Origin of the sequence: Amycolatopsis pretoriensis (assembly GCF_900107925.1) — a bacterium.
GTDB classification, from domain to species: domain Bacteria; phylum Actinomycetota; class Actinomycetes; order Mycobacteriales; family Pseudonocardiaceae; genus Amycolatopsis; species Amycolatopsis pretoriensis.
In genome coordinates this window covers 1-57,671 of sequence record NZ_FNUJ01000002.1, presented here as the reverse complement: position 1 = coordinate 57,671, position 57,671 = coordinate 1, and the positions used below count along the sequence as shown (strand labels likewise).

Sequence of the window (57,671 nt, the reverse complement as noted above, 5' to 3'; positions counted from 1 at the left end):
ATCCTGGTGCCCTACCACTCGATCGAGACGCTCATCGTCGAGGCGCCGGACCAGGGCCACGAGACGACGTCGGAGGCGTTCAGCTACTACCTGTGGCTGGAGGCGTCCTACGGGCGGATCACCGGTGACTGGGCCCCGTTCAACCAGGCCTGGACGTCGATCGAGACGTACGCGATCCCGTCCGCGGCCGACCAGCCCGGCAACTCCGGCTACAACGCGAGCAAGCCGGCGACCTACGCGGCCGAGTACCCGAGCCCGAAGCAGTACCCGTCGCAGCTGCAGTCGAACGTCTCGGTCGGGGCCGACCCGATCGCGGCGGAGCTGAAGGCCGCCTACGGCTCGGCGGACGTCTACGGCATGCACTGGCTGCTCGACGTGGACAACATCTACAAGTTCGGCCACTGCGAGGACGGCACCAACACCGCGCCCGCGTTCATCAACACCTTCCAGCGCGGCTCGCAGGAGTCGGTCTGGGAAACGGTCACCCAGCCCAGCTGCGACCTGCTGAAGTTCGGCGGCAAGAACGGTTACCTCGACCTGTTCACCGGCGACTCGTCGTACGCGAAGCAGTGGAAGTACACCGACGCGCCCGACGCGGACGCCCGCGCCGTGCAGGTGGCCTTCCAGGCCGAGAAGTGGGCCGCCGCGCAGGGCAAGAGCTCGGACGTCGCCGCCGTCGTGAAGAAGGCGTCGAAGATGGGCGACTACCTGCGGTACTCGCTGTTCGACAAGTACTTCAAGAAGATCGGCAACTGCGTCGGCGCGTCCACGTGCGCGGCGGGTACCGGCAAGGACAGCGAGCACTACCTCGTCTCCTGGTACTACGCCTGGGGCGGCTCGATGGACTCGTCCAGCGCCTGGGCGTGGCGGATCGGGGACGGCGCGGCCCACCAGGGTTACCAGAACCCCCTGGCCGCGTACGCGTTGTCGGCGGATCCGGGCCTGAAGGTCACTTCGGCCACCGGTGCGCAGGACTGGGCGACCAGCCTCGGCCGCCAGATGGAGTTTCTGCAGTGGCTGCAGTCGTCCGAAGGCGGTCTCGCCGGCGGCGCGACCAACAGCTGGGAGGGCCAGTACGGCACCCCGCCGTCCGGGACGCCGACGTTCTACGGGATGTTCTACGACCAGCAGCCGGTCTGGCACGACCCGCCGAGCAACCAGTGGTTCGGCTTCCAGACGTGGGGCATGGAACGGATCGCCGAGTACTACCAGGCGACCAACGACGCCCGGGCGAAGAAGATCCTCGACAAGTGGGTCCCGTGGGCCATCGCCAACACCACGGTCGGCGCGGGCGGGAGCTTCCAGATCCCGTCCGACCTGACCTGGAGCGGCGCGCCGGACACCTGGAACGCCACCAGCCCGGGCTCGAACACCGGTCTGCACGTCGCGGTGAAGAACTTCAGCCAGGACGTCGGGGTCGCGGCCTCGCTGGCCAAGACACTGCTGTACTACGCGTCCGGGTCGAGCAACGCCCAGGCGAAGACGGTCGGGGAGCAGCTGCTCACGGCGCTGTCGGCCAACACCGACAGCAAGGGCATCGCGGTGCCGGAGACGCGGTCGGACTACAACCGCTTCGACGACACCTACAACGCCACCACCGACCAGGGGCTGTACGTGCCCAGCGGCTGGAGCGGCACGATGCCGAACGGCGACGCGATCAACCCGAGCTCGACGTTCCTGTCGATCCGCTCCTTCTACAAGAGCGACCCGCAGTGGCCGAAGGTCCAGTCCTACCTGGACGGTGGCGCCGCGCCGACGTTCACCTACCACCGGTTCTGGGCGCAGTCGGAGATCGCCACGGCGTTCGCCGCGCACGTCGCCCTGTTCGGCTGAAAGGCACTCGATGAAGCGACTGCTCGCTTTCGCGGTCGCCGCACTGGCCGGGGCCGCCGTTCTCACGGCGTCCCCGGCCACCGCGGCCCCCGCCCCGGCACTTTCACGTGAAAGTGCCGCCCTGGCCGGCACCGGGACCGGGTACTGGCACGCGTCCGGTTCCCAGCTCGTCGACTCCACCGGTGCGCCGGTCCGGATGACCGGCATCAACTGGTTCGGCGCCGAGACCGGCAACTACTCGCCGCACGGCCTGTGGAGCCGCAACTACAAGGACATGCTCGACCAGATGGCGAGCCTCGGCTACAACACGCTTCGGCTGCCGTACTCCAACCAGCTGTTCGACGCCGGCTCGAAGCCGACCAGCATCGACGCCGTCCAGAACCCGGACCTGCAAGGGCTTTCCGGGCTGCAGGTGCTCGACAAGATCATCGCGTACGCCGGCGTCATGGGCATGCGCGTCATCCTGGACCAGCACCGGCCGGACTCCGGCGCGCAGTCGCCGCTCTGGTACACCAGCGCCTACCCCGAGAGCCGGTGGCTTTCGGACTGGACGATGCTCGCCCAGCACTACAAGGGCAACTCCACGGTGATCGGCGCCGACCTGCACAACGAACCGCACTCGATCCAGGGTGGCGGGGGAGCGTGCTGGGGTTGCGGCGACACCGCGACCGACTGGCGGCTGGCCGCCGAACGCGGCGGCAACGCCGTGCTCGCGGCCAACCCCGACTGGCTGGTCATCGTCGAGGGCGTCGACTGCGTCAGCGGCACCGGCGACCCGCAGTGCGGCTGGTGGGGCGGCAACCTCTCCGGTGCGCGGCAGTTCCCGGTGCGACTGTCCAAACCGGACAAGCTCGTCTACTCGGCGCACGAGTACGCGACGTCCGTGTTCGCCCAGCCGTGGTTCTCCGACCCGTCGTTCCCGGCGAACCTGCCGGCGCTGTGGGACCACTTCTTCGGCTACCTGCAGAAGCAGAACATCGCGCCGGTGCTGCTCGGCGAGTTCGGCACCACGCTCGCCGACCCGCGCGACAAGACGTGGCTGCAGGAGCTGATGAAGTACGCCGGCACCGGCGCGACCGGGATGAGCTTCACGTACTGGTCGTGGAACCCCAACTCCGGGGACACCGGCGGCATCCTCAACGACGACTGGACGACCGTCAACCAGGCCAAGCAGGCGATCCTCCAGCCCTACCTGATCCCCCCGGTGGGCTCCGGTGGCGGGACGACCGACCCGCCGCCCGCGGTGAGCTGCGCGGTCGCCTACCACGTCGACAACACGTGGCAGGGCGGGTTCGTCGCCTCGGTGACGCTCAAGAACACCGGCACCACGCCGCTCAAGACCTGGGCGCTCGGCTGGACCGTGCCGTCCGGGGTGCAGATCACCGGCGGCTGGGGCGCGACCGTCACCCAGACCGGGCAGCAGGCGAGCGCCAAAGCGCCGTCGTGGGCACCCGACCTCGCCGGCGGCGCCTCGACGTCGATCGGCTTCCAGGCGACCGGCGCCTCGACCGGCGCTCCGAGCGGCTTCGCCGTCGGCGCGACCGCCTGCACCACCTGACCCACCCACCGAACACGAAGGAGCACACTCGATGAAGAGTGAATTCTGGTCCGCGAGGAGGAAGTCACGGCTCGCCGTGGCGTCCTCGCTGACGGCCGCGGCCGTCGTCTCGGGGCTCCTGGTGGCCGGCGGCAGCCCGGCGACCGCCGCCACGGGCTGCAAGGTCACCTACACCGTCAACCAGTGGGACACCGGGTTCACCGCGAACGTCGCGGTGACCAACCTCGGCGACGCCGTCTCGAGCTGGGACGTCCAGTGGGACTTCGCCGGCAACCAGCAGGTGCAGCAGGGCTGGAGCGCCACGTTCAGCCAGTCCGGCAAGCACGTGAGCGCGAAGAACCCGACGTGGGGCGGCAACCTCGGGGCGAACGCGACGGCGAGCTTCGGCTTCAACGGCTCGTACTCCGGCACGAACGCCGTGCCCGGGTCGTTCACGCTGAACGGCGTCGTCTGCGACGGCAGCACGGGCGGCCCGTCCACCACGCCGACGACACCCACCACGCCGACGACCCCGACGACTCCGACGAGCCCGACCGGGCCGACCACGACGCCCCAGCCCGGGACGCACGTGGACAACCCGTACGCCGGCGCCAAGGGGTACGTGAACCCGGACTGGCAGTCGGAGGTGTCCGCCGCGGCCGCGGCCAAGGGCGGCACGCTCGGCGCCCAGATGGCCAAGGTGGCCAACACCTCGACGGCGGTGTGGCTCGACCGGATCGCCGCGATCGAAGGCACGTCGAGCGCCCGCGGCCTGCGCGGCCACCTCGACGCGGCGTTGAGCCAGGCGAGCGGCGGCACGCCGGTGACGATCCAGATCGTCGTCTACGACCTGCCCAACCGCGACTGCGCGGCGCTGGCGTCCAACGGCGAGCTGACGGTCGCGCAGAACGGCCTGGCCCGGTACAAGAGCGAGTACATCGACCCGATCGCCTCGATCCTGTCCGACGCCAAGTACGCGCCGCTGCGGGTCGTCGCGATCGTCGAGCCGGACTCGCTGCCCAACCTGATCACCAACACCGCGACGGCGAAGTGCGCCGAAGCGCAGTCGAGCGGGGCCTACACCCAGGGCATCCAGTACGCGCTGAACAAGCTCCACGCGATTTCGAACGTCTACAACTACCTCGACATCGCGCACTCGGCGTGGCTGGGCTGGGACAGCAACTTCGGCCCGTTCGTCAACCTGGTCAAGCAGATGCTGCAGGGCACGACGGCCGGGGTGAACAGCCTCGACGGCTTCATCAGCGACACGGCGAACTACACGCCGCTGACCGAGCCGAACCTGCCGGACCCGAACCTGAACGTCGGCGGGCAGCAGCTCAAGTCGGCGACGTTCTACCAGTGGAACCCGTACTTCGCGGAGGTTCCGTTCGCGACGGCGATGTACAACGCCTTCGTCTCCGCGGGCCTGCCGAGCGGCATCGGCATGCTGGTCGACACCTCGCGCAACGGCTGGGGCGGCGCGGCCCGGCCGAGCGGCGCGTCGGGGTCCACTGTGGACAGCTACGTCAACTCGGGCCGGATCGACCGGCGGCTGCACCGCGGTAACTGGTGCAACCAGAGCGGAGCCGGGCTGGGCGTGCGGCCGACGGCGTCGCCGGCCGCGCACTTCGACGCCTACGTCTGGGTCAAGCCGCCGGGTGAGTCCGACGGCGCGAGCTCGCAGATCCCGAACGACGAGGGCAAGGGCTTCGACCGGATGTGCGACCCGACCTACCACGGCAGCGACCAGGCCAACGGCGGCAACCTGACCGGCGCCCTGCCGAACTCGCCGCTGTCCGGCAAGTGGTTCGAGGCCCAGTTCGAAGAGCTGGTCCAGAACGCGTACCCGCCGGTGTCCTAGTAGAACTCCCGGGCCGGGCGGTGCCGCGCAGCCGCCGTCCGGCCCGGGTCTCCACCTACAGATCTTTGCGGAAGCTCAGCCGGTCCAGTCCCGGCCCGTCGTAGTCGGGCTGGACCGGCAACCCCTCGAACTCCTTCGGCCCTGGTTCGGTGACGAACCCCATCCGGGTGTGGAACGCGTGCGAATCCTTGTTCACCGGCGACGTGATCGCCCGTACCACCGACCGCCCGTTCTCGCGGCTGTAGGCGAAGAAGCGCTCGTACAGCGCGGCGCCGAGGCCCTTGCCGCGCTCGGCGGGGTCGACGCCGACGAAGTGGATGTAGCTCTCGGCCGGCCGCGACGGCGAGAGAAAGCCGATCAGGAACGCGACGATCCGCTCGTCCGCGGTCACCAGGAAGCTGCTGCTCGAAAAGTGCTGGAACATCAGCTTCGGCAGCAGCAGCGCGCGTTGCCGGCTGCCTTCTTCACCGCCCAGGCCACCCCACCAGCGGTCGAGGACGGCGAGCACCGGCAGGTGGTCGTCCGGCGTGGGGCGGCGGACGGGGTGGCCGAGGAGCGGGGGAAGCGTGGTCATGCTCGCCACCCTGCCCACTGCCTCACGCCGGCGCGACCGGATTTCGGGACTCCGGCGCCGGTTCGCCCGAGGTCGCGAAAGTCGCATTCGGGACCTCCCACGCCCCGAATGCGACTTTCGCGACCCGGCTGCCGGGGAGTGCCGGGGTCACGGGACCACCTGGTGCACCCCGATCAGCACCTGCTGCCACACCGCGGCCGGGTCGGCGCCGCGCTCGACCGACTTGAGCGCGGGCGCGACCACCGTCTCCTGGATCTTGCCGTCGCCCGGGCCCTTGTACTGCGGCTTCCCGACCTTGCGCGCCTGGGCGACGAAGACCTGCCCGCTCAGCGCGCCGCCGAAGTAGCCGTTCATCTCGCTGAGCAGGTCGGGCGAGGTGAAGGCGTCGACCTGGCTGGGGAACGTCCCGCTCACCCGGAACGCGTGCAGCTGCTGCTCGGGTGCGGTCAGCCAGGCGGCGAGCGCCGCGGCCTCCCGCTGGTGCGCGCTCGCGGCCGGGACCGTGAGGTAGGAACCGCCCCAGTTGCCGCCGCCGTCCGGGAACGCGTCGGTGATCGCCCACTTGCCCGCGTTGCCGAGCCCGGCCTGCTGCTCGATGACGCCCAGCATCCACGCGGGACAGACCTTCGTCGCGAAAGCACCGGTGCGCAGGCCGTTGTTGCCGTCTTCGGCGAAGGCGGTGAGCCCGGCCGACTGTCCCTGCTTGACCGCGGTCGTGACCTGGTCCCACGCGGCGCGCAGCGCGGTGTTCGTCTCGAGCGTCGGGCGGTCTTCGCGGTCGAGGTAGCCGACGGGCAGCTGGTTGACCATCGCGTTGAAGTTCTGCGCCGCGGAGTCGAACCAGGCCTTGCCCTTCGAGCGCTTGACGTACTTTTCGCCGGCCTTGAAGTAGCTGTCCCAAGTGGCGAACATCGTCTTCACCGAGCCGGGGTCGGTCGGCAGCCCGGCGGCCTCGAGGAGGTCCTTGCGGTAGCACATGGCCAGCGGGCCGATGTCGGTGCCGTAGCCGACGAGCTTGCCGTCCTTGCTGCGGCCGGCCTCGTACTTCCACTCCAGCCAGCGGCCGGGCTTCACGTCGGGCGGCCCGACCTCGGCGAGGTCGGCGAACTTCCCGGACTGCGCGAGGACGTCGGCGAGGTGCCCCTCCTCGACGGCCTGGACGTCCGCGAGGCCCTGTCCACTTCGGAGCTTGTCCAGCAGTTCCTGGTGGTACGGGCCGCCCTGCTCGGCCCGGACCTGGGTGACGGTGATCCCGGGGTGGGTGAACTCGTAGCCGGGGATCAGGTCGTCGTAACCGAACTCGCCGAACGTCGCGAGCGTCAGCGTGATGCGCTCGGGCGTCCCGGGGCCGCAGCCGCCGGTCAGGACGAGCAGGACCACGGTGACGGCGAAGGCCAGCCGTCTTCGGATGAATTTCATGCGCACTCCTCACTCCCTCGTGATTGGGAGCGCTCCCGGACGGAGTCTCGGTTCCGGGTGCGCCGGGTGTCAAGGTGCGCGACGGCGGGTGTCCGCGCGGACACGGAAGGGGTGCGATGAAGCGTCCGACGATCACCGACATCGCGCGGGAGGCCGGCGTCTCCAAGGGCGCGGTGTCCTACGCGCTCAACGGCCGGCCGGGGGTGTCGGAGGAAACGCGCGACCGGATCACGCGGATAGCGCGCGAACTGGGCTGGTCCCCGAGCAGCGCGGCGCGCGCCCTGTCCGGCGGCCGCTCCGGGACGATCGGCCTGGTGCTCGACGGGCCGTCGGAGGTGGTGTTCCCGGCGTTGCTGGACGGGGTGTCGCAGGAACTGCTGCTGAGGGTCGCGGTGGGGCGCGAGGCGGCGCTGGCGGTCTACCGCCGCTGGCGGGCGGAGCGAAAGGTGGACGGCGTCCTGCTGACCGGCCCGGACTGCGCGGCGGAAGTGGCGCGGATCGGCTTGCCGGCGGTGGTGCTGGGCGGACCGGGAGGGTTGCCGGAGGCACCCTCGGTCCGGGTGGACGACATGGCCGGGGCGGCGGAGGCCTTGGAGTATTTGGCGGCTTCGGGGCACCGGCACGTGGTCCGGATCGCCGGGGCGGCGGCGTTCGCGGACGCGGGGGAGAGGGAGGAAGCGTTCACGACGGTGGCCCGCCGGCTGGGCTTGGTGGGGGCGCGGACGGCGGGAAGCGAGGTGCGGGGGGCGCAGCGCGGCGGGTGGGGAGCTTCGGCCGCCGATGTGGCGAGGCTCGGTTCGGGATGCCACGGTGGCACCGGTCACGCTGCGCCTTCGCCGGACAGGGGGCGAGGCGCCGGTTCGGCACACCGTGGTGGCGTGGGTCGGACCGGAGCCGCGATCGGCGACTGGGCCGATGATCCCTGGCGGCCCGGCGCGTGGGCTGCCGGGTCTCGCGTCGGCGCCGCCGGGCACGCTGGGATGCGCTCCGTCGGTTCCGTCCCCGCCACCCCGCCGCGCACCCTTCCCTCCGAACCCTCGGCCGATGCGGTCCGCCGCGTCCTCGCCGCCGACCCCCGGCCCACTGCCCTCCTGTGCGACACCGACTCCCTCGCCGTCGCCGCGCTCGTCGCCGCCAAGGAACTCGGGCTTTCCGTCCCCCACGACCTCTCCGTCGTCTCCTGGGACGACTCCGACCTCTGCCGGCTCGTGCGGCCCGCCCTTTCCGCAGTGCGGCGTCCGTTGGCCGAGCTTGGGGGGCTCGCCGCCGCCGTGCTGCGGGACCTCATCGCCGGCGAGGACGTCGGCGACGTCTGCGCCTCGCGGCCGCGGCTCGTCACGCGTGGCAGTACCGGGCCCGTCCGCTGATTGGCCGCTGCCGTGGCGCCTCAGCTGCCTCGGCGGGTCAAGGGCGGCTGGGCCGCGGCTGGTCACCGGAGGCTGGGCCGGGTTCGTCACGCGTGGCAGCACCGGGCCCGCCCGCTGACCGGGCCCGGTACTGCGACGCCTCAGCTGCCCTGGCAGGTCACCGACGGCTGGGCCGGGTTTGTCCCCGCCGCGTTGACCACCAACCCGAACGTGGTTGACCCGTCCGGGGCCACTCGGCCGTTCCAATCCGCGTTGCGGACCGTCACCACCGACCCCGACTGGCTCAGCGTCCCGTTCCACACGCTGCCGATCGTCTGGCCCGACGGCAGCGTCCAGCCCGCCTGCCAGCCGCCGTAGGCCGTGGTGCCGTGATTCATCACCGTCACCGTTGCCTGGTAGCCGCCGCTCCACGCGTTGGTCACCTCGTACATCGCCATGCACGAGCCGTCCGGTGGCGGGGGGCTCGTCGGGGCCGTCGGCGTGGTTGTCGGGGTGCCCGGCTGGTGCACCCCGGTCACCTCTCCGTGCCCGCCGTCGAACGTCACGTCCGAGCAGCCGTAGAACGTCTCCGCGCTGTCGGAGCGCTTCCACACCGAATAGATGATGTGCCTTCCGGACTTGTTCGCCGGCAGCGCGCCGGTCCACTTGTACTGCCCGTCGACCGTGCCGACCTGGCCGGTCACCGCCGGGTGGTCGACCGTCAGGAACGGCTGGTCCTCCAGCGAATCCCAGGTGAGCGGCTTCGACGGGTCCCAGCCGTCCTTCGTCACGTACGTGTAGAACCAGCCCGGGTGCGCGGCCCACGCGTTGTACGAGAAGTCGAACGACGCCCCGGCCGTCAGGTGCGTCAGCGGCCAGTCGCCGACCTGGTCGAAGCCGGCGTAGTTCGGGTTGCCGCCCGAGCACAGCTTGCCGTCGTCGATGAACCCGCGCGTGCGGCCGGCGCCGTCGGAGCGCAGCACGGCGAACCAGTTGTACAGCGAGTTGGCGCCGCTGGTGTTGACCGCCGCCGAGCAGGCCGGGTTCTGCGGGATGATCTGGCCGGTCGAGCTGAGCCCGTCCTGCCAGCACAGGAACGTCCGGCTGCCCGGTTTCATCATGGCGCCGTGCGCTTCGGCGGTGCCCGTGTTCAGCAGGACGGCGGTCAAGCTCGCCAGCAGCACGGTCACGGCGGCGAGGATCGTACTTCGTCTCCTGGTCACGTCAGTCCCTTCGTCGGGTAGCGTGCGTCGAAGACTGGGAGCGCTCTCACGATCAGGATACGCGGCGGTGGTCACTTCGGGAACATCCCGCGGTGACCGGGCCCGGTGCCTTGGCCTACCTTGACGCAAGGCCGTCGATCACCGAGAAAGGCCGCTCACCGAGAAAGGCAGAGAGTGGACATTCCCTCATCGGTTCCCGCGTGGGTGCGCGCCGAACCCGCCCGCCTGCTCGGTTTCGCCGCCCGCGCGGCGCACCCCGGCGGCGGCTTCGCCTGGCTCGACGACGGCGGCCGCCCGGTGCTCGACCGGCCCGTCGAAACGTGGATCACCTGCCGGATGACGCACGTCTTCGCGCTGGCGCACCTGCAGGGAGCCGACACCGGGGCGCAGGTCGCGCACGGCGTCGAGGCGCTGACGGGCCTCCTGCGCGATCCGGACCACGACGGCTGGTACGCGACGACAACGTTGTCAGAGAAGCGCGCCTACGAGCACGCGTTCGTCGTCCTGGCCGCGTCGAGCGCGGTGGCCGACGGGGCCGAAGGCGCGGAACCGCTGCTGGCCGGCGCCCTCGACGTCGTCGAACGCCGGTTCTGGGAGCCGGGCCCCGGCCGGGTCGCCGACGTCTGGGACCGCGGCTGGACGCACCTGGAGGACTACCGCGGCGCCAACGCCAACATGCACTCCGTCGAGGCGTTCCTGGCCGCCGCCGACGTCACCGGCGACCGGGTCTGGGCCACCCGCGCACTGTCCATTGTGGAGCACCTGGTGCACGGCGAGGCCCGCGCCCACGGCTGGCTGCTGCCGGAGCACTACGACGCCGGCTGGCACGTGCGGCTGGACCACAACCGCGACGAGCCCGCCCACCCGTTCCGGCCCTTCGGCGCCACGATCGGTCACCTCTTCGAGTGGGCTCGGCTGGCCGTGCACCTCAAGCACGCGCTGGGGGCCGACGCGCCGGAGTGGCTGGTGCCCGACGCGGAGGCGCTGTTCGCCACGGCGGTCCGCCACGGCTGGGCCGTCGACGGGCGCCCGGGCTTCGTCTACACCACCGACTTCGCCGGGACGCCGGTCGTGCGCACCCGCCTGCACTGGGTCGTGGCCGAGGCGATCGCCGCCGCGTGGACGCTGCACCAGGAGACCGGCGAGGCGGCCTACCTCGACCGGTTCACGCAGTGGTGCGACCACGCCGAAGCGTGCTTCGTCGACCGCGAACTCGGGTCCTGGCACCACGAACTGGACCCGGAAAACCGTCCCGCGGCGGCGGTCTGGGCCGGCAAGCCGGACATCTACCACGCCTACCAGGCGACGCTCCTACCCACCCTGAAGCCCGCCGCGTCGTTCGCCGGCGCGCTGATCACCCGCGGCTAGACTGCGCCCCGAGCCCCTTCGACGAGGAGAACCATGTCGCCTTACGCCGCCGCCGGAGACCGGTACGCGGACATGCCGTACCGGCGCGCCGGGCGCAGCGGGCTGAAGCTGCCCGCCGTGTCGCTCGGCCTCTGGCACAACTTCGGAGACGACAAGCCCCTCGACGTCCAGCGCGCGGTGCTGCGCCGGGCGTTCGACCTCGGGGTGACGCACTTCGACCTGGCCAACAACTACGGCCCGCCGCCCGGCGCGGCCGAGGCGAACTTCGGCAAGCACTACGCCGCCGACTTCCGCCCATACCGCGACGAGATCCTGGTGTCGTCGAAGGCCGGCTACCTGATGTGGGACGGCCCGTACGGCGAGTGGGGCTCCCGCAAGAACCTCCTGGCCAGCCTGGACCAGAGCCTCGCGCGCACCGGCCTGGACCACTTCGACGTCTTCTACTCCCACCGCCCGGACCCCGAGACGCCGATCGAGGAGACGATGGGCGCCCTCGACACCGCGGTCCGCTCGGGCAAGGCGCTCTACGCCGGCATCTCGAACTACTCGCCGGAGCAGACGACGGCCGCGCTGGCCGCGCTGAACGAGCTCCGCACGCCGCTGCTGATCCACCAGCCGTCGTATTCGATCCTGAACCGCTGGGTCGAGGACGGTCTCCTGGACACCCTCGACGAGCACGGCGTCGGCTCGATCGCGTACTCACCGCTGAGCCAAGGTCTGCTGACTGACCGCTACCTCGACGGCGTCCCCGCCGACTCGCGCGCCGCCGGCGCCAGCCCGTTCCTGACGACCGACCGGCTCACCGAGGACACCCTGGCGACGATCCGCGCGCTGAACGACGTCGCGAAGCGGCGCGGCCAGACGCTGGCCCAGCTGGCCATCGCGTGGGTGCTGCGCCGCGGCCGCGTGACGTCCGCGCTGATCGGGGCCAGCAGCGTGGCGCAGCTCGAGAACACCGTCGCGGCGACGAAGAACCTCGAGTTCACCGACGACGAGCTGACCGAGATCGACCGGATCGTCGCGGGCTAGCAGCCGATCCGCGAGGAGCCCAGAGCCACGTCGTCGAACCACAGCGTGTCGGCGTCCCCGCCGTAGCTCTCCCAGCCGAGCCTCAGGTCGGCGAGCGCCGGGTGCCACGCCCGGGCGAGCCACTGCTGGTCGACGTCGGGGGTGGGCACGCCGTCGACGACGAGCCCGGCCACCGCGGCGGAGCCGAGCCACGTCCGCAACTGTCCGGCGGCGCCGTCTATCGCGAACTCGAAGCACGACCAGGTGCCCGTCGGCAGCGGGACGCTCTGGGCGACGCCGGCCGGGCTCTGCGCGGGCAGCGTCGCGTCGTCGGATTCGCGGTTCCACTGCAGGGCCCGGTTCTGCCCGCCGGCCCGCAGGTCGCGGCCGCCGTCCGCGGTGTCGCGCAGGGCCATGAAGGTGACGTGCCCGGCGGGCAGCGCGGTCGTGTGGCGGACCCAGAACCGGCCGTAGAGCACGCCGGAGCCGGACACGCTCGTGCCGAAGAAGGCGTGGTTGCAGTAGCCGCCTCCGCCGGCCACCTTCACCGAACGGGTGCCGGAGTGCGCGACCGCGGTGTCGACGGTGACCGTGCCGGTGCCCTGGCAGTTCGCCGCGCCGACGGTCCAGCGCCCGGCCGGGGCGCTGCCGGTCTGCTGCTCGAAGTCGTCGCAGATCGCCGCGTCCGCACAGCCGGCGGGTGGCGGTGTGGACGTCGTCGTGGTGGGCGTGGTCGGGGTCGTCGTCACCGGGGGAGCGGTGTCCCCGCAGGCGACGCCGTTGAGGGCGAAGTCCGTGGGGTCCGGGCCGGTCGAGGTGCCCTGGAGGCCGAACGAGACGCTGCCGCCGGCGGGCAGGGAAGCGTTGTAGGGCAGGCTTTCCGCGGTCACGGCGGTGCCGGACTGGCGGACGGTGGCGTTCCAGGCCGAGGTGACGGACTGGCTCCCGGCGTAGTGCCAGGTGAGCGTCCAGGACGAGAGCGCGGTGGCGCCGTTGGTCACGGTGATCTCGGCGGTGAACCCGGTCTGCCACGAGTTGACGCGGTAGCCGACCGAACAGGCCGGGGCGGCGGTGGCCGGGCCGGCGGCGACGACCGCCGTGGTGCCCGCCGCGGCGAGGCAGAGTCCGGCGAGGGCGGCGGCGAACCTGTGCATCGGGGTCTCCCGGGACGCGGACAGGGGCGCCGTGGCTCGCACCACGGCGCCCCTGGGTGGTGGCCGCGTTCGGTTGAGGCGACCTGGCATGGGAGCGCTTCCAGCCGCCGGAAAGGTAACCCCGGCGTGTCGTCGTTGTAAAGCGCGACCCGGACACGGGCCGATCCGGTGGTCCGTTTTCGGCGATCTTCGTGGTGCCCGCAGGGAACTGAACGCTCCTGAACGGCCGAAGCCGTTGGGTGGCAACGGCTCTTCGCGGTAGCGCTGCGCCCCCCGCGGGGACCGTCCGGTGCCGCCGTTCGAGTGGAATCGGGGAATCCTCGCCGAAGATCACCGCGGGGTTTGCGGCGCCGAGCGACGCCGGGTACTGTCCACCGCTACTGGGAGCGCTCTCACGACTTGTCCTTTCCCAAGGGAGTGATCGATGCGTTCCGGACCAGCACTGCTCGGCGCGGTCAGCGCGCTCGCCGTCGTCGGCGCGACAACGGCGTTCACACTCGGCACGCCGTCGCCCGCCGCCGCGGCGACGGCCTGCGAAGTCGGCTACACGGTGAACGACTGGGGAAGCGGTTTCACCGCGAACCTCACCTTGAAGAACCTCGGGACGGCGCCGCTGTCCGGGTGGCGGATCAGCTACACCTACGCCGGGAACCAGCAGCTGCAGCAGGGCTGGAACGCGACCTGGGCACAGTCCGGCCAGACGGTCACGGTCACGCCGGCGACCTGGAACGGCACGATCGCCCCGAACGCGTCGATCAGCGCCGGCGCCAACTTCGGCTACAGCGGGGCCAACGCGGCACCGGCGTCGTTCAGCGTCAACGGCGAACCGTGCGGCGGCACCCCGCCGCCGACGACCCCGACCACGCTGCCGACCACCACCACGTCGACCCCGCCGCCCGGCGGTGCTCCGCAGCTACACGTCTCGGGCAACCGGCTGGCCGACGCCGCGGGTGCCGCCGTGACGTTGCGCGGGGTCAACCGCTCCGGCGGCGAGTTCGCGTGCGTGCAGGGCAACGGCCTCTTCGACGGCCCGATGGACGCGGCCTCGGTGGCCGCCATCAAGAGCTGGCACGCCAACGTCGTGCGCGTGCCGTTCAACGAGGACTGCTGGCTGGGACTGTCCAACGTGGACCTGCGCTACGCCGGTGCCCCCTACCGGGCGGCGATCAAGTCCTATGTGGACCTTTTGCACCAGAACGGCCTGGTCGCGATCCTCGACCTGCACTGGACCCACGGCGTCTACACCGGAAACTCGTCGGCGTGCAGTGACGTCAACGCCACCTGTCAGAAGCCGATGACCGACAGCGAGCACTCGGTCGACCTGTGGACGTCGGTCGCGAACACGTTCAAGGGCGATAACGCGACGATCCTGGACCTGTTCAACGAGCCCTACCTCGACCGCGCGGTGTCCGGCTCGGCCCAGGCGTGGACGTGCTGGCGGGACGGCGGTTCGGCGTGCTCCGGCATCGGCTACCCGGTGGCCGGTATGCAGACGCTGGTGAACGCGGTCCGAGCGACCGGCGCGACGAACGTGATCATGCTCGGCGGCCTCGCCTACTCCAACGACCTCACCGGCTGGCTGCAGTACAAGCCGAGCGACCCGGCGGGCAACCTGGTCGCGTCCTGGCACTCGTACAACTTCAACACGTGCAGCTCGTCGTCGTGCTGGGACAGCCAGCTCGCGCCGGTCGCCGCGGCCGTCCCGCTGGTGGCCGGGGAAATCGGCGAGAACGACTGCGCGAGCGGGTACGTCACCGGCCTGATGGACTGGCTCGACCGGCACCAGGCGTCCTACCTCGGCTGGACGTGGAACACCTGGCCGTGCACGTCCGGCCCGGCGCTCATCACGTCCTACGACGGCACCCCGACGGCGTTCGGCGCGGGCATCCGCGCCCGCTTCCTCGCCGCCGGCTGACCGGAGAACCCCAAGTCCGTGAATGGCACATTGAGGGACGCTATGTCCCTCAATGTGCCATTCACGGCTTTCAGCCGGCGGTGCAGAGGTGACCGTTGAGGCTGATCGCCGTGGGTTTGCCGTTGGTGGTGCCCGACGTGCCGGTGAATCCGAAGCCCGTGCTCGCGCCCGGGGCGATCGCGGCGTTCCAGCCCGCGTCCACCGCCGAGACCGCCGCGCCGGTCTGCGTCACCTGCGCGTTCCAGGCCTGCGTCACGCGCTGGCCGTCGGCGAAGGACCAGGTGACCGTCCAGCCGGTCACCGGCGTGGTCCCGGTGTTGCCCACCTTGACGTCGGCCTGGAAGCCGCCCTGCCACTGGTTGGTCACCGTGTAGGCCGCGGTGCACGACGTCGAAGGCACCGGCGTGGTCGTGGTGGTCGTCGGCGGCGGGGTGGTGGTCGGGGAAGTCTGCGGCGGCTGGTCGCCGCCGGAGTCGCCCACGATCACGCCTCGCCCGTTCGTGCCCACGTACACCCGGCCGTACACCCGCGGATCGCCGCTCAGCGCCGCCCCGATGTTGCCGTACTGGTGCTGGTCGTCGTTGATCCGCGTCCACGACGTCCCGGCGTCGTCCGACCGGAAGATCCCGCGCACCCCGCCGATCTTCGCGATGGTGTATAACGCCGGATACGCCCGGCCGGAAGCGGCCTTGCCGAACCCGATGTTGTCGGCTTCGGTGACCCCGCTCAGTTTCGTGAAGGACGCTCCGGAGTCGGTGGAGTGCCATAGACCGTACGTCGAGCCGGATCCGCCGGCCAGCCAGACGTCGCCGGCCGCGCCCGGTACCGCCTTGAAGTGCACCGAGCCGCTGGGCAGCCCGGTGGCCGCGGTCGCCGTGAACGTCGCGCCGCCGTCGGTGCTCACGTAGAACCGGCCGGACGCGAACCCGTAGAACCGCTTCGGGTCCACGCGGTCGGCCTCGACCACCGCGCCGGCGGGGATGCCGGCCGACGCCGTCCACGACGAACCGAAACCGACGGAATAGCTGACGCCGGTGCCGTCCGGGCTCCACACGAACCGGCTGCCGTCGGCGGCCGCGGCCACCGTGCCGCCGCTCGCGCCGCCGCCCGGTTCGGCGCCCTGGAACCAGTTCTTGCCGCCGTCGGTGGAGAAGGCGACGCGGTTGTCGTTCGGCCGGGCGCTTCGGTCGAGCGTGCCGACGCGGACGATCGTCGCCGGGTTCAGCTCGGCGTAGTCGAGGCTGGTGGTGGTCGTGAACACCGGCTGCGTGAACATGGTCGCCGGGACGGCGTCGAGGCTGTCGTGCCGGAAGCCGCCGATGTCACCGAGCCCGGAGATCAGCGGCGCGCCCGACGGTGGGCTGATCAGGTCCAGCACGGCGGTTTCCTCGAGCCCGCCGACGACCGGCTTGAGCGTGATCTTGCCGCCGCTGTCCCACTTCGTGAGGTCGTTCGTGCCGTAGATGGTGGCGCCGGTGCCGTAGAGCAGGTGGTTCGAGTCGAACGGGTCGATCTCCACGGATTCGGTCATCCAGCCGAGCTTCGGCGACGGCACCGGGGGAGCGGGCTGGGTGCCGAACGTCAGCCACGGCACCGACGAGATGTCCTGGGTGTACCGCAGCGTCCGGTCGGGATAGCTCGAGAAGTCCCAGATCCGGGTCCAGGTGGCGCCGCCGTCGGTGCTGCGGAAGAAGATGACGTCCGGCCACCACGACACCTGCGTCGCCACCATCAGCGTGTTCGGGTGCTGCCGGTCGATCGTGAGGCCGCTGTAGCCGAAGTAGTCGTCCGCGCTGTCGGACGGGATGGGGCTGATCCGCGTCCACGTGCCGGTCTTCGTGGCGTACTTCCAGACGTCGCCCTTCGCGCCGTCGTAGGGCCCGCCGGTGTCGCTGGTCGCCAGGTAGAGGTAGCCGCCGAGGGGGTCGAGGACACCCTTGTGCGCCAGGAACCCGGTGGGCTGGCCGGCCAGCCGCGCCCACGTCGTGCCGCCGTCGGTGCTGCGGTAGACGGTGTTCGCCTTGTCCGCGACGCCGACGTAGATGGTCTGCGTGGTGCTGCCGCGGGTGCCGGTCGAGGGGTCGAACGTCACCCACGTGACGCCCTCGTTGTCGCTGGAGTAACCCGTCGTGTCGCTCGGGTCGGGTGCGTAGTTGCCCGGGTTCGGAAAGGCGGTCACCTTCGCCCACGTGACGCCGGAGTCCGTGCTGCGCCAGAGCCCGTTGCCGCTGGGCGCGCCGAGGTAGAGGACGCTGTCGCGGTTCGGGTCGATCGCGAGCCGTTCGCCCATGCCGCGGCCGGGCATGTTGCCGCCGAGCTTGAACGGCAGCGCCGAGGACTGCCAGGTGGCGCCGCGGTCGGCCGAGCGCAGGATCGCGCCGTTGTTCGGGTCCCAGCTGTTGGTGTACATCCCCGCCGCGGCGTAGACCCGGTTCGGGTCGACCGGGTCGGTGGCCAGGCTGACCACGCCGTTGTGGCCCCAGTCGGTCCAGCCGACCGAGTCCAGCAGCGGGAGCCAGCGCCCGGTCGCGGGGTTCCAGCGGTACGCGCCGCCGATGTCGGTGCGGGCGTAGGCGAGACCGGGTTCGGCCTGGTTGAAGACGATGCCGGGGACGAACCCGCCGCCGCCGATCTCCGCGTTGCGCCACGTGTAGGGCGCGGGGGCGGCCGGGGAAGCCGGCGCGCCGACGGTGACCGCGACGGCGACCGGTGTCAGGGCGGCCAGCGTGTACGCGAGCAATTGTCTCGCTGACCGGGAACGTGTGCTTCGCACGTTTGCCTCCTTGGGTCGATCGACAGGAGGCTGGGAGCGCTTTCGGAAAACGATAAACCAGGGCTCCGACCAGGTCAAACCCTTCGACGATTTCGCTCGCGCGATCCGTCCACAATGGATTTGGTGAACCGGTCGAACCGGCCGGCCGTGTCCATTGTGTACCGATTCGGGGCCGGAAAGGAGGGTGTGGCGGACGGAGCAACGTTGTGCGCCAACCGGTATCACATATGTGAACGTCGATCAGGTTTCTGAATCGTTATCAAGGACTGTCTTGCCCGGTTTTTTCCGGCGTGTGAGTGTGGTGGCCGCTGGCTGGACTGGACCTACGAAAGAGGCGACCCGGCAATGACGCAGACAGCCCCGGCGCGGCACATCAGCCGAACCACCTTGTACTTCTTCGGCGCGCTCGGCGGCATCTTGTTCGGCTACGACCTCGGCGTGATTTCCGGGGTGCTCCCGTTCATCGGGAAACTGTGGGCCCTGACCAGCTGGGACAAGGGCGTGATCACCGCCAGCCTGTCGGTCGGTGCCATCGTCGGCGCGCTGTTCTCCAGCCGCACCAACGAAGCACTCGGCCGCCGCCGCACGATCATGGTCGCCGCGGCGATCGTCATCGTCGGCACCCTCGCCGCGACGTTCTCGCCGACGTTCGCGCTGCTGGTGATCTCCCGGCTGATCATCGGTCTCGGCATCGGCCTGTCGTCGTCGACCGTGCCGACGTACCTGTCCGAGCTCGCGCCGGCCCGGCTGCGCGGCGCGATGGGCGCGCTGAACCAGATCTTCATCGTGCTCGGCATTCTGATCGCGTTCCTGGTCAGCTACTGGCTCGGCCCGGTATCGGCGTGGCGGTGGATGTTCGCCGGCGCCATCGTGCCCGCCGCGATCCTGCTCGTCGGGCTGGTGTTCCTGCCGGAAACCCCGCGCTGGCTGGTGAAGAACGGCCGTGAGGAGGAAGCCCGGCGGGTCCTGGCCAGCGCGCACGGCAACTCGGTGAACCTCGACGAAGAGATCAACACGATCAACGAGGTCATCCGGCTGGACACCGAGGAGAAGCCGCGGCTGCGCGACCTGTTCTCCGGTTTCGTGCGCCCGATGCTCGTCGTGGCCCTGCTGCTCGCGATCGGCCAGCAGTTCAGCGGCGTCAACGCGATCAACGCGTACTTCCCGACGATGCTGATCGGCCTCGGCTTCGCGACGCAGGCCGCGCTGCTGTCCGGTGTCCTGCTGGGCGTGACGAAGTTCCTGTTCACCGCGTGGGTCGTGTTCGTGGTGGACCGCTGGGGCCGCAAGCCGCTGCTGCTCATCGGCAACGTCATCATGGTGATCACGCTGGTGGCGGCCGGCCTCGTCGTGCTGAACGTCCACGACACCGGCACGCGCGGCATCCTGATGCTGGTGATGATGGTGCTGTACCTGGTGGGCTACGAGCTCGGTTGGGGCGCGGTCGTCTGGGTGATGATGTCCGAGGTGTTCCCGCTGAAGTTCCGCGCGGCGGGCATGGGCGTCAGCAGCGTCGTCCTCTGGGCCGCGACCGGCATCGTGAGCGCGGTGTTCCCGATCATCTCCGACCCGAAGTCGCTCGGCATCGGCGGTTCGATGTTCCTGTTCGCCGGCATCAACGTGGTGCTGTTCGTGCTCACGAAGTGGCTCGTACCGGAGACCAAGGGGCGTTCGCTGGAGCAGATCGAGCTCGACCTCCGGGCGCGACAGGGGGTCGCGGCCAAGAGCTGACCCGGGGGGGTCACCGCGGCGGGGCCCGACGGCGACGTCGGGCCCCGCCGCGTTATTTCGCGATAGCGATTGCTCAGGCGAGGGCCAGTCGAGAACCCGAGCACCATCGAAACCCAGGCCCCCCGCAACCCCGATCCGAAGCCAGAACACGGCCGGCAGCGCCGGGTCAAGGCATCTTTCCCGCCTTGACGCGGTGTTGCCGGCCGTAGTCACAATGGCGCTTCGGGGTGGCGGAGAAACACGGCACGCCGCCGACGTGTTCAGGGACGCAAAGGCCCCGCCGCGTTATTTCGCTTGCCCACCGGTGCTCCGGCCCGGCACTGTGCCCCGATGGAGATCCGCCCCACCGCCGAGCACGACCGCGACACGTTCATCGAAACGCTCTTCGCCGCGTTCGGGCGCTTCCCGGCCGAAGGCGACCGCGTCTGGTCGTCGCTGGAGATGGACCGCGCCCTGTTCGCCGTGACGCCGGAAGGACGGCGCGTCGGCACGGCGGCCGTCTACTCCTTCGAGCTGACGCTGCCCGGAGAAGTCGTCGTCCCGGCCGGAGGTGTGACCGCCGTCGGCGTCCTGCCCTCGCACCGGCGCCGGGGCGCGCTCACCGCGATGATGCGCCACCAGCACGCCGACGCGCGGGCGCGCGGGGAGTTCCTGTCCGTGCTGCTGGCCAGCGAGGCCGTGATCTACCGCAGGTTCGGCTACGGCCCGGCGACCACCACGCACCGGCTGACGGTGGACCGGCTCCGCGCCGCCCCGCGGCGCACCGCAGTCCCGGCGGGCTCGATCGAGGTGCTGCGGCGCGCCGAGTGCGGCGATCTCCTGGAGGAGGTCTACGACCGGTACCGCCGGGCCCGGCCCGGTGCGTTGTCCCGGCCGCCCCACTGGTGGGCCCGCGGCGCGGGACAAGCGCCGATCTCCGCGGCCCCGCGGTACGTCGCCCTGCACCGCGACGCCGACGGCCTCCCGGACGGGTACGCGACCTACTTGCTCGACGGCACGTTGACGGTCGACGAGACGATCGCCGCCGACGACGCCGTGACGACGGCGCTGGCCCGGTTCCTGCTCGACCACGACCTGAGCACCCGCGTCGTGTTCCGGCACTGCCCGCCGGACCACCCGCTGCGCTGGCAGCTGGCGGACTTCCGCGCGGCCGAGGTGAGCGACGAGACGGACTGGCTGTGGGTGCGCCTCCTGGACGTCCCGCGTGCGTTGACGGCCCGCGCCTGGCCGGCCGACGGCGACCTCGTCCTCGACGTCGACGACCCGTTCCGGGGCGAGCGGGGCCGCTACCTGCTCACGGTCCGGGACGGCAAAGGCGAGTGTGTCGCGACCGATCGGGAGCCGGACCTTTCCCTCGACGTGAGCGACCTGGGCTCGGTGTACCTCGGCGGGGTCGCACCGAGCACGCTCGCGCGGGCCGGGCACATCCGCGTCCACCATCCGGACGCCGCCGCGCTCGCCGACACGCTCTTCCGCGCCGAGCGAGCCCCGCACTGCCTGCACTGGTTCTGACGCGGGCCCGTCAGGAAGCGGCGACCGCGAGCCCGAGCTTGCCGGCCAGCCGCCCGACCCACGCCTCGACCTCGTCCGGCGAACGGTCCGGCAGGCCGAAGATCGTCTCGGTGACGCCGAGGGAATCCAGGTGCGCCAACCGGTCCGGGTCGGGACGTTCCCCGAGCGCGCAGATCCGTGGCGCGCCCGATCGCCCTTCGGCGGACCAGATCTCCTTCAGCAGAGCCACGTGCCCGTCGAGGTCGGAGTCGGTCGGGGTGGTGATCCAGCCGTCGGCGTGGCGGGCGATCCAGCGGAACGTCTTCTCCGTCGGGCCGGCGCCGAGCAGCACCGGGATGTGCGCCTGGACCGGCTTCGGCCACGCCCAGCTCGGCCCGAACGAGACGAACTCCCCGGCGTAGGAGGCCTCTTCCTCCGTCCACAGTGCACTCATCGCTTCGAGGTACTCCCGCAGCGCCGTGCGCCGGCGGTTGCCGGGGACGCCGTGGTCGGTCAGCTCGTCGACGTTCCAGCCGAAGCCCGTCCCGAGCGTGACGCGCCCGCCGGAGAGGTGGTCGAGGCTCGCGATCGTCTTGGCCAGGGTGATCGGGTCGCTCTCCACCGGCAGGGCCACCGCCGTGGACAGCCGGATCCGCGACGTCACCGCGGCCGCCGTCGCCAGCGCGACCCAGGGGTCGAGGGTGCGGCTGTAGCGGTCGTCGGGCAGGGACGCGTCGCCGGTGCGCGGGTGCGGCGACTCGCGTTTCACCGGGATGTGCGTGTGCTCGGGCACGTAGAAGGTGGCGAACCCGGCGGCCTCCGCGGCACGCGCCGCGGCCGCCGGGGTGATGCCCCGGTCGCTGGTGAACAGCACGATTCCGTAGTCCACGCGAGGAGCGTATTAGAACGTGTTTCAGTTTTCAAGGTGGGCAGTCGATGAGGTGAGCGCCGCCGCCGGGGCGAGGAGGATTCGGTGGCGGAGGTGCAGGGTGGACGCGGTGCTCCATTGTGGACGGTCGCGGCCGGTGTCCCAGATCGTGGACCCTCGGCCGGGGCGGGATGGCCAGCCGGGTGCCGGTTCCACTATCCTGGTCCGCGGGCCGAGAGGCGCTGCAACGGACCACGGGGTCCGCCACGCTCGACCCGATCCACCGCACCAAGGGCGCCTCCCGGACGAGGGAGGGCGCTGATGAGTCAAAATCCCACCAGCCGGCTGCGAGCGCTGCTGGACAGCCGCGTGGCAGTACTCGACGGCGCCTGGGGCACCATGTTGCAGGGCGCCGGGCTCACCCCGGCCGACTACCGCGGCGACCGCTTCGGCGAGCACACCCACGACGTCACCGGCGACCCCGACCTGCTGAACCTCACCCGCCCGGACGTCATCCTCGACGTCCACCGCCAGTACCTCGAGGCCGGCGCGGACATCACCACGACGAACACCTTCACCGCCACGAGCATCGGCCAGGCCGACTACGGGCTGCAGGAGTACGTCCACGAGATGAACGTCCGCGGCGCGCAGCTGGCCCGCCAGGCCGCCGACGAGGCCGGCGGCAAGTTCGTCGCCGGCTCGATCGGCCCGCTGAACGTCACGCTCAGCCTGTCGCCGAAGGTCGACGACCCGGCCTACCGCGCCGTCACGTTCGAGCAGGTCAAGGCCGCCTACGCCGAGCAGATCGCCGGGCTCGCCGAGGGTGGCGTCGACCTGCTGCTGATCGAGACGATCTTCGACACGCTCAACTGCAAGGCCGCGATCGCCGCCGCCCGCGAGGTCGCGCCCGACCTGCCGCTGTGGATCTCGGTCACCATCGTCGACCTGAGCGGCCGGACGCTCTCGGGCCAGACGGTCGAGGCGTTCTGGAGCTCGATCGAGCACGCGAAACCGCTGGTCGTCGGTGTGAACTGCTCGCTGGGCGCCGAGGAGATGCGCCCGCACGTCGAGGAGCTCGCCCGGATCGCCGACGCCTACGTCGCCTGCCACCCGAACGCCGGGCTGCCCAACGCGTTCGGCGGCTACGACCAGACGCCCGAGGAGACCGCCGGGCTGATCGGCGGGTTCGCCCGCGACGGCCTGGTCAACCTGGTCGGCGGCTGTTGCGGCACGACCCCGGAGCACATCGCGAAGATCGCCGCCGCCGCGAAGGACGTCGGCCCGCGGGAGGTGCCGGCACCGCGCACCCACACGCGGTTCAGCGGGCTCGAGCCGTTCGGCATCGGCGCCGACACCGGGTTCGTGATGATCGGCGAGCGCACCAACGTCACCGGCTCCAAGCGGTTCCGGCGGCTCATCGAGTCCGGCGACCACCAGGCCGCCGTCGACGTCGCCCTCGAGCAGGTCCGCGGCGGGGCCAACCTCCTCGACGTCAACATGGACGCCGACCTGCTCGACAGCGAGGAGGCGATGACGACCTTCCTCAACCTCATCGCCACCGAGCCCGAGGTCGCCCGGATCCCGGTGATGGTCGACAGCTCCAAGTGGACCGTGCTCGAAGCCGGCCTGCGCTGCCTGCAGGGCAAGGGCGTGGTCAACTCGATCAGCCTCAAGGAGGGCGAGGAGCCGTTCCTGGCCCAGGCCCGCACGATCCGCAACTACGGCGCCGGCGTCGTCGTGATGGCGTTCGACGAGACGGGCCAGGCCGACACCGCCGACCGCAAGGTCGACATCTGCGGCCGCGCGTACGACCTGCTGACGCAGAAGGCGGGCTTCGCGGGCGAGGACATCATCTTCGACCCGAACGTCCTCGCCGTCGCCACCGGCATCGCCGAGCACAACGGCTACGCGAAGGCGTTCATCGACGCGCTGCCCCGGATCAAGGAACGCTGTCCCGGCGTCCACATCTCCGGCGGCATCTCGAACCTGTCGTTCTCCTTCCGCGGCAACGACATCGTGCGCGAGGCGATGCACTCGGCGTTCCTGTTCCACGCCATGCAGGTCGGCCTGGACATGGGCATCGTCAACGCGGGCCAGCTCGCCGTCTACGAGGACATCCCGAAGGAGCTCCTCGAACTGGTCGAGGACGTGCTGTTCGACCGCCGCGAGGACGCCACCGACCGGCTGGTGAGCTTCGCCGAGAACGTCAAGGGCAGCGGCACCAAGCGCGTCGTGGACCTCTCGTGGCGCGAAGGCACGGTCGGCGAGCGGCTGTCCCACGCGCTGGTGCACGGGATCGTCGACTACATCGAGGACGACACCGAAGAGGCGCGGCAGCAGATGGCGCGGCCCCTCGACGTCATCGAAGGCCCGCTGATGGACGGCATGAAGATCGTCGGCGACCTCTTCGGCTCCGGCAAGATGTTCCTGCCGCAGGTCGTCAAGAGCGCCCGCGTGATGAAGCGGTCCGTCGCCTACCTGGAGCCGTTCATGGAGGCGGAGAAGGAGAAGGCGCGCCAGGAGGGCCGGCTCCCGTCGAAGGGCGGCCAGGGCAAGGTCGTGCTCGCCACGGTGAAGGGCGACGTCCACGACATCGGCAAGAACATCGTCGGGGTCGTGCTCGGCTGCAACAACTACGAGGTGATCGACCTCGGCGTGATGGTGCCCGCCGCGAAGATCCTCGACACCGCGGTCACCGAAGGTGCCGACGCGGTCGGGCTGTCCGGGCTGATCACGCCGTCGCTGGACGAGATGGTCGCGGTCGCCGCCGAGATGCAGCGGCGCGGGCTCAAGCTGCCGCTGCTGATCGGCGGCGCGACGACGTCCCGGCAGCACACCGCGGTCAAGATCGCGCCCGCCTACGACAACGCGACGGTCCACGTCCTGGACGCCTCCCGCGTCGTCGGCGTGGTGTCCGACCTGCTCGACCCGGACCGCTCGATCGCGCTCGCCGAGAAGAACCGCGCCGACCAGGAGGTGCTGCGCGAGCAGCACGCGAGCAAGCAGCGCCGCCCGATGCTCACGATCGAGCAGGCGCGGCTCAACCGCGAGCAGGTCGTGTTCGCCGACCTGCCGACGCCGTTGTTCACCGGCTCCCGCGTCGTCGAGCCCTCGATCACCGAACTGCGCGAGATGATCGACTGGCAGTTCCTGTTCCTGGCCTGGCAGCTCAAGGGCAAGTACCCGGCGATCCTGGACCAGCCGGTCGCCCGCGAGCTGTTCGACGACGCCAACAAGCTGCTCGACCAGATCATCGCCACCGGCAGCTTCACGGCGAAGGGCGCGTACGCGTTCTGGCCGGCGCACAGCGAGGGCGACGACATCCTGCTCGACGGCGAGTTCGCCCCCGTCGGGTTCCCGATGCTGCGCCAGCAGACGTCGAAGCCGGAGGACCGCGCCAACCGCTGCCTCGCCGACTACATCGCCCCGGAAGGCGACCACCTCGGCGGGTTCGCGGTCGCGATCCACGGCGCGGAAGCGCTGGCGGCGAAGTACGAGGCCCAGCAGGACGACTACCGCGCGATCATGGTCAAGGCGCTGGCCGACCGGCTCGCCGAGGCCTTCGCCGAGCACATCCACCTGCGGGCCCGGCGCGACTGGTTCGAGCCGGACGCCGAGCCGGTGCTGGCCGACCTGCACGCGGAGCGCTTCCGCGGCATCCGCCCGGCGCTGGGCTACCCGGCCAGCCCCGACCACAGCCAGAAGCGCGAGCTGTTCGAACTGCTCGAATCCGGCCGGCTGGGCATGGACCTGACCGAGTCGTTCGCGATGACGCCGGCGGCGAGCGTGTCCGGGCTGATCTTCGCCCACCCGGACGCGCGGTACTTCACCGTCGGCCGGCTCGGGCTCGACCAGATCCAGGACTACGCCCGGCGCAAGGGTGTCGAGGTCGCCGAGGTCGAGCAGTGGCTGCGGCCGAACCTGGCCTACGAGCCCGAGGCGTAGTCCTCGAGTTCGATGTCCGTGGCGAACTTGTCGGTCGCCTTGAGCATCAGGCCCAGCAGGAAGCGGGACTTGAACGTCCAGTCCCGCAGCTTGATCCGCAGCGGTGACGGCGGTGCGAGGAACGGACCCGCGCTGCCGCGCTGCGAGACCTTGGCGTAGGGCCGGAGCTGGTCTTCGTAGCGGGCGAAGGCGACGCGGTGGTCGCCGTCCGCTTTGCGGAGCTCGCCGGCGAGCACGTACGCGCCGACGACCGCGAGGCCGGTGCCGAAGCCGCCGAGGGTGTTGCCGTAGGCGGCGTCGCCGAGCAGGACGACCCGGCCGCGGGAGTAGTGGTCGATCGTGACGCGGGCGAGCGAGTCCAGGTAGAACTCGCGGGCGTCGGGCAGCTTCGCGATCAGTTCGGGCACCCGCCAGCCGGTGTCGCGGTAGGCCTCGGCCACCAGCTTGCGCTGCGTGGCGGTGTCGCCGCGGTCGTAGTCCAGCTCGGGCGAAGCGAAGACCAGGAACGCCGACGCCTTCGGCCCGCCGACCGCGGCCATCCGGCCCGGCTCGTTGTACATCACGGCGTCGCCGCCGCCGATCTGGTCGCCCAGCTCGGCGAGGGCGTAGTAGTGGCCGAGGAAGCGGACGTAGTCGTGTTCCGGGCCGAAGGCCAGCCGCCGGACGTTCGAGTGGATGCCGTCGGCGCCGACGACGAGGTCGAACCGGCGCGGCTCGGCGTGGGCGAAGGTGACGTCGACGCCGTCGGGCGTCTCGGTCAGCGCCGTGATGGTGTCGCCGAAGAGGTACTCGCAGTCCCCGGCGGTGCGCTCGTACAGGAGGTCGGCGAGGTCGCCGCGGCGGATCTCGATGTCGCCGCCGGTGAACTCGCCCGGGATCACGGCCTGGGCCCGCCCGGCGGCGTCGATGATGGTCTGGTCGGTGCCGCCGGTCTGGCGGGCCAGGACGTCGTCGAGCAGGCCCATGCGCTCCAGCACGGTCCGGTGGGTGGCGCCCTTGAAGTCGACGGACTGGCCGCCGGGGCGCACCGAAGGCGCGCGTTCGACGACGGTGACGGTGCAGCCGTAGCGGGCCAGCCACAGGGCGAGGGCGGGTCCGGCGATGCTCGCGCCGGAGATCAGGACAGTCAGCTTTTTCATGCCGCAGAGCATCGCGAGGACGGCTTACCGACCCCTGGCGAAGCGCTGACGGCGGCCGTCAGCGACTGTCGCGAATGGACCGCGCGCGGACCGTGACGGCGGAAAATTCCCGGCCGTGACCAGGGGTTTCCCGGTGGTTTTCGCACGTTGACCCCGGCCGGTCGCGCGGGCACCATTTCCCGGGGGAGAGGGGGCGGCGATGCTGGACAGCGAAACGCGACCGGCGGCCACCGCGCTCGGCGAGCTGCTGCGCAACGGGGAGCGCGCACTCGAGGCCGACGGCGACCTGCGCGCCGGCCGGGAGTGGTTCGACCGGGCGTACCGGGCCGCGGAGGCCGGGTGCGACGGGCCGGGGATGGCGCGCGCCGCGCTGGGCCTGGCCGGGCTGTGGGTGCACGAACACCGGAGCGCGCCCGCGGCGGCGTTGCTGCAGGCGCGGCTGCGCGGTGCGCGGACCGCCGTCGACCCGGGATCGTCGCTGGCCCTGCGGCTCAAAGCCCGCCTCGCGGGCGAAGCCGACTACGTGGCGGGGGAGAGCAACGAGATTCTCGCCGTGCTCGAAGAGGCCAAGCGCGCGGGCGACCCGGTCGCCTGGGCCGAGTCCGCCAGCCTCGCCCACCACTGCCTGCTCGGGCCCGACCACGGCGGCCAGCGCCGCGCGCTCGCCCAGGAGCTGATCACCGAGGGCTTCCGCACCGACCGCCGCAGCGACCTGCTGATGGGGATGCTGTGGCGCACGGTCGACCTCTTCCTCGACGGCGACCCGCACGCCCAGCGCGGGCTCGCCGACCTGCGCGGCCTGCTGGCCGAGCGCGACCACCTCGCGGTCGGGTTCGTGCTCGACGCGATCGACGTCATGCTCACCATCCGCGCCGGCCGGTTCGAAGAGGCCGAAAACCGGGCCGCGGCGTGCGCGCTGCGCGGCGAACAGGCCGGCGACGCCGACGCGATCGGCTGGTACACCGCGCAGGTCGGGGCGGTCCGCTGGTACCAGGGCCGCGTCGCCGAACTGCTGCCGATGCTGCGGGAGACCGTCCATTCGCCGACGCTGAGCGCCGTCGACAACGCGCTGATCGCCGGGCTGGCCGTCGCCGCCGCGGCCGCCGGGGACGAGCGCGAGGCCGCCGGGGCGCTGGCCCGGCTGCGCGGCCGGGACCTGGCGCTGCTGCCGCGGTCGAGCAGCTGGCTCGTGTCGATGTACGGGATCGTCGAGTCCGCGTACTTGATCGCCGACGTCGAATCGGCGCGGGCCGCGTACGCGCTGCTGACGCCGTTCGCGCGGCTGCCGATGACGGCGAGCCTCGGCGTCGCCTGCTTCGGCTCGGTGCAGCACGCGCTGGGCGTCGCGATGCTGACCGTGGGCGAGCCCGGACGCGCCGCGGAGCACTTCCGGGCGGCGGTGCGCGACAACCTCGCGCTGGCGCACTGGCCGGCCGCGGCGCTGTCACGCGCCCGGCTCGCGCAGGCGCTGGGGCCGGCCTCGGCCGAAGCCGCGCGGGAACTGGCCGCGGCGACGCGGGAGGCCGGGCAGCTCGGGATGGTGCTGCCCGGCTTCGCCACCGGGGGTGGGAACCGGCGCGTCACGTGCCGCCGCCAGGGCGGCCACTGGCTCTTCGTCCTGGACGGGCGCTCCGCGCTGGTCGAGCACAGCGTCGGCATGGGCTACCTCGCGACGCTGCTGGACAACCCGGGCCACGAGCTGACCGCCGTCGAGCTGGCGCACGGCGTGGTGGCCGAGGCGACGTCCGCGCAGCCGGTGCTCGACCGGGAGGCGACCGCGCACTACCGGCGCTGGCTCGCGAACCTCGAGGCCGAGCTCGACGAGCACGAGGCCAACCACGACGCGGGCCGGGCGGAGCAGGTCCGCACCGAACGCGACTGGCTGCTGGGCGAGCTGTCGGCGGCCGCCGGGCTGGCGGGCCGCGTCCGCGAGTTCGCGGGCGCGGAGGAGAAGGCGCGGATCGCCGTGGGCAAGGCGATCCGCCGCGCGCTGACGCGGATCGCCGCGGCGGACGCCGTGATCGGCGGCGTCCTGCGCGACGGCGTCCACACCGGCACCCGCTGCTCCTACCGCCCCACCTGAGCGCCTACTCGACCGCGCCGGCCACCACGGTCTGGTACCAGGCGTCGTACGGGTGGTTCGTCGCCGGGTAGTTCGCGAGCGGCGTCGTCGCGTCGCTCGCCGAGTCGAAGTCCCAGCCGCGGACCAGCTTGCCCGACTGGCGGGCCGAGGTGATGAACGCCGACTCCGTCGCGGGCGCCCCGTAGAACAGCGCGCCCTGCTGCAGCTCCGCGCTGTCGCCCTTCTGGAACTCGTCGAACGCGACCTGCCGGTAGCGGATCCGGTCCCCGGTGACGCTCGCGGTGTCCACGCGCAGGGTGTTCGACGGCGTCGGGCCGTCCGCGCCCGTCCACACCTTGACGCGCCGGGTGCCGTTGGTGGCCGTGTCCTTGGCGTACCGCGCGTCCGACGTCTTGGCGTTGCCGGTCCACGTGACCGTCGTGCCGGCGAGCGCGCCGTTCCACGTCCAGTTCTGGCTGCTGCTCTGGCTCTGGTGGATCTCCCGGACGTGCGTCGCGTCGGTGAAGGCGATCGTCGGCTGGACGCCGTTGTCGTACTGGTGGCTGTCCTGCCAGGTGATCTCGCCGTCGCTGCCGAGCTTCCCGGCGTGGTACCAGAGCGTGGTCGCGGTCTGGGACTGGTGGACCTCGACGAGGTCGCCATTGTCGTTGAGCGCGACCGCTGGGGTCTGGCCGCTGTCGTACTTCCCGTGCCGCAGCCAGGTGACGCGGCCGTCGGCGCCGTAGGTGCCGGTCCAGTACCAGAGCGCGCCGCCGCCGGAGTCGTGCACCTCGACGATCTGGCCGCGGCCGTTGAGCGCGACGGCCGGGTGGTAGCCGACGTCTCGCTTGTACTCGGAGCGGCTGCCGCCGTCGCCGGACAGCAGCGGCAGCACGCGTCCGCGCAGCGCGTCCACGGTCGGCGAGCCGGCCGGGTAGTCCTGCGCCCGCAGCAGCCGGCTGCCGAAGACCGACTCCAGCTCCTGGTTGACGGCGGTCAGGTTGCCCGCCGCGAAGTTCGCGTTGTCGGTCAGGTTGTCCTTCAGGTCGAGCATGACGACGATCGGCGCGGCCGACGGGTGGGCCGCGGACCAGGTGTTCACCACCGACAGCCAGTCGCGCAGGTTGTTCGACGCCGGGTTGCCGCCGCTGTGGTCGACGGCGTTGCCGGGCGAGTCGTGGCCGACCCCGTAGTCGTGGTTCGTCGCGTAGCCGTTGTCGTGGATGTCGTACTCGATGAACCGCACACCGTGGTCGAGCTGGTAGGCGATCGAGTTCTTCGCGCCGTCGACGCTGCCCGAGTAGCTGTTGTGCGTCGCGCGGAAGACCGACGCGGTGAACGGCGGGCTCGCGGCTTCGGCGGTCCCGCCGGTCAGGAGCGCGGCGGTGGTCAGCGCTGCGGTGCCCATCGCAAGAGCGGCCAGTGCGGGCAGTCTAGTCATCCTCGGGTCCTCACGTCGGGGAACGGGGCCGTCCCATCTTGGCGAAGGAGCCTCAACTCCGGGTGGAACACCGTGGAACACGGGTGGAACGCCCAGGAGGGGACAGCTGGACATCGAGGGAGGAACGTCATGACCTACGCGGGAGGACCCCAGTTCCCGGAGCCGACCGGACCCGTGCCGCCGCAGGCCGGGGTGCCCGGCCCGGCGCAGCCACCCGCCGCCGCGCCGAAGAAGTCCAAGCGGCGGCAGAAGATCGTGCTCACCGTGTTCCTGATCCTGGTCGCCGCGGTCCTCGCGCTGGTCTGGGTGGCCAGCCGGTCCTACGGCGAGAACGCCCAGGTCGGCAACTGCGTCACCGAAAGCGGCGAGAACTACGTGAAGATCGTCGACTGCGGGACACCCGAGGCGACGCTCAAGGTCGTCGCGCGCGTCGAAGACAAGACGCAGATCGAGGCGCAGATCAGCGCGTGCACGCCGTACCCGGACGCCGACCAAGTGTTCTGGCAGGGCAAGGAGGGCGAGACCGGCGTCGTGCTCTGCCTGGCGAAGACCGGCAAGTAGCGCGATGGCCGCCGGGAAGTTCTCGTTCACCGGCTCCGGCGAGATCCTGGTCCGCAGCGGCGGGCGGACGCTCGCCGCGGCCGGCGACGTGATCGTGATCGGTGACCGCGTCTTCCCGCTGGCCGAGGTCGACCGGGTCGCCTACGACGCGGCGGCCCGGCCGCGCCAGGCCAGCTACGCGCTGGGCCTGGCGTGCGGCCCGGTGCGGAGCCGGTTCGTGTTCGACGCCTTCGGCCGCGAAGAACTGGCGCACGCGCGCGAAACGTGGCGGCAGCTGGTCGAGCTGGTCGAGTCGGCGGCCTGCCCGCGGATCGCGCGGGCCGCGGTCGACGCGATCGCCGCCGGCGCCACCGCCCGGTTCGGCGGGGGCGGGCGGTGGCGGATCGACGCGGACGCCGAAGGGCTGCGCCGGTGGCGGTGGTTCGCGCCGAAGGTGCCGTGGGCCGGCGTGCTGGGCAGCGACTTGCGCGCCGGCCAGGTGCGCGTGTGGACCGGCGGCCCGGAACCGGAACTCGTCACGGCCATGGCCGGCTGGAACGCGGTGGTGCTGCCGCGCGTCGTAGGAATGATGGTGGCGCAGGAAAAAGAATCACCGGAAAACCGGGAATAACGTATTTCCGGATCGAAATTCTTATCGAATAGTCGCGCGGATTCGGTACTCCGCGGCGCCGTGCGCGCTCATTATCCGAGGAACGAGTGTGCGCGGGCGCGGAAAGCCCGTGAGGGGTTGGGGAGGCAGTGGGTGTGGCGAACGACTGGCCGCTGGTCGGCCGCGAACAGGAACTGGCGTTCGCACGCCGGGCGCTGGCCGATCCCGAGGTGTGCGGGCTGCTGCTGACCGGCCGCGCGGGCGCCGGCAAGACCCGGCTGGCCAAGGTGCTGCTGGCCGAGTTGGCCGCCGGCGGCGCGCGCACGCACTGGGTGCGTGCGATGTCCTCGGCGTCGACGATCCCGTTCGGCGCGTTCGCCCACCTGCTGCCGGGCAGCGCGGACGGCTCGGGGGACCGCGCGCACCGGCTCAACCAGGTCGCCGGCCACCTCACCCGCGGCGCGGAGGGGCGCCGGCTGGTGCTGTGCGTCGACGACGCGCACCTGCTCGACGACCTGTCCGCGACCCTCGTGCACCAGCTGGCCGCGACGGCGTCGGCGTTCGTGCTCGTCATCGCGCCGCACGGCGTGAGCGTGCCCGACCCGGTGTTCGCGATGTGGAAGGACCGCGTCGCCGAGCGGCTCGACGTCGGCGAGCTGACCCGCCCGCAGACCACCGAGCTGATCACCGCGGTCCTGAACGGACGGCTCGACGACGGCGCCGAACACCGGCTGTGGGGCCTGACGCTGGGCAACCCGCTGTTCCTGCGCGAGCTCGTGCAGGGCGGCCTCGACAGCGGTTCGCTGTCGGCCGCGGACGGCGTGTGGCGGTGGAGCGGGGCGCTCGCGGCGACGCCGCGGCTGGTCGAGCTGATCGAAACCCGCACCGACCGGGTCGACGCCGACGAGCGGCGGTTGCTGGAACTGCTCGCCTTCGGGGAGCCGCTGGGCTGCGAACCGCTGGTGCGGCTCGGGGCCGCGCGCGTCCTCGCCACGACCGAGCAGGCCGGGCTGGTCGTGTCCGAACGGACCGGGCGGCGGCTGAACGTCCGGCTGGCGCACCCGCTCTACGCCGAGGTGATCCGCCGCCGGACGTCGCCGCTGCGCCAGCGCGACACCTACCGGATCCTCGCGCAGACCCTGGACCTCACCGGCGCCCGGCGTGCCGAGGACAAGCCGCGGCTGGTGCGGTGGCGGCTGGCCGCCGGGCTGCCGACCGAACCGCAGCTGGTCCGGGCGGCGGCGGAAACGTTGCTGCGCAAGGACTTCCCGCAAGCCGAGCAGCTGGCGGCGGAAGCCGTCCGGATGGACGGCGGGTTCGGCGCGAAGTTCCTGCTCGCCCAGGTCCGGATCGCGGGCGGCCGGCACGCCGACGCGGACTCGCTGCTGTCCGAACTGGCGGGCGAAACGGTGTCCGACGCGCAGCACGCCCGCGTCGCGGCCACGCGGGCGCGGAACCTGGCGTTCGGCCTGAACCGGTTCGCGGAGGCGTCAGCGGTCCTGGACACCGCGGAGACGGCCGTGTCCGGTACCCAGGACGACCTCGTGACGGCCCGGGCGGCGCTTCTTGCCGCTTCCGGCGCGTCGCGCGCGGCCTTGGAACTGCTCGGACCGGTGCTGGACCGCAACCGGCGCGGCGACGCGCTGCGGCTCTCGGCGCTGGTCGTCGCGGCCGGGGCCCTGGCCTCGACCGGACGGACGGAGGCGTGCCTCGGCGTCGTCGACGAAGGGCTGGCGATCGCGTCGCGGATCTCGGACGCCTCCGCACCCGGGGCGCGGGTCCGGCTGGAACACGCGCGGATCGTGGCGTTGTGCCGGGCGGGCCGGCTCGAGGAGGCCGAAGACCTGGCGGGCGACGACTACCGCGACGCCGTCCGCGACCGGTGGGGCCCGGCGGTGGCGGGCGCGGCGGCGTCGCTCGGGACGGTGGCGCTCGCGTACGGCAACGTCCGCGGCGCGATCCGCTGGCTGCGCGAGGCCTTGGCGGCCGACGCGCACGACCAGCCGCACGAGTTCCGCCCGGCCGTCGCGGCAGCGCTGGTCCGGGCGACGGCGATGAGCGGCCGGGTGACGGAGCCACTCGGCGACTGGGACGGCGCATGGGTCGCCGCGGCGCGGGGCGAGCTGTCGCGCGCTTCTTCGCTGGGGGCGTCGGCCGCATCGGCCGCTTCGTCGGACGGCCGGCTCGCGGTCGCGGCGGAGATCCGCCACGACTTGCTGAGGTTCGGCGCCGACCCGGGGGAGATCCCGTCGGCGGGCGGGATGGCGGAGCTGTATTCGGCCCACGCAGCGGCTTTCTCGGACGCTTCGGCATTGGACGCGGTGGCGGCGTCTTTCGCGGACGTCGGCGCGCGATTGCTGGCGGCGGAGGCGTCGGCCCAGGCAGCGCGGGCGTATCGCGCGGAGGGCAAGAACGGCAGCGCGGCCACCTCGGCCCAGCGCGCGCGGGCGTGGTTGTCGTCCTGTGAGGACGCTGCCACACCGGCCTTGTCTCTTTTGGACACGCCACTCGACCTGACGGTCCGGGAGCTGGAGATCGCCCGCTTGGTGGCGACGGGCTTGACGAGCCGAGCGGTGGCGGACCGGCTGGTGGTGTCGGTGCGGACGGTCGACAACGTGCTGCACGGGGTCTACGCGAAGCTGGGTATTTCCGGCCGCCGCGAGCTGGCTTCGGTGGTAGGGCCGCTGGTGTCGGGGAGTAGTCCCGGCGACGGTCCATAGGTAGATCCACGCCGAGGCTGCGCGGAAGCCGAGTAGGGCGCTACTCATGACCCGGCGGCTTTCCGGACCGAGACTGGATGACAACGGAGGGGCGCGGGCTTCACCGATCCGAATGTCAGGAGTGCACACGATGACGACTTCATCGGGCGACGTTTTCCAGAACGAGCAGGGTTCCGGCGGTTCCGGTGGGAACCAGTTCAACGAGCAGGCTTCGACGGGGGGCTCGGGGAACATCTTCCAGAACGAGCAGGGCTCCGGTGGGGGCAACCAGTTCAACGAGCAGGCTTCGACCGGCGGCCGTGGTGACATCTTCCAGAACGAGCAGGGTTCCGGTGGTCACGGTGGGAACCAGTTCAACGAGCAGGCCTCCACGGGTGGCCGTGGTGACATCTTCCAGAACGAGCAGGGCTCGGGCGGGCACGGTGGGAACCAGTTCAACGAGCAGGCCTCCACGGGTGGCCGTGGTGACATCTTCCAGAACGAGCAAGGCTCCGGCCGCGGCGGCAACCAGTTCAACGAGCAGGCGTCGGCCGGCCACCACGGTGACGTGTTCCAGAACGAGCAGGGTTCCGGCGGGCACGGCGGGAACCAGTTCAACGAGCAGGCGTCCACCGGCGGCGGCGTGGGAGACATCTTCCAGAACGAGCAGGGCTCGGGTGGCCACGGTGGGAACCAGTTCAACGAGCAGGCGAGCACGGGTGGCCGCGGTGGGGACATCTTCCAGAACCAGCAGGGTTCCGGTGGTCACGGTGGGAACCAGTTCAACGAGCAGGCCTCGACCGGCGGTCACGGGAGCATTTTCCAGAACGAGCAGGGTTCCGGCGGTCATGGTGGGAACCAGTTCAACGAGCAGGCGAGCACGGGTGGCCACGGGAGCATTTTCCAGAACGAGCAGGGCTCGGGTGGCCACGGTGGGAACCAGTTCAACGAGCAGGCCAGCACGGGCGGCCACGGCAACATCTTCCAGAACGAGCAGGGTTCCGGTGGCCACGGCGGCAATCAGTTCAACGAGCAGGCCAGCACGGGCGGCCACGGCAACATCTTCCAGAACGAACAAGCCCACGGCCACGGCGGCGACCAGTTCAACGAACAGGCCTCCCACGAACACCACGGCCACGAGCACGAGCACCACCGCGCCGAGGAGCACCACCACGACCACGGCGCCGAGCACCACCACCACGACGTCGACCACTACTGAGCCGGCGTAGGCAAGCAAGGGGAGCGGTCATGCAGGAGCCGAGTGGCGGGGGGCGCATCGCCCTCGACACCCTCGACCTCGCCGTCAAGGGAGCGAAGGCCTACGGGCGGGACGATCTCGTCCAGCGCCTCACCGACGCCCGGCGCCTGCTGTCCGAACCGGACGTCACCGTCTACGTCGTCGGGGAATTCAAGCAGGGCAAGAGCTCGCTCATCAACGCCCTGCTGACCGCGAAGATCTGCCCGGTCGACGACGACATCGCGACCGCGGTGCCGACCGTCGTCCGCTACGCGCCGGAGTCCGGGGCTCTGGCGACCTACGAACCGGCCGACCCGTCGTCGCCGCCGTGGACCGAGCGGATCTCCCTCGAAGACCTCCCTGCCCACGTCTCCGAAGCCGGGAACCCCGGCAACGTCCGCAAGCTGAAGTCGGTCACGGCGTCGATCAGCCGCCAGCTGCTCTCCGGGGGCCTGGCGCTGGTCGACACGCCCGGCGTCGGCGGGCTCGGCTCGCTGCACAACGCCGTCACCGTCAGCTCGCTGCCGCAGGCGCACGCCGTCCTCTTCCTCTCCGACGCCTCGCAGGAGCTCACCGGCGCCGAACTGCGGTTCCTCCGGACCGTCAAGGAACTCTGCCCGACGGTCTTCTTCGTCCTCACCAAGATCGACCTCTACCCGCACTGGCGGCGCATCCTCGAGCTCAACGCCGGCCACCTCGACGCGTGCGGGATCGCCATCGACACCGTCGCCGTCTCCTCCGAGCTGCGCACCGTCGCGGCGCGGTCGGCCGACCAGGAGCTCAACGTCGAATCTGGCTTCCCGCAGCTGGTCAAGCGCCTGCAGGGCGTCGTCGGGGACGCCGAACGGTCCGCGCTGAACGCCGTCGGGCTGCACGTCGGGTCCGCGGTCGGGCAGCTGCACGCCTCGCTGCGCGCCCGCCGCACCGCACTCGCGCACCCCGAGCAGTCCACCGCGCTCGTCGCGGAGCTCGGCCGGGTCAACGACCGCGTCGACGCGCTGCGCAGCCAGTCCGCGAAGTGGCAGCAGCTGCTCTTCGACGGTTTCGCCGACATCTCGTCCGATGTGGACTACGACCTGCGCGCCCGTTCCCGCGGCGTGCTGCACGAGGCCGAAGAGGCCATCGAGGACGGCGACCCCGCCAAGAACTGGGACGAGTTCGAGAAGTGGCTGCGCCAGCGGCTCGCGAACGAGACCCTCGAGAACTACGCGACCTTCGTCAAGGACGCCCGCGGCTTGGCCTCGCGCGTCGCCGAACACTTCGAACTCGCGGAGTCCCAAGCCGTGCTGCCGCGCGAGGTCCAGGCGCCGGTGAAGGTGGTCGAGGAGATCGACATCGACTCGTCGTTCACCGGCGTCAAGACCCGCGGCGCCACCGGGATGGCCGCGTTCCAGAAGGCCTACAGCGGATTCCTCATGTTCTCCATGCTCACGAAGATGGCCGCGCTGGCCATCCCGACGCCGTTCGGGGTCGCGGCCGGCCTGCTCATGGGCCGCTCCGGCTTCCTCGACGAACGCAAGCGCCAGCTGGAAAAGCGCCGCGGCCTGGCGAAGACCGCCGTGCGCCGGTTCGTCGACGAGTTCAACCTCCAGGTGGGCAAGGATTCCCGCGACGCGATGCGGACCGTCCAAAGAGAACTCCGCGACGCCTACAGTGCCCGCGTCGAAGAACTCCAGCGGTCCCTCACCGAGGCACTCGCGAACGCCAAGAAGGCCGTCGTCGACGACGACGCCGAGGCGGCCGAGCTCAAACGCCTCGAAGCCGACATCGAAGCCCTCGAAGTACTCGGCCGTCGCGCGGACGAACTGACCGTCCGCAGCGCGCCGCGGCCCAAGGCGGTGGCCCGATGACCCCGCTCTACGTCCAGGTCCGCGGGTTCGTCGCCCGCGCGTGCGCCGGGTACGCCGGTACGCCGGCCGAGCCGCAGCTGCGGCAGATCGCCGGCCGGCTCGCCGAGCCGCTGCGCGTGGCCATCGCCGGGCGCGTCAAGGCGGGCAAGTCCACGCTGCTCAACGCCCTGGTCGGGCAGGAACTGGCGGCGACGGACGCGGGGGAGTGCACCCGCGTCGTCACGTGGTACCGCAACGGCCCGACCTACCGGATCATGCTGCACCCGGTCCGCGGGATCCCGCGCCAGCTGCCGTTCGGCCGCCTGTCCGGCACGCTCGGCCTCGAGCTCGGCATGGCCCCCGACGACGTCGACCGGCTCGTCGTCGACTGGCCGTCGCCCGCCCTGCGCGCGGTGACGCTGATCGACACGCCCGGGCTCGGTTCGGCGCGCGCGGCCGTCTCCGGGCGCACCGAGGCCGCGCTGGTCCCCGAGGGCGACGGCGTCGGCACCGCGGACGCCGTCGTGTACCTGATGCGGCACGTCCACGGCGACGACGTCCGGTTCCTCGACGCCTTCCACGACGACCCGGCCCAGCGCCGCCCGGTGAACACGATCGGCGTGCTGTCCAAGGCCGACGAGGTCGGGCACGCCCGCACCGACGCGCTCGACTCGGCGGAGAAGATCGCCGGCCGCTACGCCCGCGACCCCCGGGTGCGGGGGCTCTGCCAGACCGTCGTCCCGGTGGCCGGCCTGCTGGCCAGCTCGGCGGCGTCGCTGAAGGAGTCCGAGTACCGCGCGTTCCGGGTGCTCGCCGCCGCCCCCGAGGCCGAGGTGGCGCGGCTGCTGACCTCGGCCGACCGGTTCGCCCGCGCGGAGTCCGAAGTGGACGTTCCGGCGGCCGGGCGGGCGGACTTGCTGGCCCGCTACGGCCTCTTCGGCGTCCGCCTCGGGATCGAGCTGACCGGCGGCGGCCACGTGACCGGCGCGCGGGCGCTGTCGGGCGAGCTGCTGGCCCGCAGCGGCCTGCACCGGCTGCGGTCGCTGCTGACGTCCCAGTTCGCCGCGCGCGCCGACGTCCTCAAGGCGCGCTCGGCGCTGCAGGCGGTGGAACTGGTGCTGCGGGCCTGGCCGGACCGCACCGGTGGGCTGCTGCACGAGTGGGAGCGGATCGTCGCCGGCGCGCACGAGTTCGCCGAGATCCAGCTGATCGACTCGATCCGGGTCGGCGTCGTGCTGTTCACCACCGACGAGGCCCGCGACGCGGAACGGCTGCTCGGCGCGGCCGGGGTGGACGTGCCGAGCCGGCTGGGCCTGCCGGCGGACGCGGGCCGCGCCGCGGTCCGGCAGGCGCTCGGCGCGCAGCTGCTGAGGTGGCAGCGGCGCGCCGAGCACCCCGCGTCCCCGCGCGACGTCCGGGACGCGGCCCGCGTCCTGGTGCGCACCTGCGAAGGAATGCTGCTCAGCGAAGCCCGGGCGGAGGTCCTGTCGTGAGCGAGGTACCGAAGAAGATCAAGCGGGCGGCCGGGGCCGTCGCCGGCGCCGTCGCGTCTGAGGTCGCCGGGAACGCCCTCATCCCCGGCTCGCCCGGCGCCTCGGCGCCACCGCCGCAGCCGGCCGCCGCGGAGACCGCGCACGACGTCCCGCCGCACGAGTACGTGCCCGAGGTCGAGACCAGCAGCGTCACCCGGGGCGAAGACGGTCACGTCGAGGCACAGACCGGCACGGTCTGGCAGCCGGAGACGACCGACGGCCTGCCGCTGAAGGACCTGCCGACCGTCGAGGAGTTCGAGCAGATCGAGGTCCACGAGGACGAGTTCGGCAACTTCATCATCGACGCGACCGAACGGTTCGTGGTGCACAACAACGGCCGTGACGAGGTGTACACCGACCACCAGCACCTCGTCGTCCCCGGGGACGGGACGCCGGGCGACACGGACATCGACATCGTCCAGGACGCCGACGTCGTCATCCACGAAAACCCGGACGGCACGATCACCGTGGAGCACCAGGGTTCGCTGACCTACGAGCTCACCCCGGACGCGCCGGGGCACGGCGACATCGAGATCTTCCAGGACGAGACGGTCCTGCTCGATGAGGCCGAGACCGGGCCGCCCGGGATCGACGTCGGGGTCACCGTGGACCAGCAGGCGCGCGCCGACGACCCGTTCGGTGAGCCGGCCGGCCCGACCATCCACCAGACCGAGGTGATCGCCGACAAGGGCCGCGGCGCGACGGTGACCGCGCAGGTCACCGCGCCGGCACCGGCGTTGCCCGGGACGCCGGCGGCGCCGGTCGTGACGTTCAGCCGTCAGCCGTCCACTGTGGACACCCCGGTGCCGCAGCCGGTCGCGGTCGAGGCGACGACGCTGGCCGCGTCGAACACGCTCGCCGAGCACCCGGTGGTGAAGCACAGCTTCGCCACCGACCGCGAACCGGCGCACCACGACGCCGGTGAGGTCACCGGCACCCACCCGGTGGAGCGGGAGCACCCGTTCGAGCCGCCGCGGCACCCCGAGCCGGACCACCGGCCGGACACCGGACACGTGCCGGACGCGGGGCACCTGCCCGATCCGCCGCCGGAGCCGCACGATCCGCCCCCGGCGGAGTCACCCGGCCCGCCGGAGCACCACGACTCTGCCTTCGAGCACTACGAGGACCCGGAACCCGAAGCGGTTCCGGCGGACCACTCGAACTTGGACCACGCGCACACCGCCGGCGGAGGCTGACATGGGCTACGGACTGGGCATCGACCTCGGCACGACCTTCACGGCCGCCGCCGTCGACAGCGCCGGCCACGTCGAAATGGTGTCGCTCGGCGACCGCACGGCGGCCATCCCGTCGGTGGTGTTGCTGCGCGCGGACGGCGGCGTGCTGGTCGGCGACGCGGCGAGCCGGCGCGCGGCGGTCGAGCCGGACCGCGTCGCGCGGGAGTTCAAGCGGCGCCTGGGCGACCCGACGCCGGTGCTGCTCGGCGGCGCGCCGCACTCGGTGGCGTCGCTGATGGCGCACCTGCTCGGGTACGTGGTGCGGACGGTCGCCGGGCAGCAGGGCGGCCGGCCCGACCGGATCACGCTGACGCACCCGGCGAACTGGGGGCCGTACAAGCGGGAGCTGTTCGAGCAGGTGCCGCGGCTGACCGGGATCGACCACGTCGGCCTGATCACCGAGCCCGAAGCGGCGGCGGCGCACTACGCTGCGCAGGAGCGGCTGGACGACGGCGCGGTCGTCGCGGTGTACGACCTGGGCGGCGGCACGTTCGACGCGACGGTGCTGCGCAAGCGCGGCACCGGGTTCGAGATCCTCGGTTCGCCGGAGGGCATCGAGGGACTCGGCGGCGTCGACTTCGACGAGGCCGTGTTCGGGCACGTCGACCGGGCGCTGGACGGGAAGCTGTCGCGGATCGACCCGGACGACCCGGGCGCGGTGGCGGCGGTGGTGCGGTTGCGCCAGGAGTGCGTGCTGGCGAAGGAGGCGTTGTCGGCCGATACGGAGGCGGCCGTGCCGGTGCTGCTGCCGTCGGTGCAGACGGAGGTCCGGCTGACCCGCGGCGAGTTCGAGGAGATGATCCGCCCGTCGATCACGGCGACGATCGGGTCGCTGCACCGGGCGCTGCGCTCGGCGAACCTCCGCCCGGCCGACCTCGGCGCGGTCCTGCTGGTCGGCGGTTCGTCCCGGATCCCGCTGGTGTCCCAGCTGGTGTCGGCGGAGCTGGGCCGCCCGACGGCGGTGGACATCCACCCGAAGTACGGCGTCGCCCTCGGCGCGGCGGCGCTGGCGTCCGGCCGCTCGGGCCTGGTCCAGGCGACGCGCGCCCAGCCGGTACCGCCGCCCCCGCTCCCGGTCCCGCGCGTGCCGGCGCCCCGGGAGGAGACCCGCGAGCTGGCGACGCCGGGGTTCGGCGCGGGGACGCCGCCGCCGTCGCTGGGCCGTGCGAAGCCCGACGCGAGCCCGGGCCGCCGCGCCTCGCGCCGAGGGGTGGTCGTGGGGTTGTGCGCGGTGGCGGTGGTGGCGATCGGCGGCGTGGCGGTGGCGGTGAGCAGTTCCGGCGGAAGCGGCTCGGGGAGCACGCCACCGGCGACGAGCTCGGAGACCGGGACGCCGACGCTCGTGACGTTGCCGTCCCCGGAAGCCCCGGAGACGACGCACGCGACGGTGGCGGCCCCGCACACGAACCCACCGGCGACGACGAAGCGGAGGACCCCGCCGCGGACGACGACCCCGACGCACACGACGACACCGACGACGACCACCACGCCGACGACCACGACGACGGCGAGGCCGACGACCTGAGCCGGAAGGGACCGGGTCGCCGGTAGCCTCGCGGACATGGCGGCAGAGCACGTGATCGTGACGTCCACGACCGACTCCGAGACCGCGGCCTGCGAGCTGGCCGCGAAGGTGATCGAAGAACGCCTCGGCGCCTGCGCCCAGATCGTCGGCCCGGTGACCAGCGTCTACCGCTGGGAAGGCGAAGTCCGCACCGACCACGAATGGCGCGTCGAGATCAAGACGACGACCGCCCGCGTCCCCGCGCTGACCGAGCGCATCGGGCAGCTGCACGGCTACGACCTGCCCGAGATCGTCGCCACGCCGATCGTCGGCGGCAGCGCGGCCTATCTCTCCTGGCTCGCCACCGAAACCGCTGGCTAGATTCGAGAGCATGGAAGACCTTCGCCAGCGCTTCGAGACCCTCACCACCGCCCACCTCGCCGACGCCTGCATCCGTGCCGGCCTCCCGGTGCGGTGCGCCCCGGCGCCGACGCACGCCGTCGTGCCCGGTACCCGCCTGCTCGGGCCCGCGATCCCGGCCCGGCACGTCGGCAGCGTCGACGTGTTCCTGGAGGCCTTCGAGCAGGCCACCCCCGGTGGCGTCCTGGTGGTCGACAACGGCGGCCGCCTCGACGAAAGCTGCGTCGGCGACCTCGTCGTCCTCGAAGCGCGCGCGGCCGGGCTGGCCGGGGTCGTGATCTGGGGACTGCACCGCGACACCGCCGACGTCCGCGCGATCGGGTTGCCCGTGTTCAGCCTCGGGTCCATCCCCACCGGTCCGCTCAGCCTCGGGCCGCGCGTCGACGGCGGCCTCGACGAGGCGATCGTCGGGACCTGGCGCATCGGGCCGCGGGACCTGGTGGCTGGCGACGACGACGGCGTCGTCTTCCTCCCGCTGGACCGCGCGAGCGAGCTCTTCACCCTCGCCGAGGGCATCCGCGACACCGAACGCCAGCAGGCCGACCGGATCCGGGCCGGCGAGCCGTTGCGGCAGCAGGTCCGCTTCGCCGACTTCCTCGCCGCGCGCGAAGCGGATCCGGCGCTGACGTTCCGCGCGCACCTGCGGGCCGTCGGCGGCGCGATCGAGGAGTAACCCGGAAGTGTGATCTTCGCCCGAAGGGGGTATCCCGGCGCAGCGGCGGCGTGGGAGGCGAGATCATGAACACCCTCATCGACTTCGGTAAGGACATCGAGTACCACTTCGCCCGCGGCTTGCGGGCCTACCTCGCCCGGGTCGCCCGCGCGGCCGGCGTCGGGTTCGAGTCGTGTTCGCTCGACCTCGACGTGCCCACCTCCGGTTACGTGGCGCTCGACCGTGCGCTCCCGGACCTGCCGGGGCAGGACCTGGCGCTGATCTGGGACGAGGTGCACGGCTGGTCGGCGGTCGTCGAGCCCGCGGGCGGTGGCGCGCCGAAGGTCCTCGCCTACCTCGGCGGGGCCGAGGTCCTGCCACCGCCGCGCGCGGTCGCGCGGTTCCTCGAGGTGCTGCGGCTCGCCGGCCCGCCCGCGGGCTCCTTCCGGCCGCCGGTGTTCCGCACGGCCGGACGCCACGAGGATCTCGTCGACTGGCTGCCGGTCACCGGCCCCGAGGGATTGCTGCGCCCGAGCTCACCGGCCTGGTGACGCCTAGGATGGGGCCCGGCAGCGACCCGTCCACCGAGGGAACCCCGTGACCAGCGCCGAACCGAACCCCATTCGCGTCCTCCTGGTGGAGGACCACGACATGGTGGCCGAGGCACTGCAGCTGGCCCTCGACCGCGCCGACGGGATCACCGTGGTCGGCCGCGCCCGCTCCCGGGCCGAAGCCGTCGCCGACGCGGGTGAGCACGAGCCGGACGTCGTCCTGCTCGACCGGCGCCTCGCCGACGGGGACGCGCTCGGCATCCTCGCGGAGCTCGGCGAAACCGGCGCGCGGGTGCTGGTGCTGACCGGCGACGCGACGCCGTCGGTCGCCGTGCAGGTGGCGAAGGCGGGCGGCGCCGGGCTCCTGCTGAAGTCGTCGCAGCTGGGCGTGCTGGAGTCCGCGGTGCGCGACGTGGCCGCCGGCGGCGTGGTCTTCGACCCCGAGCTGCTGCCCGAGATCTTCGACCGGCTCACCGGCCGGGCGCCCGCCCGCGGCGCGGAGCTGACCGCGCGGGAGCGCGAGACCCTCGACCTGCTCGCGGAGGGCGCCACGACCGAGGAGATCGGCGAGCGGCTGGGCGTCTCCCGCAACACCACGCGCAACCACGTCCAGCGCGTGCTCGAGAAGCTCGGCGCGCGCTCGAAGCTCGAAGCGGTCGCCGTGGCGCGGCGCGAGGGCCTGATCGGCTGATGCACCTGCACCAGTGACCGGGCCGGGGTTTGCATCTCGTGCGCCCGCGCGGTGCCCGCCACGCTGGACGCCGTGGACACCCCGGCGCCGCTCACCGCGGAGTGCGCCCTGACCGATCCGGCGGGCGGGCTGGCCGTCGTGCGCCGGTTCGCGCGGCTCACGCTGACGGCCTGGGCCTGCGACTCCGTCGTCGACGACGCCCTGCTGCTGCTCACCGAGCTCGCGACCAACGCCCTGCAGCACGGTGCCGGCCGCCCGGTCCTGCGGCTCAGCGTCGGGGCCGGGCACGTGCGCATCGAGGTGTTCGACGACGACCCGGCGCCGCCCGTGCGCCGCTCGCCCGGTGCCGACGGGGGCTGGGGCCTCGCCCTGGTCGAGCGGCTGTCGCTGGCTTGGGGAACCGCGCGCCACGGACTGGGAAAGGTGGTCTGGTGTGCGCTGTCCGCGCCGTCGGCCGAACTCGCCGGCTGACGCGCCGTGCCGGCCGGGCTCCCATCCGGCAGAGTTGCCCCATGGACGACGACGGGCGCGGCGAGGACCGGTTGCGGTTGCTGGTGCGCAGCGTCCAGGACTACGCGATCTTCTTGCTCGACACCGGGGGCCGGATCACGAGCTGGAACGCGGGCGCGGAACGGATCAAGGGCTGGACGGCCGAGCAGATCATCGGGCAGCACTTTTCGGTGTTCTACCCGCCGGAGGACGTGGCGGCGGGCAAGCCGGCGTGGGAGCTGGAGGTCGCGGCCCGGGAGGGGCGGCTGGAGGACGAGGGGTGGCGGGTCCGCCAGGACGGCACCCGGTTCTGGGCGAACGTGGTGATCACGGCGTTGTTCGACGAGCGGCACCGGCTCGAGGGGTTCGGGAAGGTCGCCCGCGACATGACCGAACGCCGCGCCGCCGAGGAGGCCTTGCGCGAGAGCGAGGAGCGGTTCCGGCTCCTGGTGCAGAGCGTGCAGGACTACGGGATCTTCATGCTCGACCCGGGCGGGCACATCTCGAGCTGGAACGCGGGTGCCGAGCGGATCAAGGGGTGGACCGCCGAGGAGATCATCGGGCAGCACTTTTCGGTGTTCTACCCGCCGGAGGACGTCGCGGCCGGGAAACCGGCGTGGGAGCTGGAGGTCGCCACCCGGGAGGGGCGGCTGGAGGACGAGGGGTGGCGCGTCCGCCAGGACGGCACCCGCTTCTGGGCGAACGTCGTGATCACGGCGTTGTTCGACGAGCGGCACAGGTTGCAGGGCTTCGGGAAAGTCACGCGTGACATGACCGAACGCCGCAACGCCGAACAGGCCCTGCGCGAACGCCGCCGGCTCGTCGGCCACCTCGTCGACGCCCAGGAGGTCGAACGGCGCCGGATCGCCTGGGACGTCCACGACGAGTCGATCCAGTCCATGGTCGCCGTCGCCATGCGCCTGCAGCTGCTCGCCTCGCGGCTGCCGGAGCCGCACGCGAGCGCCGTGGCGGGGCTGGACGAGTCCGTGCAGGCCGCCATCGGCCGGCTGCGGGGCCTGGTGTCCCGGCTGCGCCCGCCGGAGCTCGACCGCCACGGCCTGGTCGAGGCGGTGTCCGGCTACGTCGACGACGTCGCGGGTCGCTGGGGACTGGCGCACTCGGTGCGGGACGAGCTCACCGCCGAGCCGTCGCCGGCTGCCGCGATCACCCTGTACCGGATCTGCCAGGAAGCGCTCAGCAACGTCCACAAGCACGCCCGGGCCACCCGCGTCGACCTCCACCTGTCCACAGTGGACAACGGGACGCTCGTGCGGATCACCGACGACGGCGTCGGCATGGCCGCCGGCGACGCCGCCGCGGGCCACTTCGGGATGGTCGAGATGTACGAACGGGCCGAAGCGGCCCACGGCTGGCTGTCGGTGAAGAGCACCCCCGGCCGCGGCACGACCGTGGAGTTCTGGCTGCCGATCCTGCCCGACGTCCCAGGACTGGAGCCATGACCGAGGTGCGGGTGCTGATCTCCGACGACGACGAGATGATCCGGGACGTCCTCAAGGAGGTCCTGGACTCCGAGTCCGACATCGCCGTGGTCGCGGTCGCCGGGGACGCCGACGAGGCGATCCGGCTCGCCGAGCACCACCGGCCCGCGGTCGCGGTCCTCGACGTCCGGATGCCGGGCGGCGGCGGGGCCCGGGCGGCGCGCGAGATCGCCCGGTGCAGCCCGGACACCGCCATCCTCGCCTTCTCGGCCTACGCCGACCGGGCGTCGATGGCGGGACTGGCCGCGGCCGGCGTGACCGAGTACCTGGTCAAGGGCGTGCCGAACGCGAAGATCGTCGAGGCCGTCCGGCGGCTCGGCCGGGCGTCCTGAACGCCTCAGCCGACCGGCCGGGGGCTCATCACGCCGTAGAAGTCCATCGGCAGCACGGTGAACAGCCGCCGCACGGCCCGCGACCGGCCGGGGTCGACCGTGAGGTGCGCGCCGGCGGCGTCGGCGAGGAGCTGGGCACGCAGCAGCGAGTTCAGCCCGGCGACCGAGATGAACGTGACGCCGGACAGGTCGACGACCACCTCGGTGACGTCGCCGCGGATGCGCGTCCGCAGGAGCTCGTCGAGCAGGCGCGCGGTGCTCAGGTCGACCTCGCCGCCCACCCGGACGGAGACGGCGCGCGGGGCGGGGTGCGAAACGTGCAGGGTCATGCGGCCGGCGTCGATCCGGCCGCGGGGGGAGATGAGCTCGTGGTCGGCCGAGCGAGGTTCAGGAACCATCGCGGCACACCCTTTCATCGGGCAGCGGGGGCGAGCCGGACGTAGGGCGAGAGGGTGCCGGTCAAGGCAGCCTGCCGGCCCGGGCGCGGAACGTCCGGCAGCGGCTGACGGCTCAACCGTGAGCCCTCAGCATAGTGCAGATGCACTAGGTGGACCACGGGGGTGCACCTTGCCGACCGCAATGGGGGACAGGCGGCGGCTCACGGCGCCCGTGCGGACCGGCCTGCAGGCTGGCGGCCCCGAGCCGCAACCGCCAGGCTGGCCGGTGCGGAAGGAGCACGCATGCCCACCACCGTCGTCAACCTCAAAGGCCACCGCGACGACCCCGGGTACGCCGACGTCGTCTACGTCGGGCGGCCGATGCACCGGGGCGGCTGGCACCTCGCGGGCTCCGAGCTCGCCAGCCCGTTCCGGCCGGGCCCGGACGGTTCCCGCGAGGAGGTCCTGGCCCGGTACCGCGAGCACCTGCTGTCCCGGCCGGACCTGCTCGCCCTCCTGCCGGACCTGCGCGGGAAGCGGCTCGGCTGCTGGTGCGTCCCCGAACTGTGCCACGCCCAGGTGATCGCCGAGATCGCGGATCACGGGCCGTAACGAACCACACCCCCTCCGCGAGTAACCTGGCGACACGAGGGGGTGATCGACGGTGTCCGCGCGACGACTCGGAGGCTTCGATCAGGCGGAACTGCCGGCGGCTCACCGGATCCGGTGGTGGGTCGCGGCGGTGACGGCGGGACTCGTCGCGGCCGGCTTCGCCGTGGTGCCTTACCTGCCGTTCTTCCAGGGCTGGACCTTCGTCCGGGACCCGAAGGTCGCGAGCGTCATCACCTGGACCGTCCTGCAGACGTCCGTCGTGGTCGTCGGCGCGGTGCTGACGCTCTACTTCATCGGCCGGGCCCGCCTGGAAGCCGCCGCCTTCCGCGCCAACCAGATCGACATCCGGCTCTTCGCCGACGAGCGCCCCGAAGGCAGCCACGACCGCGAGATCGACTCCGCGGTCGAGCTGACCGCCGCGTTCAAGCGGATCCTCAACGACTCGCGGCTCTACACGCCGACCCCGGTGCCGGGGGCGGGGAGCTCCTACGACTTCATCCAGATCGTCGAGCACGCGGGCGACGCCGCGGAAGGCTGGTGGAAGGCCGCGACCAAGCTGGTCCGCCTCGCCCAGCCGCCCGCCGCGTTCACCGTGACCGGCACGGTCCGGCCGGGCAACACCACCGGCCGCTACCAGCTCATCCTGGAACTCGTGCGCGTCCCGCGGTTCGCCGCGAGCCCGCTGGTGATCGAGGACGAGAACTGGCCGCGCGTGCTGCACCGCGCGGCCAACGCCGTGGCCGCGCTCGTCATCCCGCGCAGCGCGTACGTCCGCACCAACATCCACTGGGCGGCCTGGCGCGGCGCGAAGATCCCGTACGAGCTGTTCGACGCCTACCAGCGCGCCAACCACTTCATCACCCACCGCCGCTACGACGAAGCCCTCGCCGAGTACTACCGCGCGGTCAGCCTCGACCCGTCGAACGTCTACATCAGGCTCGAGATCGCCGCCCTGCAGGAGCAGCTCGACCTGCACCTCGACGCGCTCGCGACGTACGACGACGTGATCACCGTGTGCAGCCGGGGCCACCCGGCGCTGGCCCGCTGGTGGATCGGCCCGGACTTCGCGCGCCAGCCGCGGCACGCGGGCCGCGGGCGCGCCGTCGCGCTGCTGATCGCCCGCTACCGGCACGCGCTCGTCCTCGGCCACGGCGACTCCGTGGCCGGCTCGTGGTGGGTGCGGCGCACGACGGCGGGCGCGCCGGGGGACGCCCGGGCGCTGCGCCGGACCGAGCTGCGGACGGCGCTGGAGCTGCGCTTCCGCCGGTACGTCGAGCTCGACGTGCGGGTGCGGCCGTACGCGATCCCGCCGGAGAAACGCCTCGAACTGCACCGCCGGGTGCTGAAGGCGACGGTCGAGGAGATCGTCGTCCACGAGGCGACGCCGGAGCGGCTCGCCGAATACAACCAGCGCGCCGCCGAGATGCGGTCGTACCTCGGCGCGCTGTCGCAGTACGAGATCGAACGGCTCATCGCGGACTACCGCCGGTTCGGCCGGCGCTGGCGCAGCAGCTGGCACCAGCTGACCAACCGCGCGCTCGACCTGTCCCTGGTCTGGTCGGTGGTGCGGCGCGCGATGGCCGACGTCGAGCCGGTGACCGGCGCGGTCCCCGTGCCCCAGCCCGCCTACCCGGCCAGCCGGGTGCGGCTGGCCGACGTCTGCCCGGACCGGCGCTGGCCGCCGGATCCCCAGGCCCTCGACGACACCGTCGAAGCCGCCGGTCCCCGCAAGTCGTGGGAGGAGTGCTACAACGCGGCGAGCGTGTACGCCGTGGCGATGCTCGAAGTCGGCCCGCGCGGCGAACGCGACCTCCGCGACCGCGCGCGCAACCCGCGTCTGGTCGGCGAAGCGCGGGACGAAGTGGCCCGCCGCGCCGTCCGCGAGCTCTACCACGCCGCGACGATCAGCCACAGCGGGCGGCTGCCGGAGCGCCGGTCGTGGGTGATGGGGGAGGACCCCGACCTCGTCGCGCTGCGCGGGCACGAGCTGTTCCGGGTCTTCGAGATGGTGACGTTCTCCCCGGACCGCGCCGCGCCGCTGCGGCCGCAGCGGGCCCACGTCTGGGAACAGGTCAGCTACGTCCGCCGGCTCGTCGGCGAGATCGCCGCCTGCCGCGCGCACTTCTGGCGCGCCCGGGCCGCCGACCCCGGGCCGGACGACCGGACGGTCGACCGCTGGCGCTCGGCCGACCGCGACGCCTGGCGCAAGCTGGCCGACCTCGCCACCGGCAAGCAGGACTGGTACACGCGCTACCAGGCGATCTGCGCGTTCCGCGCGTGGTCGGCCGACTCGGGCTACCCGGGATCGATCGCGGGTTTCCCGCTGTACAGCGAAGAACGGCTGCACGCCCAGCTGCGCGGCGCGGCCGGCCGGGGCGGGAAAACGGGGCTGGACGCGAACATCGTCGTCCGCGAGTACGTCCGCCTGTGCGACCAGCGGCTCGACCAGCTGGCCGCCGACATCGCCGAACTGGCCGAGCAGTCCCCGGTCACCGGCTTCGCGGCGTGCGCCGACCTGTGGACGGCGCTGAGCACGTGGTTCGACGACGACATCGCGGACGGCTCGTCCGCCGCCGACCGGCGCGAACGGTTCCGCAAGCTCGCCCGCCCCTAGGACGCCGGCTCGACGTCGTCGCGCAGCGGTTCGAGTTCGGCGGGGATCGCGTGGCGCTGCACCAGCGGCTGGATGGCTGCCGGATCCCGGTGGGGCCGCGGCGGAGCGGTGAAGAGCCAGGCTCGCCAGTTGGCGAACACCAGGTCCCAAGGCGCGCGGAGGTCGGCGAGCTTCGCGTCCAGGTCCGGGGGCGGCTGCTTGGCCACGGTGGTGTGCGCCGCCCGGCCGATCTGCCACGCGTCCGCCTCGAACGACAGTTGCAGCTGGTAGACCCGATAGATCTGGCGGTACTGCGCGTACGCCAGCTCGAATCCCTTCTCCAGCTCCTTGAACCGATCCTGGAACGCCGAGCCGGCGACCGGCATCCGCGGGTTGCCCGGCTGCTTCGGGGTGGCGACGTAGTCCTTGTGGAAGTCCTGCACGTCCTGGAGGGACCGGTTCCAGGCGACGCGCTTCTTCTTCAGCTCGGCCTGCACGTCGTCGTTGCTCGGGATGGTCTTGGCCCAGGAGTCCGCTTCCGCTTGCTCCTCCTGGGTCAGGCCGCCCCCTTGCTGCTGGGCGGTTTCGACCACGCCCTGATCCATGTTCAGCGATTTCGCGACCGAGGCGGCGATGGTCTTGGCGTCCCGCCGCTCCTTCTTCTTGCCCGAGGCGGCCGCGAGTTCCCGGGCGCACAGCAGCCGCGCCACGCGGAAGAACTGCTCGGCGTGGCGGCTTTCGTGCAGGACCGTGTCCGCGAGTTCGGCACGCTCCTGAGTGCCCAGAGCGGGTCGCTGCAGGGAAGCGAGGGACACGTCCAGGATCCACACCGCGGGGTTGAACGTGCCGAGAACGGAGCCGCCGGTCCCGGCCAGACCGGGGAACAGGCCGATCTTCGGGACGCCCACCCGGGCGAGCCCGGCGTTGATGGCCGCGGCGAGTGCCTTCATGCGGGAAGTCGCGTCGGCACCGGAATCACTCCAGTGGTCGAACACCCCGGCCAGGCCGCCGACGAAACCGCCGACGTCGGCGGCGAGCCCGGTCGCCCGCTGCACGACGGGACCGCGCGATCCCGTGACCATGCGCTGCACCGCCCGGTTCCCGGCCTGCTCCTGCAGCGCGAGCAGCAGCCGCTCGCGGCCGCGCAGGTCCGGACGCCGGTCCGGCTGCCGGGCGGGCGGTGCCACCCGGGGTCGCTCGCCACGGTCCATCGCGTCCGCTGCTCGGGCCATCAATCCGGTATCCCAGCCGGGACGATCACCGGGAACGCGCGTCCGGGACGCGCCGCGGGCGGAGATCCCTGCCCGTCCGGGCAGGACTAGGACCGTCTGGTGTAGCGGTGCTTCACCCCGACCGGGAAGTACTCCGGGTCGCCCGCCGGGCGCAGCACGACGTCCGGCCGCTGGCGCTCGGCCGGCACGTAATGCGCGAACTCGCTGTTGAGCCGCCGCAGCTGGCCGGCCACCGCGTCGGCGATCGCGTCGGCGTCGGCGGTCGCGCCCGGGGCCGTCTCGACGGTGATCCGCAGCCGGCGGTCGCGGTCTTCGTCCTCGACCGACTCGATGACGAACTTGCCCGTGACGGTGTCGCTGATGCCCGGCTGCTCCAGCCCGACGGTCACGTTCTCCGGGTAGACGTTCGCGCCGAAGAACGACACGGTGAACAGCGACCGGCCGAACACGTACACGAACGGCAGCTCCGGCCCAGGCGGCGGCGTGAAGCCGTGGCGGGCGCAGAAGTCCAGCAGCTCCGTGTGCGGCAGGACCCCGCCGTCGTCGGCGATGTGGTAGCGGATCAGCGGAATCCCGCCGTCGCCGGTGAAGACGAGCGTGCCCTCGTGGACCTCGAAGAAGCGGCTCGCCGGGTCGTACTGCACCAGCGTCGGGAGCCGCGCGTCGCCGAAGACTTCGCGCGCCAGTTCGGGGTGGTCGGCGAAGAACCGGCGGATGCCGGCCGACATCGGCGTTTCGGTGCCGAGGACCCCGGCGTCGGCCGTGCCGTACAGCGACGCGATGTGCCGCACCGGGTCGGTCACCCCGGCCCGCCGGCCCACCAGCTCGCGCCACTGCTCGCTGAAGACCTCGCCGGCCAGCACGAGCTTGATCGCGTACGCGGGCCAGTCGACGCCGTCGGCGACGCCGGTGTCGACGACGTCCTTGACGAACGGCGGGTAGCCCAGCAGCACGACCTGCTCGAAGTGCGGCGCGAGTTCGGGGAGCACGCGCAGGATTTCGGCCTTGTTGTTGCCCGGCGCCACCACGGTGATCGGGCAGCCCTTGGCCGCGAGGTGGCGCACGCACGCCGTGGTGAAGAGGCCGCCGACCCAGGTGCCGAGCGGGAAGCAGACGACGGCGAGGGTGCTGCGCCGGTCGGCTTCGAAGGCGTCCACGAGGACCGTTTCGAACCGGCGGGCGACGTGCAGCTCGTCCTCGAGGGCGCGCGGCCAGATCGTCGGGTGGCCGCTGGAACCGGAGGAGACGGCGATCATGTCGAGCCCGGCGAACGTGCCGCCGCGGCACAGTTCGGGCAGCGGGAACTTCCGGTGGTAGCCGTCCTTGTCGAGCAGGGGCAGCGTCCGGAAGTCGGCCATGGTCCGGATTTCCCCGGGCGCGATGTCGTGGTCGCGGAGGAACTTCCGGTACGCGGGCACGGTTTCCGCGGTCCGGCGGAAGAGGTCCAGGACGTGGTCTTCCGGCGGTGGCCCGGGCGGGTCGAAGAAGGTGTCGAGCGCCTGCCGCACGCGGGTCTGCCGGCCGAGGTCCATGATCGCCGAGCATAGCGGGGGCACGTGTCATGATGGGCGGCGTGAGCACGTCCGCGGAGCAGCAGCCCGCCGGCCCGCCGTTGACCCTGTACCTGGTCAAACGGCTCGAGCTGGCGATCCGGGCCCTGCTGGACGACGCGCTGCGCCCGGTCGGGCTCACGACGTTGCAGTACACGGCCCTGACGGTGCTCGACGCCAGCGGCGCGCTGTCCTCGGCCCAGCTGGCCCGGCGTTCGTTCCTGCGTCCGCAGACGATGCACGAAATGGTGCTGGCGCTGGAGAAGCGCGGGCTGATCGCGCGGACCCCGAAGCCGGACAACCGCCGAGTCCTGCTGGCCGGCCTGACGGACGAGGGGCGCGCCCTGCTGGCCGGCTGCGCCCCGGCGGTCGCGGAGGTGGAGGACGCGCTGCTGGCCGACCTGAGCCCGGGCCAGCGCGCGACGTTCCGCGAGGGGCTCCAGCACGGGGTGCTCGCACTGGGTGCGCTGTCGTCGCATCGGCGTTCGCAGGAAGGCTGATTTCTACCGGCCCCGCAGCTGGTGTACCGGTCTCGGCCATGTGGCGGATTTACTCAGGCTTGCTGACAAAAAGTGCTAGTCCGGTCGAGTGGTAGCGCCAGGTGGCGCGTTGCCGGGGTGTGGAGAAGGCCGTTGGGGGGTACGTCCCAGACCTGCTTTCAGCATCCGGAGGTAAACCGACCGTGACCAGGGCCCGCGACAGGGGTGGCGTCAGAGCCGCCACCCGGCGCGCGCTGGTGGTCGTGGGCGCGGCGGCGGGCTTGTGGCTCGTGTCGTGGTTGCTGTCGGGGCATGCCGAGGCCGCGGGGCGGGATTCGGATCCGCTGGGTGCGGTGGTGGCCGCGGTGTCAGGGGAGCCGTCCGGTGGGGCGGAGGTTTCGCCGATCTCGCGCGCGGTTCGCGCTGCGGGGATTGTGGCCAAGCCGGTGCCGCCGGTTGCGGCGCCGGTTTCGCAGGTTGTGCGGCCGGCCGGCTCGGTGGCTCGGGCTGTGCCGCGAGTTGTGGCTCCGGTGGTTGAGCCGGTGTCGCAAGTCGTGCGTGCGGCGGCTCCTGTGGTCGAGCCGGTTGTGCGTGCGGCGGCTCCCGCGGCCGAGCCGGTGTCCCCGGTCGTGCGTTCGGCTGCCGCGGTCGTCGAGCCGGCTTCGTCCGTTGTGCGTGCGGCTGCCCCTGTGGTCCAGGTGGTGCCGCGAGTCGTGGCGCCGGTGGTTGAGCCGGTTTCGCAAGTCGTGCGTGCGGCCGCTCCCGTAGCCGAGCCTGTCTCGCAGGTCGTGCGGGCTGCTGCCCCGGTGGTCGAGCCGGTTGCGCGAGCCGTCGCCCCCGTGGCTCAGGTGGTGCCGCGAGTCGTCGCGCCGGTGTCCCAGGTTGTGCGTGCGGCCGCCCCCGTGCTCGAGCCGGTCTCCCAACTGGCCGACGGTGCCGGGTCGCTGGTCAAGCCGGTCCTCGAGCCCGTCTCGCAGGTTGTGCGGGCGGCCGCTCCCGTGCTTGAGCCTGTGTCGGATGTGGTGCGTGCCGTCAAGCCGGTGCTCGAGCCGGTCCTCACCCCGGTTGGGCAAACCCTCGAACCCGTGGCCACCCCGGTTACCGGGACCGTCGTCGCTCCCGCGGTGAAACCCCTCGGAGATCCCGGACCCGGCACCGAAACCGCCGACCCACTCGCCGCCGAACTCCACTTCACCCCGGCCCTCCGAGCGAAAACTCCGTCACCGGCGGCAACCCCCGAACCCACGGCAGCCGCTCGATCCGCCCGCACGGCCGGCCCGACCGCCCAAGCCCGCGACTGCGCGAGCCCGGCCGTGAACCCCGCCGCCAAGGCCCACCGCGCGGCGCAGCACCGCGCCACGCCCGCGCACCCGGCCGGCGTGCCCGGGCACACCCCGGCCCCCCGGTCGCCGGCGCCTGCCGATGCCGCCTGCGGGACCGCCCCCACCATCCCGCCCGCCTTCCTCGTTCCCGATCACGGGCCCCGCGCGGCGCCGGCGTTCACGCGGTCGCACGGGAACTTCGTGCCGCTCTGGCGGCCTTGCGAGCCCGGTACCGGCCCCGGCTGATCACCGCCCCGATCAACCTCGTCGTCGCGGTGCGCGGCGTGCTCCGCGCTGCCCGCCACCGCCACCACCACAACCCACACGTCAAGAGGGGCGAAATGGAAGCGAATGTGTTCGATCTCGGGAAAGTGCGAAGAGACGCGGTGGTCACCATCCGGCTGGACGCGATGGCCAACGTCAGGCTCCTGACGGAAGTCAACTTCCAGGCCTACCGGCGCCGGCAGTACTACCGGATGCACGGCGGGGTGGCCACCGCACCGATGTTCAAGATCCACATCCCGGCCAACGCGCACTGGTTCCTCGTGCTCGACGTCGAAGGGCTGGAGAACCTGCCGCTGCGGCCGCGGGTGAGCGTCGAACCGGAGCCCGCCGTCATGGCTCGTGGACGCACCGGCCCCCGGTGAACGTCAGCGCGACCTTCGCGGCCCCGATCTCGTGCTCGGGGCTTGCGAAGGGGTCGCGGTCGAGCACCACCAGGTCGGCGCGGTGCCCGGGGCGGATCGTGCCCGTGTCGTCGAGGTGGTTGACGTAGGCCGAACCCGCCGTGTACGCGGTGATCGCTTCGGCCAGGCCGATCCGCTGGTCCGGCAGGAACGCGGGGACGTCCTCGCCGTACGGGACCCGGTTGACCGCGACGTGGATGCCCTGCAGCGGGTCGGGGCTGCTCACCGGCCAGTCGCTGCCGGCGGCCAGGGCGGCGCCGGCCCGCAGCAGGGCGCCGAACGGGTACTGCCACGCCGCCCGTTCGGTGCCGAGGAAGGGGATGGTCAGCTCGTCCATCTGAGGCTCGTGCACGGCCCACAACGGCTGGATCGTCGCGGTCGCGCCGAGCCGCGCGAACCGCGGGACGTCGTCGGGGTGCACCACCTGCAGGTGCGCGAGGTGGTGGCGCCGGCCGGGGCCGTTCGCCGCGCGGGCGGCTTCGACGGCGTCGAGCGCGTCGCGCACCGCGCGGTCGCCGAGCGCGTGGAAGTGCACCTGGAAGCCGTGCGCGTCCAGGAGCGTCACGTACTCGCGCAGTGCCGTCGCGTCGACGAAGCTCAGTCCACTGTGGCCGGTGCCGCAATACGGACCGAGCATTGCCGCGGTGTGGTTTTCGGCGACGCCGTCCAGCATGATCTTGACGGTCTCGGCGCGGAACCCGCTGCGGCGCAACGACTCCCGGCGCTCCAGGAGATCCGGGAGCTGCTCGGCGCCGCGGTCGCGGTCCCACCAGAGCGCGCCGGTGACGCGGGCGCTCAGCAGCCCGCGTTCCGCCGCGGTCGCGTACGCCCGCGACGGGTCCGGCATGCCGCCGTACGCGCCGAGCAGCGCGTCCTGCCAGGCGGTGACGCCGAGCGAGTGCAGCAGCCGCTGCGCCCGCAGCAGCCCGGCGAGCTCGTCGGCCTCGGTGACCGGCGGCAGCAGCCGGGTGACGAGGTCCATCGCGCCTTCCTGCAGGACGCCGGTGGGGCCCTCGGCGTCGCGTTCGACGCGGCCGTCCGGCGGGTCCGGCGTGTTCGCGGTGATGCCGGCGCGGAGAAGCGCGGCGCTGTTGAGCCAGGCGCCGTGGTGGTCGCGGTTGACCAGGACGACCGGCCGGTCGGCGACGACGGCGTCGAGCAGCCGGCGGTGGGGGAGCCCGCCCGCGAAGGTGTCCATCGACCAGCCGCTGCCGGTGAGCCACTCGAGCCGCGGGTTTTCCCGCGCGTACGCGGCGACGGCGTCGAGGCAGCTCGCGACGCTGGTGGCGCCGGTGAGGTCGCACTTGCCGAGTTCGACCCCGCCGCCGACGGCGTGGATGTGCGCGTCCTGGAATCCGGGCAGCAGTAACCGGCCACGCAGGTCGACGACCTCGGTGCGCGGGCCGATGTGCGGGGCGGGACCGTCGCCGACGGCGCTGATCCGGTCACCGCGGACGGCCGCGAACGCGGCCCGGCCGCCGCTCGTGAGCACGGGGCCACCGGTGAAGACGAGGTCGGCGGACATGCCCCGATCTTCCCGCATCGACGCGCCGTCGCGGGGTACCCGGCCGGGATGCAGACGTTCCTGCCCTGTGCCGACTTCACCGCCAGCGCCCGCACGCTCGACCGCCGCCGCCTGGGCAAGCAGCGCGTCGAGACGCTCCAGGTGCTGCGCGCGCTGACCGTTCCGGGTTACGGCTGGCGCCACCACCCGGCCGCGAAGATGTGGACGGGGTACGAGGAGGCGCTGACGCGCTACGGCCTCGAGGTGTGCGCGGTGTGGTGCGAGCTGGGCGCGGCGGACACGTGCGCGGTGAAGCTCACCGACGAGTTCACGGCCGCGATCGGGCGGACGGCGGTCCGCACCCAGGCCGAGCTGGCGGCCGCCGGCGATGTCCCGCCTTGGCTGGGCGACGAAGCCCTGCACCGCAGCCACCGGTCCGCGCTGGTGCGGAAGGACCCGGAGCACTACGCGGCCCGGTTCCCGGAGGTGCCGGACGACTTGCCGTACGTGTGGCCGGCATCGGATCGCCCGCCGCGGGCCGCGTGAGAGGAGCGGCCACGAACCCGGCCGCCCGCGCGCCCGCCTGAGCGGAGCCGGCCGCACCGCCGCGCCTTGCCGCCTCGCTCCGCGCCGCCCGCCGCGACTCGCCGCCCCGGCCCGCCCCGGCCCGACCGCCGCGCCTTGCCGCCTCGCTCCGCGCCGCCCGCCGCGACTCGCCGCCCCGGCCCGCCCCGGCCCGACCGCCGCGCCTCACCGCCCCGCCCGACCGCCCCGCCGCGCCGCCCGCCGCGCCTCACCGCCCCGCCCG

Annotated in this window: 44 protein-coding genes (1 of these 44 running past the window's edge); 31 read left to right on the top strand and 13 right to left on the bottom strand. The window is 72.2% G+C overall.

The window, feature by feature from the left end; translation table 11 throughout:
• The 3 genes in view from BLV96_RS07090 to BLV96_RS07080 are tightly spaced (at most 31 nt apart) and all read left to right on the top strand, a layout consistent with a single transcriptional unit that may run on beyond the window.
• Nucleotides 1–1,833 carry the 3' portion of a glycoside hydrolase family 48 protein gene (locus tag BLV96_RS07090; RefSeq protein WP_086675083.1) on the top strand. The gene continues 1,095 nt to the left of window position 1, outside the view, so the window shows 1,833 of its 2,928 coding nt (coding positions 1,096–2,928); the start codon falls outside the window, past its left edge; the stop codon is at nucleotides 1,831–1,833.
• Between the two features lie 10 nt (nucleotides 1,834–1,843).
• Complete coding sequence (locus tag BLV96_RS07085; protein WP_086675084.1) at nucleotides 1,844–3,391, top strand: cellulase family glycosylhydrolase; 1,548 nt, start codon at nucleotides 1,844–1,846, stop codon at nucleotides 3,389–3,391.
• Between the two features lie 31 nt (nucleotides 3,392–3,422).
• Entirely contained in the window at nucleotides 3,423–5,231 is a 1,809-nt protein-coding gene (locus BLV96_RS07080; RefSeq protein WP_208608168.1) for a glycoside hydrolase family 6 protein, read from the top strand.
• Nucleotides 5,232–5,286: 55 nt separating this feature from the next.
• Here the strand turns inward: BLV96_RS07080 and BLV96_RS07075 are convergent, their stop codons facing one another.
• Both BLV96_RS07075 and BLV96_RS07070 read right to left on the bottom strand, forming a co-directional pair.
• Nucleotides 5,287–5,805, bottom strand: a complete 519-nt coding sequence (locus BLV96_RS07075) for a GNAT family N-acetyltransferase (protein WP_086675086.1) — start codon at nucleotides 5,803–5,805, stop codon at nucleotides 5,287–5,289.
• A 147-nt stretch (nucleotides 5,806–5,952) separates the two neighbouring features.
• Nucleotides 5,953–7,224: an ABC transporter substrate-binding protein gene (locus BLV96_RS07070; protein ID WP_086675087.1), complete on the bottom strand. Its 1,272-nt coding sequence runs from the start codon at nucleotides 7,222–7,224 to the stop codon at nucleotides 5,953–5,955.
• Between the two features lie 116 nt (nucleotides 7,225–7,340).
• Here BLV96_RS07070 and BLV96_RS50510 point away from each other — a divergent pair, with 116 nt between their 5' ends.
• The gene (locus BLV96_RS50510; protein WP_244180090.1) at nucleotides 7,341–8,591 is read left to right on the top strand and encodes a LacI family DNA-binding transcriptional regulator; all 1,251 of its coding nucleotides are present in this window, start codon (nucleotides 7,341–7,343) and stop codon (nucleotides 8,589–8,591) included.
• Between the two features lie 140 nt (nucleotides 8,592–8,731).
• Here the strand turns inward: BLV96_RS50510 and BLV96_RS07055 are convergent, their stop codons facing one another.
• Nucleotides 8,732–9,760 carry a lytic polysaccharide monooxygenase auxiliary activity family 9 protein gene (locus tag BLV96_RS07055; protein ID WP_244180089.1) on the bottom strand — a complete coding sequence of 343 codons (1,029 nt, stop codon included), beginning with the start codon at nucleotides 9,758–9,760 and terminating at the stop codon, nucleotides 8,732–8,734.
• Nucleotides 9,761–9,967: 207 nt separating this feature from the next.
• Here BLV96_RS07055 and BLV96_RS07050 point away from each other — a divergent pair, with 207 nt between their 5' ends.
• Both BLV96_RS07050 and mgrA read left to right on the top strand, forming a co-directional pair.
• Nucleotides 9,968–11,161, top strand: a complete 1,194-nt coding sequence (locus tag BLV96_RS07050; RefSeq protein ID WP_086680050.1) for an AGE family epimerase/isomerase — start codon at nucleotides 9,968–9,970, stop codon at nucleotides 11,159–11,161.
• Between the two features lie 33 nt (nucleotides 11,162–11,194).
• Nucleotides 11,195–12,190 carry an L-glyceraldehyde 3-phosphate reductase gene (gene mgrA / locus BLV96_RS07045; protein ID WP_086680052.1) on the top strand — a complete coding sequence of 332 codons (996 nt, stop codon included), beginning with the start codon at nucleotides 11,195–11,197 and terminating at the stop codon, nucleotides 12,188–12,190.
• On the opposite strand, the gene BLV96_RS07040 is transcribed toward mgrA, so the two are convergent.
• Nucleotides 12,187–13,323, bottom strand: a complete 1,137-nt coding sequence (locus BLV96_RS07040) for a cellulose-binding domain-containing protein (protein WP_086680054.1) — start codon at nucleotides 13,321–13,323, stop codon at nucleotides 12,187–12,189. The two genes, mgrA and BLV96_RS07040, sit on opposite strands and share 4 nt — an antisense overlap.
• Nucleotides 13,324–13,747: 424 nt before the next feature.
• On the opposite strand from BLV96_RS07040, the gene BLV96_RS07035 reads away from it, so the two are divergent.
• A complete protein-coding gene (locus tag BLV96_RS07035; RefSeq protein WP_086680056.1) occupies nucleotides 13,748–15,238 on the top strand; it encodes a cellulase family glycosylhydrolase in 1,491 nt (496 codons plus the stop codon).
• Between the two features lie 70 nt (nucleotides 15,239–15,308).
• Here BLV96_RS07035 and BLV96_RS07030 read toward each other — a convergent pair whose 3' ends face one another.
• Entirely contained in the window at nucleotides 15,309–18,011 is a 2,703-nt protein-coding gene (locus tag BLV96_RS07030) for a cellulose-binding domain-containing protein (RefSeq protein ID WP_086680058.1), read from the bottom strand.
• A 345-nt stretch (nucleotides 18,012–18,356) separates the two neighbouring features.
• Between BLV96_RS07030 and BLV96_RS07025 the strand changes: the two genes are divergently transcribed.
• The gene (locus BLV96_RS07025) at nucleotides 18,357–19,742 is read left to right on the top strand and encodes a sugar porter family MFS transporter (RefSeq protein ID WP_208608167.1); all 1,386 of its coding nucleotides are present in this window, start codon (nucleotides 18,357–18,359) and stop codon (nucleotides 19,740–19,742) included.
• Nucleotides 19,743–20,072: 330 nt separating this feature from the next.
• Complete coding sequence (locus BLV96_RS07020; protein ID WP_086680060.1) at nucleotides 20,073–21,254, top strand: GNAT family N-acetyltransferase; 1,182 nt, start codon at nucleotides 20,073–20,075, stop codon at nucleotides 21,252–21,254.
• 10 nt (nucleotides 21,255–21,264) lie between these two features.
• On the opposite strand, the gene BLV96_RS07015 is transcribed toward BLV96_RS07020, so the two are convergent.
• Nucleotides 21,265–22,122, bottom strand: coding sequence for a TIGR03619 family F420-dependent LLM class oxidoreductase (locus BLV96_RS07015; protein ID WP_086680062.1), 858 nt, complete (start codon nucleotides 22,120–22,122; stop codon nucleotides 21,265–21,267).
• Between the two features lie 300 nt (nucleotides 22,123–22,422).
• Here BLV96_RS07015 and metH point away from each other — a divergent pair, with 300 nt between their 5' ends.
• Nucleotides 22,423–26,046, top strand: a complete 3,624-nt coding sequence (metH, locus tag BLV96_RS07010) for a methionine synthase (RefSeq protein ID WP_091388887.1) — start codon at nucleotides 22,423–22,425, stop codon at nucleotides 26,044–26,046.
• Here the strand turns inward: metH and BLV96_RS07005 are convergent.
• Nucleotides 26,028–27,185 carry an FAD-dependent monooxygenase gene (locus BLV96_RS07005; protein WP_086674612.1) on the bottom strand — a complete coding sequence of 386 codons (1,158 nt, stop codon included), beginning with the start codon at nucleotides 27,183–27,185 and terminating at the stop codon, nucleotides 26,028–26,030. The genes metH and BLV96_RS07005 overlap by 19 nt on opposite strands.
• Nucleotides 27,186–27,384: 199 nt before the next feature.
• Here BLV96_RS07005 and BLV96_RS07000 point away from each other — a divergent pair, with 199 nt between their 5' ends.
• Complete coding sequence (locus BLV96_RS07000; protein ID WP_086674613.1) at nucleotides 27,385–29,268, top strand: hypothetical protein; 1,884 nt, start codon at nucleotides 27,385–27,387, stop codon at nucleotides 29,266–29,268.
• A 4-nt stretch (nucleotides 29,269–29,272) separates the two neighbouring features.
• On the opposite strand, the gene BLV96_RS06995 is transcribed toward BLV96_RS07000, so the two are convergent.
• Nucleotides 29,273–30,688: a PI-PLC domain-containing protein gene (locus BLV96_RS06995; RefSeq protein WP_086674614.1), complete on the bottom strand. Its 1,416-nt coding sequence runs from the start codon at nucleotides 30,686–30,688 to the stop codon at nucleotides 29,273–29,275.
• Nucleotides 30,689–30,817: 129 nt separating this feature from the next.
• Here BLV96_RS06995 and BLV96_RS06990 point away from each other — a divergent pair, with 129 nt between their 5' ends.
• The 3 genes from BLV96_RS06990 (at nucleotide 30,818) to BLV96_RS06980 (ending at nucleotide 34,558) form a co-directional block, all read left to right on the top strand.
• Entirely contained in the window at nucleotides 30,818–31,249 is a 432-nt protein-coding gene (locus BLV96_RS06990) for an LppU/SCO3897 family protein (RefSeq protein WP_086674615.1), read from the top strand.
• 4 nt (nucleotides 31,250–31,253) lie between these two features.
• Nucleotides 31,254–31,859, top strand: a complete 606-nt coding sequence (locus BLV96_RS06985; protein WP_086674616.1) for a hypothetical protein — start codon at nucleotides 31,254–31,256, stop codon at nucleotides 31,857–31,859.
• Nucleotides 31,860–31,993: 134 nt separating this feature from the next.
• Nucleotides 31,994–34,558: a helix-turn-helix transcriptional regulator gene (locus BLV96_RS06980; protein ID WP_244180088.1), complete on the top strand. Its 2,565-nt coding sequence runs from the start codon at nucleotides 31,994–31,996 to the stop codon at nucleotides 34,556–34,558.
• Between the two features lie 139 nt (nucleotides 34,559–34,697).
• Here BLV96_RS06980 and BLV96_RS50265 read toward each other — a convergent pair whose 3' ends face one another.
• The gene (locus BLV96_RS50265; RefSeq protein WP_208608166.1) at nucleotides 34,698–35,750 is read right to left on the bottom strand and encodes a hypothetical protein; all 1,053 of its coding nucleotides are present in this window, start codon (nucleotides 35,748–35,750) and stop codon (nucleotides 34,698–34,700) included.
• 35 nt (nucleotides 35,751–35,785) lie between these two features.
• Between BLV96_RS50265 and BLV96_RS06970 the strand changes: the two genes are divergently transcribed.
• The 11 genes from BLV96_RS06970 (at nucleotide 35,786) to BLV96_RS06920 (ending at nucleotide 46,508) form a co-directional block, all read left to right on the top strand.
• Entirely contained in the window at nucleotides 35,786–37,624 is a 1,839-nt protein-coding gene (locus BLV96_RS06970; RefSeq protein ID WP_086674618.1) for a dynamin family protein, read from the top strand.
• On the top strand, nucleotides 37,621–39,096 hold the full coding sequence (locus BLV96_RS06965; RefSeq protein WP_086674619.1) for a dynamin family protein: 1,476 nt from the start codon (nucleotides 37,621–37,623) through the stop codon (nucleotides 39,094–39,096). Before BLV96_RS06970 ends, BLV96_RS06965 begins: the two co-directional genes overlap by 4 nt.
• Nucleotides 39,093–40,331, top strand: a complete 1,239-nt coding sequence (locus tag BLV96_RS06960) for a hypothetical protein (protein ID WP_086674620.1) — start codon at nucleotides 39,093–39,095, stop codon at nucleotides 40,329–40,331. Before BLV96_RS06965 ends, BLV96_RS06960 begins: the two co-directional genes overlap by 4 nt.
• A gap of 1 nt (nucleotide 40,332) precedes the next feature.
• The gene (locus BLV96_RS06955) at nucleotides 40,333–41,895 is read left to right on the top strand and encodes an Hsp70 family protein (RefSeq protein ID WP_086674621.1); all 1,563 of its coding nucleotides are present in this window, start codon (nucleotides 40,333–40,335) and stop codon (nucleotides 41,893–41,895) included.
• A gap of 36 nt (nucleotides 41,896–41,931) precedes the next feature.
• Nucleotides 41,932–42,255: a divalent-cation tolerance protein CutA gene (gene cutA / locus BLV96_RS06950; RefSeq protein ID WP_086674622.1), complete on the top strand. Its 324-nt coding sequence runs from the start codon at nucleotides 41,932–41,934 to the stop codon at nucleotides 42,253–42,255.
• A gap of 10 nt (nucleotides 42,256–42,265) precedes the next feature.
• Complete coding sequence (locus BLV96_RS06945; protein ID WP_086674623.1) at nucleotides 42,266–42,967, top strand: RraA family protein; 702 nt, start codon at nucleotides 42,266–42,268, stop codon at nucleotides 42,965–42,967.
• A gap of 65 nt (nucleotides 42,968–43,032) precedes the next feature.
• A complete protein-coding gene (locus BLV96_RS06940; RefSeq protein ID WP_086674631.1) occupies nucleotides 43,033–43,497 on the top strand; it encodes a DUF6292 family protein in 465 nt (154 codons plus the stop codon).
• Between the two features lie 46 nt (nucleotides 43,498–43,543).
• On the top strand, nucleotides 43,544–44,188 hold the full coding sequence (locus BLV96_RS06935) for a response regulator transcription factor (RefSeq protein ID WP_086674624.1): 645 nt from the start codon (nucleotides 43,544–43,546) through the stop codon (nucleotides 44,186–44,188).
• Nucleotides 44,189–44,260: 72 nt separating this feature from the next.
• Nucleotides 44,261–44,659, top strand: coding sequence for an ATP-binding protein (locus BLV96_RS06930; protein ID WP_086674632.1), 399 nt, complete (start codon nucleotides 44,261–44,263; stop codon nucleotides 44,657–44,659).
• A gap of 41 nt (nucleotides 44,660–44,700) precedes the next feature.
• Nucleotides 44,701–46,137, top strand: coding sequence for a PAS domain-containing sensor histidine kinase (locus tag BLV96_RS06925; protein WP_086674625.1), 1,437 nt, complete (start codon nucleotides 44,701–44,703; stop codon nucleotides 46,135–46,137).
• Nucleotides 46,134–46,508, top strand: a complete 375-nt coding sequence (locus tag BLV96_RS06920) for a response regulator (protein WP_086674626.1) — start codon at nucleotides 46,134–46,136, stop codon at nucleotides 46,506–46,508. The genes BLV96_RS06925 and BLV96_RS06920 overlap by 4 nt, the downstream gene beginning before the upstream one ends.
• Before the next feature lie 5 nt (nucleotides 46,509–46,513).
• Here BLV96_RS06920 and BLV96_RS06915 read toward each other — a convergent pair whose 3' ends face one another.
• Nucleotides 46,514–46,906 (bottom strand): STAS domain-containing protein, encoded by a 393-nt coding sequence (locus BLV96_RS06915; RefSeq protein WP_086674627.1) that lies wholly within the window; start codon nucleotides 46,904–46,906, stop codon nucleotides 46,514–46,516.
• 282 nt (nucleotides 46,907–47,188) lie between these two features.
• Here BLV96_RS06915 and BLV96_RS06910 point away from each other — a divergent pair, with 282 nt between their 5' ends.
• Entirely contained in the window at nucleotides 47,189–47,497 is a 309-nt protein-coding gene (locus BLV96_RS06910; RefSeq protein WP_086674628.1) for a DUF4326 domain-containing protein, read from the top strand.
• A gap of 52 nt (nucleotides 47,498–47,549) precedes the next feature.
• A complete protein-coding gene (locus tag BLV96_RS06905) occupies nucleotides 47,550–50,111 on the top strand; it encodes a tetratricopeptide repeat protein (RefSeq protein ID WP_086674629.1) in 2,562 nt (853 codons plus the stop codon).
• Here the strand turns inward: BLV96_RS06905 and BLV96_RS06900 are convergent.
• Together BLV96_RS06900 and BLV96_RS06895 are read right to left on the bottom strand one after the other, a co-directional pair.
• Nucleotides 50,108–51,322: a hypothetical protein gene (locus BLV96_RS06900; protein ID WP_208608165.1), complete on the bottom strand. Its 1,215-nt coding sequence runs from the start codon at nucleotides 51,320–51,322 to the stop codon at nucleotides 50,108–50,110. The two genes, BLV96_RS06905 and BLV96_RS06900, sit on opposite strands and share 4 nt — an antisense overlap.
• Nucleotides 51,323–51,408: 86 nt before the next feature.
• Nucleotides 51,409–52,854 (bottom strand): phenylacetate--CoA ligase family protein, encoded by a 1,446-nt coding sequence (locus BLV96_RS06895; protein ID WP_086684357.1) that lies wholly within the window; start codon nucleotides 52,852–52,854, stop codon nucleotides 51,409–51,411.
• A 29-nt stretch (nucleotides 52,855–52,883) separates the two neighbouring features.
• On the opposite strand from BLV96_RS06895, the gene BLV96_RS06890 reads away from it, so the two are divergent.
• The 3 genes from BLV96_RS06890 (at nucleotide 52,884) to BLV96_RS06880 (ending at nucleotide 55,320) form a co-directional block, all read left to right on the top strand.
• Complete coding sequence (locus tag BLV96_RS06890) at nucleotides 52,884–53,372, top strand: MarR family winged helix-turn-helix transcriptional regulator (RefSeq protein ID WP_086684360.1); 489 nt, start codon at nucleotides 52,884–52,886, stop codon at nucleotides 53,370–53,372.
• A 182-nt stretch (nucleotides 53,373–53,554) separates the two neighbouring features.
• Entirely contained in the window at nucleotides 53,555–54,919 is a 1,365-nt protein-coding gene (locus BLV96_RS49035; protein WP_143050922.1) for a hypothetical protein, read from the top strand.
• Nucleotides 54,920–55,014: 95 nt separating this feature from the next.
• A complete protein-coding gene (locus tag BLV96_RS06880) occupies nucleotides 55,015–55,320 on the top strand; it encodes a DUF1883 domain-containing protein (protein WP_086685181.1) in 306 nt (101 codons plus the stop codon).
• On the opposite strand, the gene BLV96_RS06875 is transcribed toward BLV96_RS06880, so the two are convergent.
• Nucleotides 55,289–56,884: an amidohydrolase gene (locus BLV96_RS06875; RefSeq protein WP_086685178.1), complete on the bottom strand. Its 1,596-nt coding sequence runs from the start codon at nucleotides 56,882–56,884 to the stop codon at nucleotides 55,289–55,291. The genes BLV96_RS06880 and BLV96_RS06875 overlap by 32 nt on opposite strands.
• Nucleotides 56,885–56,932: 48 nt before the next feature.
• Between BLV96_RS06875 and BLV96_RS06870 the strand changes: the two genes are divergently transcribed.
• Nucleotides 56,933–57,409 carry an MSMEG_6728 family protein gene (locus BLV96_RS06870; RefSeq protein ID WP_091388882.1) on the top strand — a complete coding sequence of 159 codons (477 nt, stop codon included), beginning with the start codon at nucleotides 56,933–56,935 and terminating at the stop codon, nucleotides 57,407–57,409.
• The last annotated feature ends 262 nt before the right edge of the window (nucleotides 57,410–57,671 follow it).

What these genes read in the sequence shown, in the direction of transcription:
- BLV96_RS07085 (WP_086675084.1), top strand. Translation starts at nt 1,844, where the DNA reads ATGAAGCGACTGCTCGCTTTCGCGGTCGCCGCACTGGCCGGGGCCGCC.
- BLV96_RS07080 (WP_208608168.1), top strand. Translation starts at nt 3,423, where the DNA reads ATGAAGAGTGAATTCTGGTCCGCGAGGAGGAAGTCACGGCTCGCCGTG.
- BLV96_RS07075 (WP_086675086.1), bottom strand. Translation starts at nt 5,805, where the DNA reads ATGACCACGCTTCCCCCGCTCCTCGGCCACCCCGTCCGCCGCCCCACG.
- BLV96_RS07070 (WP_086675087.1), bottom strand. Translation starts at nt 7,224, where the DNA reads ATGAAATTCATCCGAAGACGGCTGGCCTTCGCCGTCACCGTGGTCCTG.
- BLV96_RS50510 (WP_244180090.1), top strand. Translation starts at nt 7,341, where the DNA reads ATGAAGCGTCCGACGATCACCGACATCGCGCGGGAGGCCGGCGTCTCC.
- mgrA (WP_086680052.1), top strand. Translation starts at nt 11,195, where the DNA reads ATGTCGCCTTACGCCGCCGCCGGAGACCGGTACGCGGACATGCCGTAC.
- BLV96_RS07040 (WP_086680054.1), bottom strand. Translation starts at nt 13,323, where the DNA reads ATGCACAGGTTCGCCGCCGCCCTCGCCGGACTCTGCCTCGCCGCGGCG.
- BLV96_RS07035 (WP_086680056.1), top strand. Translation starts at nt 13,748, where the DNA reads ATGCGTTCCGGACCAGCACTGCTCGGCGCGGTCAGCGCGCTCGCCGTC.
- BLV96_RS07025 (WP_208608167.1), top strand. Translation starts at nt 18,357, where the DNA reads ATGACGCAGACAGCCCCGGCGCGGCACATCAGCCGAACCACCTTGTAC.
- BLV96_RS07020 (WP_086680060.1), top strand. Translation starts at nt 20,073, where the DNA reads ATGGAGATCCGCCCCACCGCCGAGCACGACCGCGACACGTTCATCGAA.
- metH (WP_091388887.1), top strand. Translation starts at nt 22,423, where the DNA reads ATGAGTCAAAATCCCACCAGCCGGCTGCGAGCGCTGCTGGACAGCCGC.
- BLV96_RS07005 (WP_086674612.1), bottom strand. Translation starts at nt 27,185, where the DNA reads ATGAAAAAGCTGACTGTCCTGATCTCCGGCGCGAGCATCGCCGGACCC.
- BLV96_RS07000 (WP_086674613.1), top strand. Translation starts at nt 27,385, where the DNA reads ATGCTGGACAGCGAAACGCGACCGGCGGCCACCGCGCTCGGCGAGCTG.
- BLV96_RS06995 (WP_086674614.1), bottom strand. Translation starts at nt 30,688, where the DNA reads ATGACTAGACTGCCCGCACTGGCCGCTCTTGCGATGGGCACCGCAGCG.
- BLV96_RS06990 (WP_086674615.1), top strand. Translation starts at nt 30,818, where the DNA reads ATGACCTACGCGGGAGGACCCCAGTTCCCGGAGCCGACCGGACCCGTG.
- BLV96_RS06985 (WP_086674616.1), top strand. Translation starts at nt 31,254, where the DNA reads ATGGCCGCCGGGAAGTTCTCGTTCACCGGCTCCGGCGAGATCCTGGTC.
- BLV96_RS06970 (WP_086674618.1), top strand. Translation starts at nt 35,786, where the DNA reads ATGCAGGAGCCGAGTGGCGGGGGGCGCATCGCCCTCGACACCCTCGAC.
- BLV96_RS06965 (WP_086674619.1), top strand. Translation starts at nt 37,621, where the DNA reads ATGACCCCGCTCTACGTCCAGGTCCGCGGGTTCGTCGCCCGCGCGTGC.
- BLV96_RS06955 (WP_086674621.1), top strand. Translation starts at nt 40,333, where the DNA reads ATGGGCTACGGACTGGGCATCGACCTCGGCACGACCTTCACGGCCGCC.
- cutA (WP_086674622.1), top strand. Translation starts at nt 41,932, where the DNA reads ATGGCGGCAGAGCACGTGATCGTGACGTCCACGACCGACTCCGAGACC.
- BLV96_RS06945 (WP_086674623.1), top strand. Translation starts at nt 42,266, where the DNA reads ATGGAAGACCTTCGCCAGCGCTTCGAGACCCTCACCACCGCCCACCTC.
- BLV96_RS06940 (WP_086674631.1), top strand. Translation starts at nt 43,033, where the DNA reads ATGAACACCCTCATCGACTTCGGTAAGGACATCGAGTACCACTTCGCC.
- BLV96_RS06925 (WP_086674625.1), top strand. Translation starts at nt 44,701, where the DNA reads ATGGACGACGACGGGCGCGGCGAGGACCGGTTGCGGTTGCTGGTGCGC.
- BLV96_RS06920 (WP_086674626.1), top strand. Translation starts at nt 46,134, where the DNA reads ATGACCGAGGTGCGGGTGCTGATCTCCGACGACGACGAGATGATCCGG.
- BLV96_RS06915 (WP_086674627.1), bottom strand. Translation starts at nt 46,906, where the DNA reads ATGGTTCCTGAACCTCGCTCGGCCGACCACGAGCTCATCTCCCCCCGC.
- BLV96_RS06910 (WP_086674628.1), top strand. Translation starts at nt 47,189, where the DNA reads ATGCCCACCACCGTCGTCAACCTCAAAGGCCACCGCGACGACCCCGGG.
- BLV96_RS06900 (WP_208608165.1), bottom strand. Translation starts at nt 51,322, where the DNA reads ATGGCCCGAGCAGCGGACGCGATGGACCGTGGCGAGCGACCCCGGGTG.
- BLV96_RS06895 (WP_086684357.1), bottom strand. Translation starts at nt 52,854, where the DNA reads ATGGACCTCGGCCGGCAGACCCGCGTGCGGCAGGCGCTCGACACCTTC.
- BLV96_RS06890 (WP_086684360.1), top strand. Translation starts at nt 52,884, where the DNA reads ATGATGGGCGGCGTGAGCACGTCCGCGGAGCAGCAGCCCGCCGGCCCG.
- BLV96_RS06880 (WP_086685181.1), top strand. Translation starts at nt 55,015, where the DNA reads ATGGAAGCGAATGTGTTCGATCTCGGGAAAGTGCGAAGAGACGCGGTG.
- BLV96_RS06875 (WP_086685178.1), bottom strand. Translation starts at nt 56,884, where the DNA reads ATGTCCGCCGACCTCGTCTTCACCGGTGGCCCCGTGCTCACGAGCGGC.
- BLV96_RS06870 (WP_091388882.1), top strand. Translation starts at nt 56,933, where the DNA reads ATGCAGACGTTCCTGCCCTGTGCCGACTTCACCGCCAGCGCCCGCACG.